At 70.6% G+C, this 57229-nt stretch carries 51 protein-coding genes (2 of these 51 running past the window's edge); 23 read left to right on the forward strand and 28 right to left on the reverse strand.

Features of this window, described 5'->3' with window-relative positions; translation table 11 throughout:
• The 5 genes from EDC02_RS04960 to aceA form a co-directional block, all read right to left on the reverse strand.
• On the reverse strand, positions 1-70 hold the beginning of the coding sequence (locus EDC02_RS04960) for a hypothetical protein (RefSeq protein WP_123600929.1). It extends 2477 nt beyond the left edge of the window; 70 of the gene's 2547 nt are visible here — the first part of the coding sequence; the start codon lies at positions 68-70; its stop codon lies beyond the left edge, outside the window.
• The gene (locus tag EDC02_RS04965; protein WP_199757509.1) at positions 70-1122 is read right to left on the reverse strand and encodes a patatin-like phospholipase family protein; all 1053 of its coding nucleotides are present in this window, start codon (positions 1120-1122) and stop codon (positions 70-72) included. The genes EDC02_RS04960 and EDC02_RS04965 overlap by 1 nt, the downstream gene beginning before the upstream one ends.
• A gap of 407 nt (positions 1123-1529) precedes the next feature.
• Positions 1530-2984 (reverse strand): exonuclease domain-containing protein, encoded by a 1455-nt coding sequence (locus EDC02_RS04970; RefSeq protein WP_158632054.1) that lies wholly within the window; start codon positions 2982-2984, stop codon positions 1530-1532.
• 268 nt (positions 2985-3252) lie between these two features.
• Positions 3253-4857, reverse strand: a complete 1605-nt coding sequence (gene aceB, locus EDC02_RS04975; protein ID WP_123600931.1) for a malate synthase A — start codon at positions 4855-4857, stop codon at positions 3253-3255.
• Positions 4854-6191 (reverse strand): isocitrate lyase, encoded by a 1338-nt coding sequence (gene aceA / locus EDC02_RS04980; RefSeq protein ID WP_123600932.1) that lies wholly within the window; start codon positions 6189-6191, stop codon positions 4854-4856. The genes aceB and aceA overlap by 4 nt, the downstream gene beginning before the upstream one ends.
• 192 nt (positions 6192-6383) lie before the next feature.
• Between aceA and EDC02_RS04985 the strand changes: the two genes are divergently transcribed.
• On the forward strand, positions 6384-7778 hold the full coding sequence (locus EDC02_RS04985) for a short-chain fatty acyl-CoA regulator family protein (RefSeq protein WP_199757510.1): 1395 nt from the start codon (positions 6384-6386) through the stop codon (positions 7776-7778).
• A 67-nt stretch (positions 7779-7845) separates the two neighbouring features.
• Here the strand turns inward: EDC02_RS04985 and EDC02_RS04990 are convergent, their stop codons facing one another.
• Positions 7846-8184, reverse strand: coding sequence for an RICIN domain-containing protein (locus EDC02_RS04990; protein ID WP_233605744.1), 339 nt, complete (start codon positions 8182-8184; stop codon positions 7846-7848).
• Between the two features lie 108 nt (positions 8185-8292).
• Complete coding sequence (tnpA, locus tag EDC02_RS04995; protein WP_123600934.1) at positions 8293-8763, reverse strand: IS200/IS605 family transposase; 471 nt, start codon at positions 8761-8763, stop codon at positions 8293-8295.
• A gap of 19 nt (positions 8764-8782) precedes the next feature.
• On the opposite strand from tnpA, the gene EDC02_RS05000 reads away from it, so the two are divergent.
• Complete coding sequence (locus tag EDC02_RS05000; protein WP_199757511.1) at positions 8783-10108, forward strand: RNA-guided endonuclease TnpB family protein; 1326 nt, start codon at positions 8783-8785, stop codon at positions 10106-10108.
• Positions 10109-10244: 136 nt separating this feature from the next.
• Here the strand turns inward: EDC02_RS05000 and EDC02_RS05005 are convergent, their stop codons facing one another.
• Entirely contained in the window at positions 10245-10811 is a 567-nt protein-coding gene (locus EDC02_RS05005; RefSeq protein WP_233605745.1) for a hypothetical protein, read from the reverse strand.
• A 204-nt stretch (positions 10812-11015) separates the two neighbouring features.
• Here EDC02_RS05005 and EDC02_RS05010 point away from each other — a divergent pair, with 204 nt between their 5' ends.
• The 3 genes from EDC02_RS05010 to EDC02_RS05020 all read left to right on the forward strand — a co-directional run bounded on the left by EDC02_RS05010 (position 11016) and on the right by EDC02_RS05020 (position 14659).
• On the forward strand, positions 11016-11618 hold the full coding sequence (locus tag EDC02_RS05010) for a nitroreductase family protein (RefSeq protein WP_199757512.1): 603 nt from the start codon (positions 11016-11018) through the stop codon (positions 11616-11618).
• A gap of 165 nt (positions 11619-11783) precedes the next feature.
• Positions 11784-13358 carry an SPFH domain-containing protein gene (locus EDC02_RS05015; RefSeq protein WP_199757513.1) on the forward strand — a complete coding sequence of 525 codons (1575 nt, stop codon included), beginning with the start codon at positions 11784-11786 and terminating at the stop codon, positions 13356-13358.
• The gene (locus EDC02_RS05020) at positions 13358-14659 is read left to right on the forward strand and encodes an SPFH domain-containing protein (RefSeq protein ID WP_123600937.1); all 1302 of its coding nucleotides are present in this window, start codon (positions 13358-13360) and stop codon (positions 14657-14659) included. Before EDC02_RS05015 ends, EDC02_RS05020 begins: the two co-directional genes overlap by 1 nt.
• Before the next feature lie 42 nt (positions 14660-14701).
• On the opposite strand, the gene EDC02_RS42270 is transcribed toward EDC02_RS05020, so the two are convergent.
• Positions 14702-14836: a hypothetical protein gene (locus EDC02_RS42270; RefSeq protein ID WP_255499871.1), complete on the reverse strand. Its 135-nt coding sequence runs from the start codon at positions 14834-14836 to the stop codon at positions 14702-14704.
• Between the two features lie 19 nt (positions 14837-14855).
• On the opposite strand from EDC02_RS42270, the gene EDC02_RS05025 reads away from it, so the two are divergent.
• The 4 genes from EDC02_RS05025 to EDC02_RS05040 all read left to right on the forward strand — a co-directional run bounded on the left by EDC02_RS05025 (position 14856) and on the right by EDC02_RS05040 (position 18688).
• The gene (locus tag EDC02_RS05025) at positions 14856-16136 is read left to right on the forward strand and encodes an MFS transporter (RefSeq protein ID WP_123600938.1); all 1281 of its coding nucleotides are present in this window, start codon (positions 14856-14858) and stop codon (positions 16134-16136) included.
• 161 nt (positions 16137-16297) lie between these two features.
• Positions 16298-16915, forward strand: a complete 618-nt coding sequence (locus tag EDC02_RS05030) for a PadR family transcriptional regulator (RefSeq protein WP_123600939.1) — start codon at positions 16298-16300, stop codon at positions 16913-16915.
• Between the two features lie 102 nt (positions 16916-17017).
• Positions 17018-17371 (forward strand): YciI family protein, encoded by a 354-nt coding sequence (locus EDC02_RS05035; protein ID WP_123604510.1) that lies wholly within the window; start codon positions 17018-17020, stop codon positions 17369-17371.
• Between the two features lie 6 nt (positions 17372-17377).
• Positions 17378-18688: an RNA polymerase sigma factor gene (locus EDC02_RS05040; RefSeq protein ID WP_123600940.1), complete on the forward strand. Its 1311-nt coding sequence runs from the start codon at positions 17378-17380 to the stop codon at positions 18686-18688.
• Between the two features lie 56 nt (positions 18689-18744).
• Here EDC02_RS05040 and EDC02_RS05045 read toward each other — a convergent pair whose 3' ends face one another.
• The 5 genes from EDC02_RS05045 to EDC02_RS05065 are packed head-to-tail and all read right to left on the reverse strand — an operon-like array spanning position 18745 to position 24128.
• Complete coding sequence (locus EDC02_RS05045) at positions 18745-19740, reverse strand: ABC transporter ATP-binding protein (protein WP_123604511.1); 996 nt, start codon at positions 19738-19740, stop codon at positions 18745-18747.
• Positions 19733-20743: an ABC transporter ATP-binding protein gene (locus tag EDC02_RS05050; RefSeq protein WP_123600941.1), complete on the reverse strand. Its 1011-nt coding sequence runs from the start codon at positions 20741-20743 to the stop codon at positions 19733-19735. The genes EDC02_RS05045 and EDC02_RS05050 overlap by 8 nt, the downstream gene beginning before the upstream one ends.
• Positions 20743-21600 (reverse strand): ABC transporter permease, encoded by an 858-nt coding sequence (locus EDC02_RS05055; protein ID WP_123600942.1) that lies wholly within the window; start codon positions 21598-21600, stop codon positions 20743-20745. The genes EDC02_RS05050 and EDC02_RS05055 overlap by 1 nt, the downstream gene beginning before the upstream one ends.
• Entirely contained in the window at positions 21597-22541 is a 945-nt protein-coding gene (locus EDC02_RS05060) for an ABC transporter permease (RefSeq protein WP_123600943.1), read from the reverse strand. Before EDC02_RS05060 ends, EDC02_RS05055 begins: the two co-directional genes overlap by 4 nt.
• A gap of 9 nt (positions 22542-22550) precedes the next feature.
• Positions 22551-24128, reverse strand: coding sequence for an ABC transporter substrate-binding protein (locus tag EDC02_RS05065; protein ID WP_123600944.1), 1578 nt, complete (start codon positions 24126-24128; stop codon positions 22551-22553).
• 393 nt (positions 24129-24521) lie between these two features.
• Here EDC02_RS05065 and EDC02_RS42515 point away from each other — a divergent pair, with 393 nt between their 5' ends.
• The 3 genes from EDC02_RS42515 to EDC02_RS05080 all read left to right on the forward strand — a co-directional run bounded on the left by EDC02_RS42515 (position 24522) and on the right by EDC02_RS05080 (position 29130).
• A complete protein-coding gene (locus EDC02_RS42515; protein WP_158632055.1) occupies positions 24522-27140 on the forward strand; it encodes a rhamnogalacturonan lyase in 2619 nt (872 codons plus the stop codon).
• A 94-nt stretch (positions 27141-27234) separates the two neighbouring features.
• Positions 27235-27717, forward strand: a complete 483-nt coding sequence (locus EDC02_RS05075) for a type II toxin-antitoxin system PemK/MazF family toxin (RefSeq protein WP_123600945.1) — start codon at positions 27235-27237, stop codon at positions 27715-27717.
• Positions 27718-27846: 129 nt separating this feature from the next.
• Positions 27847-29130, forward strand: coding sequence for a glycosyltransferase (locus tag EDC02_RS05080; protein ID WP_123600946.1), 1284 nt, complete (start codon positions 27847-27849; stop codon positions 29128-29130).
• Between the two features lie 20 nt (positions 29131-29150).
• Here the strand turns inward: EDC02_RS05080 and EDC02_RS05085 are convergent, their stop codons facing one another.
• Entirely contained in the window at positions 29151-29801 is a 651-nt protein-coding gene (locus EDC02_RS05085) for a DUF4360 domain-containing protein (protein ID WP_233605746.1), read from the reverse strand.
• Between the two features lie 482 nt (positions 29802-30283).
• Here EDC02_RS05085 and EDC02_RS05090 point away from each other — a divergent pair, with 482 nt between their 5' ends.
• Entirely contained in the window at positions 30284-30931 is a 648-nt protein-coding gene (locus tag EDC02_RS05090) for a DUF4360 domain-containing protein (protein WP_123600947.1), read from the forward strand.
• Positions 30932-31003: 72 nt separating this feature from the next.
• Here EDC02_RS05090 and EDC02_RS05095 read toward each other — a convergent pair whose 3' ends face one another.
• Together EDC02_RS05095 and EDC02_RS05100 are read right to left on the reverse strand one after the other, a co-directional pair.
• Complete coding sequence (locus EDC02_RS05095; protein ID WP_148083329.1) at positions 31004-31612, reverse strand: hypothetical protein; 609 nt, start codon at positions 31610-31612, stop codon at positions 31004-31006.
• Positions 31613-31622: 10 nt separating this feature from the next.
• Positions 31623-33239 (reverse strand): glycoside hydrolase domain-containing protein, encoded by a 1617-nt coding sequence (locus EDC02_RS05100; protein WP_233605747.1) that lies wholly within the window; start codon positions 33237-33239, stop codon positions 31623-31625.
• Positions 33240-33379: 140 nt separating this feature from the next.
• Here EDC02_RS05100 and EDC02_RS05105 point away from each other — a divergent pair, with 140 nt between their 5' ends.
• Positions 33380-34342 (forward strand): threonine/serine dehydratase, encoded by a 963-nt coding sequence (locus EDC02_RS05105; RefSeq protein ID WP_123600949.1) that lies wholly within the window; start codon positions 33380-33382, stop codon positions 34340-34342.
• Between the two features lie 460 nt (positions 34343-34802).
• On the opposite strand, the gene EDC02_RS05110 is transcribed toward EDC02_RS05105, so the two are convergent.
• Complete coding sequence (locus EDC02_RS05110) at positions 34803-35534, reverse strand: hypothetical protein (protein WP_123604515.1); 732 nt, start codon at positions 35532-35534, stop codon at positions 34803-34805.
• 326 nt (positions 35535-35860) lie between these two features.
• Between EDC02_RS05110 and EDC02_RS05115 the strand changes: the two genes are divergently transcribed.
• Together EDC02_RS05115 and EDC02_RS05120 are read left to right on the forward strand one after the other, a co-directional pair.
• Positions 35861-37669, forward strand: coding sequence for a glycoside hydrolase family 6 protein (locus tag EDC02_RS05115; RefSeq protein WP_123600950.1), 1809 nt, complete (start codon positions 35861-35863; stop codon positions 37667-37669).
• Positions 37670-37747: 78 nt separating this feature from the next.
• Positions 37748-38482, forward strand: coding sequence for a cellulose binding domain-containing protein (locus tag EDC02_RS05120; protein ID WP_123600951.1), 735 nt, complete (start codon positions 37748-37750; stop codon positions 38480-38482).
• Positions 38483-38650: 168 nt separating this feature from the next.
• Here the strand turns inward: EDC02_RS05120 and EDC02_RS05125 are convergent, their stop codons facing one another.
• Complete coding sequence (locus tag EDC02_RS05125) at positions 38651-40597, reverse strand: hypothetical protein (protein WP_148083330.1); 1947 nt, start codon at positions 40595-40597, stop codon at positions 38651-38653.
• 239 nt (positions 40598-40836) lie between these two features.
• On the opposite strand from EDC02_RS05125, the gene EDC02_RS05130 reads away from it, so the two are divergent.
• The 5 genes from EDC02_RS05130 (at position 40837) to EDC02_RS05150 (ending at position 44471) form a co-directional block, all read left to right on the forward strand.
• The gene (locus EDC02_RS05130) at positions 40837-41226 is read left to right on the forward strand and encodes a hypothetical protein (protein WP_123600953.1); all 390 of its coding nucleotides are present in this window, start codon (positions 40837-40839) and stop codon (positions 41224-41226) included.
• Positions 41227-41230: 4 nt separating this feature from the next.
• Positions 41231-42169 carry an FAD:protein FMN transferase gene (locus tag EDC02_RS05135; RefSeq protein ID WP_123600954.1) on the forward strand — a complete coding sequence of 313 codons (939 nt, stop codon included), beginning with the start codon at positions 41231-41233 and terminating at the stop codon, positions 42167-42169.
• Positions 42166-43191, forward strand: coding sequence for a ferric reductase-like transmembrane domain-containing protein (locus tag EDC02_RS05140; protein ID WP_123600955.1), 1026 nt, complete (start codon positions 42166-42168; stop codon positions 43189-43191). Before EDC02_RS05135 ends, EDC02_RS05140 begins: the two co-directional genes overlap by 4 nt.
• 12 nt (positions 43192-43203) lie before the next feature.
• A complete protein-coding gene (locus tag EDC02_RS05145) occupies positions 43204-43449 on the forward strand; it encodes a ferredoxin (protein WP_123600956.1) in 246 nt (81 codons plus the stop codon).
• 119 nt (positions 43450-43568) lie between these two features.
• A complete protein-coding gene (locus EDC02_RS05150; protein ID WP_233605748.1) occupies positions 43569-44471 on the forward strand; it encodes a DUF2726 domain-containing protein in 903 nt (300 codons plus the stop codon).
• A gap of 157 nt (positions 44472-44628) precedes the next feature.
• Here the strand turns inward: EDC02_RS05150 and EDC02_RS05155 are convergent, their stop codons facing one another.
• From EDC02_RS05155 to EDC02_RS05195, 9 genes are all read right to left on the reverse strand, one after another.
• Entirely contained in the window at positions 44629-44973 is a 345-nt protein-coding gene (locus EDC02_RS05155; protein ID WP_123600958.1) for an Lsr2 family protein, read from the reverse strand.
• Positions 44974-45499: 526 nt separating this feature from the next.
• A complete protein-coding gene (locus EDC02_RS05160) occupies positions 45500-46048 on the reverse strand; it encodes a DoxX family membrane protein (protein WP_123600959.1) in 549 nt (182 codons plus the stop codon).
• Between the two features lie 137 nt (positions 46049-46185).
• Complete coding sequence (locus EDC02_RS05165) at positions 46186-46788, reverse strand: ATP/GTP-binding protein (protein ID WP_123600960.1); 603 nt, start codon at positions 46786-46788, stop codon at positions 46186-46188.
• The gene (locus EDC02_RS05170) at positions 46769-47155 is read right to left on the reverse strand and encodes a DUF742 domain-containing protein (protein WP_123600961.1); all 387 of its coding nucleotides are present in this window, start codon (positions 47153-47155) and stop codon (positions 46769-46771) included. Before EDC02_RS05170 ends, EDC02_RS05165 begins: the two co-directional genes overlap by 20 nt.
• Positions 47156-47165: 10 nt before the next feature.
• The gene (locus EDC02_RS05175; RefSeq protein WP_199757514.1) at positions 47166-47582 is read right to left on the reverse strand and encodes a roadblock/LC7 domain-containing protein; all 417 of its coding nucleotides are present in this window, start codon (positions 47580-47582) and stop codon (positions 47166-47168) included.
• Positions 47583-47621: 39 nt separating this feature from the next.
• A complete protein-coding gene (locus tag EDC02_RS05180) occupies positions 47622-50156 on the reverse strand; it encodes a nitrate- and nitrite sensing domain-containing protein (RefSeq protein ID WP_123600963.1) in 2535 nt (844 codons plus the stop codon).
• Between the two features lie 134 nt (positions 50157-50290).
• Positions 50291-52012 carry a prenyltransferase/squalene oxidase repeat-containing protein gene (locus EDC02_RS05185; protein WP_123600964.1) on the reverse strand — a complete coding sequence of 574 codons (1722 nt, stop codon included), beginning with the start codon at positions 52010-52012 and terminating at the stop codon, positions 50291-50293.
• Positions 52009-52917, reverse strand: a complete 909-nt coding sequence (locus tag EDC02_RS05190) for a terpene synthase family protein (protein ID WP_123600965.1) — start codon at positions 52915-52917, stop codon at positions 52009-52011. Before EDC02_RS05190 ends, EDC02_RS05185 begins: the two co-directional genes overlap by 4 nt.
• Positions 52917-54338: a cytochrome P450 gene (locus EDC02_RS05195; protein ID WP_123600966.1), complete on the reverse strand. Its 1422-nt coding sequence runs from the start codon at positions 54336-54338 to the stop codon at positions 52917-52919. The genes EDC02_RS05190 and EDC02_RS05195 overlap by 1 nt, the downstream gene beginning before the upstream one ends.
• Positions 54339-54571: 233 nt before the next feature.
• Here EDC02_RS05195 and EDC02_RS05200 point away from each other — a divergent pair, with 233 nt between their 5' ends.
• A complete protein-coding gene (locus tag EDC02_RS05200) occupies positions 54572-56677 on the forward strand; it encodes a sulfatase-like hydrolase/transferase (protein WP_123600967.1) in 2106 nt (701 codons plus the stop codon).
• Between the two features lie 217 nt (positions 56678-56894).
• On the forward strand, positions 56895-57229 hold the 5' portion of the coding sequence (locus EDC02_RS05205; protein WP_123600968.1) for a polyprenyl synthetase family protein. It continues 745 nt past the right edge of the window; only the first 335 of its 1080 coding nucleotides appear in the window; its start codon is at positions 56895-56897; its stop codon lies beyond the right edge, outside the window.

The raw sequence follows: 57229 nt of genomic DNA on the forward strand, positions 1-57229 counted from the left end.
CCGGACCGGGCGGCGTGGGCGGTCGGGAAAGCTCCTCGACCAACTGGTCGAGGGTCGGTCGGCCGGCCATCAGCGCTGGTCCACGACCATCAGACGGGGCACCGCGTGCAGTCGCCCCGACCGGAGCAGATCCACCGGTCGTCCCTCAACCGCGCAGTACATCAGGGAGTACGCCCGGCGCGCCGCGCTGATCAGCAGATGCGAGCGCAGTTCGTGCCGCTTGACCTCGGTGTCCTCGGGCAACGGGGCGAGGTCGAGGACGTACGGCGGCAGCTGGCTCGCGGTGTCGCGCCGGGCGGTGAGGTCGACCTGGTCGCGGAGCCGTTGCCGGACCGAGGCCAGGTAGGCGGCGCCCAGCCCTTCCTTGATCTTTTCCAGGTAGCGGTGGGTATACCGGTGCTGCAGACCGAGCCCGCCGTTGCCGCTGCGCATGGGCCGGGTACTCAGGGAGAGCACGTGGGTGCATCCGTCGCGTAGCGCGAGCCGGAACGGCAGCGCGGTGACCACGCCACCGTCGAGAGCCCGCCAGCCCCGGAACTGCGCCGTTCCCCGTACGGCGATCGGCAGCCAGGCGGAGGCCAGCAGAGCGGCCTTGAGGTCGGCTCGGTCGGTGAAATCGGATATCAGCCGGGTAGAAATTGCATCGACGTCGGTAATAGCTATGTGCAACTGGACGTCGGCTGCCAGAACGCGATCATAGGCGAGGGGCTTGATGATCTCGACGACCTCGCCGAACGCGTAGTCGAGATCGAGGATGTTCCCGCCACGCAGGCCGCGGGCGAAGTCGATGAACCGGCGGCTGGTCAGGTCGTCGTAGTAGATCGAAACGGGGTACCAGGTCCCGCCGGCGAGGAAATAGGCGCTGTTCACCGCGCCGGACGAGCAGCCGTACACCGCGTCGAACGCGTCGCTGAAACCCTGGTCCTCCAGCGCCGCGAGCATCGAGGCGGAGACGACTCCGCGCATCCCGCCGCCCTCGACGGCGAGGCCGACCTTCGCCGTGTCACCGGGATCGCGGGCGCCGGGCCGGCTGCGGGAAGCACGCCTTTGCCGGATGATCTCCAGGACCGGGTGTTCGGCGTCCCAGAGCGGGGTGGCCATGGCGTCCGGCGACCCGCCCATGCTCTCAGCCGACATTTTCGGCGAGACGGGGACCGGCAGGCGACACCATCGACGGTGGACTCACTCTATCGATGTTGCCAGTAGGTGGATCTGTTCGGCAAACGCGAGTATTCGCAGATGCCGGAGACGAGGTGAGGCCGCCCTGGAATTGATCTTCGAATTCGGCGTCTTTCTCGTGAAAAATACTCAGGCAGAGGTACGGCTGGCGGGTCAGCGACGTACTCGGGTTGACTTGCGGGAATCCCAGGGTGCCGCCGAGGGTGATGCCACAGATGCATGCTGATGCATCTCTGGCATCAAGCTCAGCGGACACCCCGACCCAGGGAGGTGATGCCGCGTCCCGGCAGACCGCTGCCGGCCGCAGTTAGGGCTGTTGGCGGTGAGCGGCGACGTACGCCGCCACGATGTCAGCGGGGATGCGTCCCCGGACGCCGACCGCCATGCCGCGGCGTCGTAGCAGGCTGGACGTACTCGATCAGCTCAGCGAAGACGTCAGGATGCACGATCCGGGTGCCGAGCCGCCGGGCGGCCGCCGACTTGTTGGTCGACGGAGCCGAACCGTCGGTGACCAGGATCGCGGTTCTGCCCGACACCGCCCCGGTGACCCGCAGGCCGACCGCTCTCGCCCGGCCTTCGAGGCGGGCGCGGACCAGATCGTCGCATCCAGTGAAGGCGACGCCGTCACCGAGGCGTAGCGGCTCCCCGTGCGGCCAGTTCGTCGGGAGCGGGCGGCAGAGCTGCCCGCGCTGTTCGTCGAGGGCGGCCCGGGCGTCGTCCAGCACGGTCTTCACGATCTTCTCCGGCAGCCCGAGGTGCCCGGCGGTGCCGAGCAGTTCCTGCCGTTCGTCGCGGGTGACTGTACCGTCGGCGACCGCCCGGTGCGCCAGGGCGAGCAGGAACCCCCGGTGTGCGGCCTCGACCTGGGGCCGGGTGAGCGAGTAGGCGCCGGCGAGGTCGGCCAGGGCGGCGGCCTCGTCCTCGGTGAGCACGCCGTCCTCCAGCACCTGGGCGAGCAGTTCCAGGTACGCGGTCGTGCTCGTGGCAGCACCTGGCTCGACGGCCGACGACATCGGCAGATCGTCGAGCAGGGCGGCGAGCGCGCCGGGTGGGGCCGGCACGGCGGCGGGGCCGGCCGGACGCCGGTGGGCCACCTCGACCGGCAGCCGTGGAATCTGCGGCCACTCGACGTGAACGGCACTGGTGGGCACCCGGCTGTGGTCAGGGCGCCGGGAGTGGCCGGCGCCGCTGGCAAGGTACGACCGCAGCAGTGCGGCGCTTGCCCGGGCGTCCGCCAGCGCGCAGTGTGCGTCGGTGAGCGGTACGCCGATTCGTTCGCAGCAGTCGGCCAGCCTGCGACGGTGCAAGTCGGGAAGGTGGTCCCAGCTAATTTCCATTGTGCACAGGTGTGGGCAGGTGGGCATCGTCCAACCTGCCCTTTCGTACTCGCTGGCGAGGAAAGCAAGGTCGAACCGCGCGTTGTGGGCAACCAGGGCGCGGCCTGCGAACCGGGCGTTCAGCTCCCCGATGATCTCGCCGAACCGTGGCGCTCGCCTGACCTCTGCGGCGGTGATGCCGTGAATCCGGGTGGCGCCGACCGGACCCTGCGGGTCGACCAGCGTCGTCCACTCGTCGACGATCTGCCCGGACAGGTCAGTGGCGACGACGGCCACCTCGACCACCCGGTCCCGCGACGTGGACAGGCCGGTCGTCTCGACATCGACCACCGCGAAACCGACAGCGGACAGTGGCGGCGCGGAGCGCGGCCGGGGAACCAGAGCTGTCGCGTTGGGCCCGGGTCGACGTCCGTCCGGCGCCGGGTCGTTCCCGCTGACACGTCGCCAGATCTTGTTCAGTACCTCCACTGCGGCTCCTTCCGGTCGGACAGGGGCCGCATGTTTCCGGCGAACTCGAGGTGACCGCAACGCGACGCGCGGGGGTCGGTGCGATTCCCGACGAACGGGGTGACCGGGCTACCCGTCCGCCTACCTCGGGCCGGCGGACGGGTGACCGATGAGGACAGAAGTCCACCGGCAGCCGGTACGGGCGCGCCGTTGAGCCCGTACCAGCTGCCGGTCCGCCGCCGTGAGCCCGGCGGCGCGTCGGTGACCCGCGACGACTGCGGGGGTGGCGTCAGCGCCGGTCCACCGTGCCGGCGGGGGACAGGTGCCGGGCGTACGCCTCGGTGGTGAAGAACGCCGGCAGGTCCTCGCCGAGCGCCGTCTCCTCGACGATCCGGGCCGCCGCCTCGGCGCGGTCGCGGTCCGGACCGTCCCGCCCGTCGACCAGGTCGGCCAGCTCCTCGGCGAGCAGCGACCGGACCAGGTCCTCGGTCACGCACCCGCCGTCGGCCAACGGGGTGCCGTGGTGCAGCCACTGCCAGACCTGACAGCGGGCGATCTCGGCGGTCGCCGCGTCCTCCATCAGGTTCCACAGCGCCACCGCGCCGGCACCACCCAGCCAGGCGTCCACGTACCGCAGCGCCACCGCGACGTTGGCGCGCACCCCGGCCGCCGACACCTGGCCCGGCGTCTTGTCGACGGCCAGCAGGTCGGTCGCGGTCACCGCCACGTCGTCGCGCAACCGGTCGAGCTGGTGCGGCCGGTCGCCGAGCACCGCGTCGAAGACCTCCCGGCAGGTCGGCACCAGACCCGGGTGGGCCACCCAGGAGCCGTCGAAGCCGTCACCGGCCTCGCGCTGCTTGTCCGCCCGCACCTTGCCCAGCGCGGCCTCGTTTACCTGCGGATCCCGGCTGGGGATGAAGGCGGCCATCCCGCCGATGGCATGCGCGCCGCGCCGGTGACAGGTCCGCACCAGCAGTTCGGTGTACGCCCGCATGAACGGCACCGTCATGGTCACCTCGGCACGGTCCGGCAGGACGAAGTCCGGCCACTGCCCGAAGTTCTTGATCACGCTGAAGATGTAGTCCCACCGGCCGGCGTTCAACCCGGCCGAGTGCTCCCGCAGCTCGTAGAGGATCTCCTCCATCTCGAACGCGGCGGTGATCGTCTCGATCAGCGTGGTCGCCCGGATGGTGCCCGGCGGCAGGCCGAGCCGGCGCTGGGCGAAGACGAACACGTCGTTCCACAGCCGCGCCTCGCGGTGGCTCTCCAGCTTCGGCAGGTAGAAGTACGGCCCGGCACCGGCGTCGAGCTGCCGGTGGGCACAGTGGAAGAAGTACAGACCGAAGTCGACCAGGCTGGCCGAGATCGGCCGGCCGTCCACCACGATGCCCTTCTCCACCAGGTGCCAGCCGCGCGGACGGACCACGATCGTGGCCAGATCCTCGCCGAGGGCGTACTGCTTGCCGCGCTCGTCGGTGAAGTCGATCCGCCGGTCCAGGGCGTCCATCAGGTTCAGCTGCCCGCCGATCACGTTGCGCCAGGTCGGGCTGGTGGCGTCCTCGAAGTCGGCCAGCCACACCTTCGCGCCCGAGTTCAGCGCGTTGACGGTCATCTTCCGGTCGGTCGGTCCGGTGATCTCCACCCGCCGGTGGACCAGCCCGGGTGCGGGCGGGGCGACCCGCCAGGTCGGGTCGGTGCGGATGTGTGCGGTCTCCGGCAGGAAGTCGGGCAGCTGGCCGGAGGCGTACCGGGCCCGCCGGGCGCGGCGGGTGTCCAGCAGCGCCACCCGCCGGGCGGCGAATTCGCCGTCCAGCGCGATCAGGAACTCCAGCGCCTCGGCGGTGAGCACCTCGTCGAACCGGTCGGCCATCGGACCGAGAATCTCGTACCTCACGCGAACTGCTCCTCCTCGGTCGAGCCGCGCAGCGCGGTGGTCTCGCCGGCCGGGTTGAGCACCGTCGAGATCAGGTCGAAGTAGCCGGTACCCACTTCCCGCTGGTGTTTCACCGCCGTGTAGCCGGCCGGTTCGGCGGCGAACTCGCGCTCCTGCAGCGACACGTAGGCGCTCATCCCGTCACTGGCGTAGCCGCGGGCCAGGTCGAACATCGAGTAGTTCAGCGCGTGGAAGCCGGCCAGGGTGATGAACTGGAACTTGTACCCCATGTGGCCCAGCTCCCGCTGGAACTTGCCGATGGTCGCGTCGTCGAGGTGCTTGCGCCAGTTGAACGACGGCGAGCAGTTGTACGCCAGCAGCTGGTCCGGGTACTCGCGCTTGATCGCCTCCGCGTACCGGCGGGCGACCTCCAGGTCCGGGGTGCTGGTCTCCATCCACAGCAGGTCGGCGTGCGGCGCGTAGGCCAGGCCCCGGGCGATGCACGGCTCGATGCCGTTGCGCACCCGGTAGAAGCCTTCGGCGGTGCGCTCGCCGGTGACGAACGGCCGGTCCCGTTCGTCGATGTCGGTGGTGAGCAGGGTGGCGGCCTGCGCGTCGGTGCGGGCGATGACCACGCTCGGCACGCCAGCGACGTCGGCGGCCAGCCGGGCGGCTTCGAGGGTACGGATGTGCGCCCCGGTCGGGATCAGCACCTTGCCGCCGAGGTGGCCGCACTTCTTCTCGGCGGCCAGCTGGTCCTCCCAGTGCACCCCGGCCGCGCCGGCGGCGATCATCGCGGTCATCAGCTCGTACGCGTTGAGCACGCCGCCGAAGCCGGCCTCGGCGTCGGCGACGATCGGGGCCAGCCAGTCGGTCGCCGGGCCGCCCGCGCCGCCCGGCCCGGCGCTGTCGGGTCCGGCGCCGTCCGCGCCGCTCTCGGCGGTGCTGATCTGCGCGGCCCGCAGCAGCGCGTTGTTGATTCGGCGGACCACCGCCGGCACCGAGTTCGCCGGGTAGAGGCTCTGGTCGGGGTAGGTGTGCCCGGCGAGGTTGGCGTCGGCGGCCACCTGCCAGCCGGACAGGTAGATCGCCTTCAGCCCGGCCCGGACCATCTGCACCGCCTGGTTGCCGGTGAGCGCGCCGAGCGCGTGGACGTAGTCCTCGCTGTGCAGCAGCTGCCACAGCCGCCGGGCGCCGTGCCGGGCCAGGGTGTGTTCCTCGGTGATGGCGCCGCGCAGCCGCACCACGTCGGCGGGTTGATAGCTACGCCGAACCCCGTGCCAGCGCGGGGCGGTGTCCCATTCGTGTCGCAACTGATCCACTGCGCTCTGCACGGTCTCCACTGCGGTGTGCATCTTCGTCTCCTTCGGGTGGCGTGCGACCAACGGTCACATGACGCCGGCGACTGGTCGAGAGACGGAATCAGCCAATTATTGAAAAGTCGTCGGCCCATTTTGCCAACTTGCGAAAGCGCCCCTTCGCAGGCCTGCTAATGCTGGCCGGGCGCGTGTTAACGTTGGCAGATCGCAGCGGGGACGAGCGTGGAGGTGAGGGCGATCGCCAAGACCTTCGCCGGTGCCAGACTGCGTCGGATGCGTGAGGACCGGGGAATCAGTCAGACCGAGTTGGCCCGACAACTCAACATATCCGCGAGCTATCTCAACCAGATCGAACACGATTCCCGGCCACTGACCGTCGCGGTGCTGATGCGGATCACCGAGGTCTTCGGCGTCGACCCGACCAGCTTCGCCCCGCACGACACCCCACGACTTGTCGCCGGGCTGCGCGAGGCGCTCGGCTCCCGCGCCGGCATCGGCGACCTGACCGAGTTCGCCTCCCGGCTGCCCGAGGTGGCCGAGGCCGTGCTCGACCTGCACCGCCGCTACCAGCAGGCCGACGAGCAGCTCTCCGAACTGGTCGGCGACCGGGAGCGGATCGGCCACAGCCCGCACGACCAGGTCACCGAGTTCTTCTACCGGCGGCAGAACTACGTCCCTGCGGTCGACGAAGCCGCCGAGCGGCTGTCCGACCAGATCGGCATCCGCCGGGGCGAGGCGCGGGCGGCGCTGCAGGACCGGCTGGCGCAGCGGCACGGCGTACGGATCTCCCGCGACGACGCCGACTCCCTCGGCGGCGAGCTGCACCGCTACCGGCCGCAGACCCGCACCCTGCACCTGTCCACCTCGCTGCGACCCGGGCAGGAGGCGATCCGGATGGCGGCGCAGATCGCCCTGCTGGAGTACGCCGATGTGATCGACGAGATCATCGAGGAGGAAGGGTTCGACGACGTGCAGACCCAGATCCTCACCCGGGTCGGCCTGGCGAACTACTTCGCCGCCGCGCTGATCCTGCCGTACGAGCGGTTCCTCGACGCCGCCGAGACCCGCCGCTACGACATCGACCTGCTCACCGAGCACTTCGCGATGGGCTGGGAGACGGTCTGCCACCGGTTGAGTACCCTGCAGCGGCCCCGCTCGCGCGGGGTGCCGTTCTCGTTCGTCCGGGTCGACCGGGCCGGCAACATGTCCAAGCGCCAGTCCGCGACCGGGTTCCCGTTCTCCCGTACCGGCGGCACCTGCCCGCTGTGGAACGTCTACGAGGCGTTCGGCTCGCCGGGCCGGGTGGTCACCCAGATCGCCGCGATGCCGGACGGCCAGCGCTACCTGTGGATCGCCCGGACCGTCATCCGCCACCACGGCGGTTACGGCCAGCCCGGCAAGGTGTACGCGATCGGCCTGGGCTGCGAGACCCGCCACGCCGGTCGGCTGGTCTACTCGGCCGGGATGGACCTGCAGGCCGCCGACGCCGCCACCCCGATCGGCCCCGGCTGCAAGACCTGCGAACGGATGACCTGCCCGCAGCGGGCCGCGCCGCCGATCAGCCGCCGGCTCGACGTCGACGAGAACCGCAGCACCTTCATCCCGTACCCGCTGCGGGACTGACCCGTACCGCTCCGTGGAACCGGGCGGCGGTGCCGTCGGCCGGTCCCGCAGCGGACACGGCGCAGATTCAGGAGACCCCGACCCGCTGCCACTGCTGGTTGCCGCCGGTGCCACAGGTGTACTGGATCACCCGGGCGCTGTCGGCGGTGGAGTACCCGGCGACGTCGAGACACTTGCCGCTGTGCCGGGCCCGTAGCGTCTCGTAGGCGTACCCGCCGCCGACACCGACGACCTGCCCGGTCGCGGTGTCGATGCTGACCTGCGGATGCCAGCTCATGCTCAGCGACGTATTCGACGGAAAGGTCAGCGGCAGCCAGACGTAGCGGGACTCGTTGACCCGCCCATCCCAGGCGCTGGCCCAGCGGTCGCCGAGGTACAGGTACGAGGTGGTGGCGGTGCTCTGCACCGGCAGTACGTAGGCCGGCTGGGAGCCGTAGGTGATGCTGTCGCCGAACGTGGTCGGCGCGGTCCAGGTGCCGGTGATGCTACGGAATGCGGGCCAGTGCTCCGGCCTTCAGGCCGGGGGTGAAGGCCCGCGCTGGGAGGGCCGCCAGGCCCGAGCAGTGCCTTGACCGGGACGGTTCTGCTGCTCGATGTACTGCTTGATGACGCTCAAGGGTGCGCCGCCGACAGACCCGGCGAAGTACGAGCCGGACCAGAGTTTGTTGGCCCGGTAGTAGTGGCGCACCAGGTCGGGGAACTCCTGCCGGAGGCGGCGCGAGGAGACCCCTTTGAGGCTGTTGACCAGCCTGGCCACGGCGACCTTGGGCGGGAAGTTGACCAGCAGGTGGACGTGGTTGTTCTCGCCGTTGAACTCGACCAGTTCGGCCTCGAAGTCGGCGCACACGTCTCGCATGATCGCCTCCATCCGGGTCAGGTGCCGGTCGGCGAACACGTTGTGCCGGAACTTCGTCACGAAAACCAAGTGGACATGCATCGCGAAAGTGCAGTGCCTGCCGGTGCGGACGCCTTGAAGTTCGACCATAAACCAACATGATACAGTGATGGCCGTGCAGCTCCGTTACAACTACCGGATCACCCCGGACGCCGCCCAGCGCACCGCGCTGGCGCAGGCGTTCGGGTGTGCCCGGGTGGTTTTCAACGACGGACTCAGGCTGCGTCAGCAGGCCCGCGAGGCGGGCGAGAAGTACATCTCCGACGGCGACCTGTCGAAGTTGGTCATCACAGCGGCCAAGGCCAGCGAGGACCGGGCCTGGCTGGGTGAGGTGTCGGCCGTGGTGTTGCAGCAGGCCCTCGCCGATCTGAACACCGCGTACCGCAACTTGTTCAACTCGCTGTCCGGCAAACGCCGGGGCCGCAAGGTGGCCCCGCCCCGGTACCGGTCCCGTAAGGACAACCGGCAGGCGATCCGGTTCACGGAGAACTCCCGGTTCAAGGTCTGTGACAACGGCCGCCTGCGGCTGCCGAGGATCGGCGACGTTCCGGTGCGCTGGTCGCGCGGCCTGCCGTCGGATCCCACCTCGGTCACCGTGATCAAGGACACAGCGGGCCGGTACTTCGCCTCGTTCGTCGTGCGGATCGGCGAGGACGAGACGCTGCCGCCGGTCGACTCCGAGATCGGCATCGATCTGGGCCTGACCCACTTCGCGGTCATGTCCGACGGCACGAAGGTGACCGCACCGAAGTTCCTGCGCCGCGCGGCCCGCAAGCTCAAGCGGTTGCAGCAGGCACTCTCACGCAAGCAGAGGGGCAGCAACCGCCGCAAGAAGGCCGTGATCGAGGTGGCCCGCGCTCACGCGCGGGTAGCCGACACCCGGCGGGACTGGCAGCACAAGCTGTCCACGGCGATCATCCGCGAGAACCAAGCGGTGTACGTCGAGGACCTGTGCGTTGTTGGTCTCGGCCGGACTCGGCTGGCGAAGTCCGTGCACGATGCGGGCTGGGCCGCCTTCACCGGCATGCTGGAGTACAAGGCGGAGCGGTACGGGCGCGCGTTCGCCCGGGTGGACCGGTGGCTCCCGTCCACCCGGATGTGCTGCGACTGCGGCCGGATCAACGAGAAGATCGCGTTGAACGTCCGGGAGTGGGACTGCCCGTGCGGCAGTCACCACGACCGGGACATCAACGCCGCCATCAACATCAAGGCCGCCGGACAGGCGGACTTCAACGACCGTCGAGCGCACGTAAGACCGGGACTTGTCCCGGCGGTGCGCAGTGAAGCGGTAACCCACCCGGACGCTGCGTGTTCCACGCGCAGCGTGGAGGGAATCTCCGTCCTTCAGTTTAGGGCGGAGAGGATGTCAACGGCGGTGGCGTACCGGGCCTGGTTGGGCTGCCAGCCGGTGGCACCGGAGGTGACCAGGAAGTAGACCCCGTTGCGTTTGAACATGGCCGGCGCCTCCCGGTAGTTGCCGGGCCACAGGGTCTGCACCAGGGCGGCGACGCCGGTGTAGTCGGGGGTGAGACGGTAGATGTTCAGGTCCGCGTTGACCCGGGGCGAGGAGATCAGGTACGCGGTGCCGTCGTCGTGTCCCGCGAGTCGTAGCCGAGCGGCCGGAAACTGCCCAGGTACGTGTAGTTGCCGTCGACGGTGTCGGAGGTGGCCACCGCCACCCGGGCCTGGCCGTAGTCGACGCCGTTCTCCCAGTGCATCCAGAGCACGTACTTGCCGGTGGTCGCGTTGTAGAGGATCTTGGGGCGTTCGATGTTGGCGACGGTGAGCTCCGGGCTGCTGGACTGGCGCAGCACGTGGTTGCGCAACTCCCAGGTGCGCAGGTCGGTTGACCGGTAGACGGAGACGTACCGGAAGGTGTGGTCGTCGTGGCGGTTCTCACCGAACCAGTAGTAGTACCCGCCCACCTTGATCATGCCGCCGCCGTGGGCGTGCACGCCGGCGCCGGTGGTGTCGGTGAACTGGGTGCCGTTGGCGACGGTGACCGGCGCGGCGGCGGCCGGCGGAGTGGCCAGCGTGAGCGCGGCGACCAGCATGAGCGGGACGGACAGGGCGGCGCAGGCGGTGCGGACCAGGCGCCGTCGGCGGGGGTGTCCTCCGGGGCGGGGTGCGGCAGGCATCAGCTGCCTCCTTCGGGGTGGCCGGGTGTGGCGTCGCGGACGTACGGCACCACATGTGTCGACCCAGACTAGGCCTAAAAGCGACATTGATCGATGCAATGGGTTGCCGGTCACCTGTGGATCGTCGTACGGCCGCCGGCCGCAGACACTCTATCCTCGACACTTGACTCTCGACCTCGACCTCGACCCTGACAGGAGCACCTGGTGTCCGAATTCTCGAAGACCGCGACCACGGCCGAGCCGCTGCACCCGCTACTCGCCGACCGGTGGAGCCCCCGCGCCTTCGACCCGGACCATCGGCTCACCGACCGGCAGCTGACCGCGCTGCTGGAAGCCGCCCGCTGGGCGCCCAGCTGCGGAAACAGCCAACCCTGGCGGTTCGGCGTGGTCCGCCGTGGCGACGCCGCCCACGCCGGCCTGCTCGACGCGCTCGACCCGGGAAACCGGGTCTGGGCGCACGCCGCCGCCGCGCTGATCGTGGTGGCCGCGCAGTCCGTCGCCGACAACGGCGGGACCCGCCCGTGGGCCGCCTACGACACCGGACAAGCGGTCGCCCACCTGTCGATCCAGGCCCAGCACGAAGGGCTCGCCGTGCACCAGCTCGGCGGCTTCGACGCCGAACGGGTCGCCGCGCTGCTGCCCACGGCGGCGCTCACCCCGCTGGTCGTCGTCGCGGTCGGCCGCCGGGCGGCGACCATCGAACTCGACGAGCCGCTCGCCGCGAGAGAACGCGCCGCCCGGCACCGGCTGCCCGTCGCCGACCTGCTGCTGCCGGTACGCCCGGCGTCGGTGCCCGACCCGGCGTAGCGTCACCCTGGTTGACCTGGGTGGCTAGCATTTCGCGGGACCGGTGCGCCGAGCTGGCCGAGCCGGGCGCCGACGGAGATCTGCGGAAGGGGAACCGTGTCACGGGTCCAACAAGGTATACGCAACGCCGCCAATGCGATAGCCGAAGGTAACGATCCTCGCCAGATGGCCATGGCCGAGCTGCGCCGCCGTGGCGGTGCCGTGACCGGTGGGTCCGGTGGGGCCGGCGGGGGTCAGCCGGCCGGGGACGGGATGGATCCGGTCGACTTCCCGGCGGCCCGCGACCTCGGCGGCAGCATCGACACCGTGATGGAGCAGCGCCGGGTGCCGCTGGACGACGCGGGCGAGGTGCTCAACCGCAGCGAGCAGCGGCGCGGCGAGGGCGGGGCGGCGCACGTCATCTGCCCGATGGTGATTCCGCGCGGTCGTTCGCTGATCACCATGCTGCCGGTGTCGCTGCTGCTGGTGCTCGGCGTGCTCGGCTCCGCGGTCGTCTCGGTCGCCGGCGGCAACCTGTTGCTCAACCCGCTGTTCGGCATCCACTACTGGGTGCTGTCGCTGTTCGCCGTCGGTTTCGTCTGGTGGCGCCAGGGCATGGTGATGGTGCCGGACGGCTGCGCCGCGCTGATCACCCGGTTCGGCAAACTGGAGCAGGTCGTCGGCCCCGGCCGGGTGATCCTGCTGAACCCGTGGAAGCGGGTGTCGTACATCGTCAACACCACCCGCGAATACCCGTTCAACGCACCGGTGCGCGAGGCCCCGACCAAGGGCGGCGTGAAGGCGTCCATCGACCTGTTCATCCAGTTCCGGATCAGTGACCCGGTGGAGTTCGTCTACACCCTCGGCGCGGTCCGCGGCTTCGAGGAGAAGCTCAGCAACGCGGTCAGCGAAACCATCCGTAGCCTGATCTACGAACAGCAGGCCGCCGACATCTACAACATGGTCGGCGAGGACACCGGCCGCCTGCTGGAGCAGCTCAACCAGCAGTTCCTCCCGGCGGTCGAGCTGACCAACGCCAACATCACCCACGCCGAGCCGTCCGACCGGGAGTACCGGATGGACCTCGCCGCACCCGAGATGGTGCGGGTCGCCAAGGACGCCTACACCCACCAGTACGCGCTGCAGCTGCGCAAGGAGCAGGACGAGGGCGACCTGACCAAGGAGCTGGCCACCCTGCACGAGACCCTGTCCGGCATCCAGGCCGAGATCGCCCAGTACCAGGCGCAGATGGACACCGCGGTGGAGCGGGAGACCAACCGCGCCGAGGCGCTGGCCCGCCAGCGGTACGTGCAGGCCGAGTCCGAGGCACGGGCCAACGCCGCCCTGCTGGAGGCGCAGGCCCTGGACATCCGGGCAGTCACCGCCGCCGAGGCGCCGGAGATCCTCGACTACCGCTACCAGCGGGAAGTGCTGGACACCCTGGAGGAGGTCGCCGACCACCTGCCCCGGCTGGTGCGCATCGGCGGCTCCAGCGACCCGGACGGCTCCGTCGGGGTGGACCTGCTGCAGTTGGCCCGCGAACTGGTCGGCGAGCGGGGCGCCGAACTGTTCAGCGAGACCGACATGGCCACGATGCGTACCCGGCTGACCGAGGTCGCCGCCCGGATCGCCGAACGAGAGCCGGAGATCGCCGCGCTGCGCGCGGCCGATCAGCCGACCGTTCCGGGCACCGACGCCGGCGTTTCCCTGGTCCCCGGTGCCCCGGAGCCGACCGACGACGAGACGGAGGCACAGCGGTGATGAGCAAACTCAGTGGTGGCAGGTCGGTCATCTCCGAGGCGGTGGCACCGTGGAGCGAGCTCGCCCAGCTGCTGCGCGGCGGTGACGCGGGCAGCCTCGTGCCGGTGGTGATTCCCAAGCACCGGCGACGGCTGGGGTGGATGGTGCCGCTCTGGCTCGGCCTGCTCGCCCTGCTGTCCGGCGTGATGTTCACCCTGAACGGGGCCGACGGGCTGGTCGGTGCCGCGTACGGTGCCATCGCCACCGCCAGCTACCTCGCCGGCGTGGTGCTGCTGCTGCTCGGCGCGCTCTGGTGGTGGCGGTCCTCCATCGTGGAGATCGAACAGGGCACCCACGGGGTGCTGACCCGCTACGGGGCGGTCGTGCGCACCCTGGAACCGGGCCGGCACTACCTGTGGCATCCGTGGTCGCGGGTCGACTTCGTCGTCGACGTGGCCACCGAGATCCCGTACTCGGCGCCGGTGATGGCCTGCCCGACCCGGGAGAACGTGCCGTTGCGCTCGATCGAGTTCTTCATGAAGCTGCGGATCACCGACGCGGTGCTGTTCGTCCGGGCCATCGGCGCCGGCAACTTCGACCTGGTGCTGTCCAGCGCCGTGCAGGACGCCATCCGGCAGCGGGCCCGCCAGGTGCAGACCGAACGGGCGTACGACCTGCGTGGCTCCGACGTCGCCGACATGCAGGAACTGCTCAACCGGCAGCTGTCCCGCTACGGCGTGCGGATCACCGGCTGCAACATCCCCGACGTGCAGTTGCCCACCCAGTACCAGCAGCACCTGGCCACCCGGGAGCGGGTCGCCAAGGAGCACGCCGCGTACGAGCAGGAGTGGGGGCTGACCCGCAAACGGCGCATCGACAGCCTGCAGATGGACATCGAGCGGGCCAAGAAGGTGCGCGACGCCCGGTTCGTCGAGGTCAAGGCGGCTCTGAACAAGGCCCGTGAGCAGGTCGCGCAGCTGCTGGAGGAGCAGGAGACCAACGCGCAGCGGGTCCGGTTCGAGATCGAGACCCGGGGTCGCAGCGGGCTGATCGCCGCCGAGAACGAGGCCAAGGCGCAACGCCGGCTGGCCCAGGCGTACCGGGACAACCGGGCGGTGCTGCAGTACGAGCTGGCGCTGCGCCGGCTGGAGGTGGGTGCCGCGCTCGCCGGCAAGGCCCCGCAGCCGGTGGTGGTCCGCACCGACGGCACCGGCGGCGCGGACACCTCGGCACTGTCCACCCTGCTCACCGCGCAGTTGCTGCCGCGTACCGTGGCGCTGCCGTCCCGCGGTGCCGCCGCGAGCGGGGACGACGCCGACTGACAGACCCGACCAAGGTCCGACCCCGGTCCGGGTACGGTGCATTCACCGCAGACCGGACCGGGGAGGCTGGTCGGCGACGAACCGGACGTAACCAGCCAGGTGTGACGACCACCGACGTCTGGGCAGGTCACCGCCGGGGTGGCAGGTGTGATCGGCGTCCTTGGTGCCGATGATCACCGGTGGCTAGCGTGGCCGGATGGTCTCACCCGGCACGGTCCCCGTCGACAGGCCGGCCGAGGTCCCGCGGCCGCAGATCCCGCTGCTGCTCGGGGCGGTCTTCCTGGTCTTCCTCGGCCAGATGTCGATGAACCCGATCATCGCCCCGTTGGCCCGCGAGATCGGCCTCGCCGAGTGGCAGGTCGGGGTGACCATCAGCATCTCCGCGTTGATGGTGGTGGTGACCAGCCAGCTGTGGGGACGTCGGTCCCAGTCGTGGGGGCGCAAGCCGGTGCTGGTCGCCGCGTTCACCCTGGCCACTCTGACGATGGCGCTGTTCGCCCTGCTCGCCGACCTCGGCATGCGGGGCGTCGTCACCGGCACCACGCTGTTCCTGCTGTTCGTGGTGTTCCGGGGCGTCGGGTTCGGCACCGCGATGGCCGCCGTGCCGCCGACCGCACAGGCGTACATCGCCGACGTCACGGTCGACCAGTCCGCCCGGGTCAGAGGGATGGCCGGGATCGGGGCGGTGCAGGGCGGGGCGATGGTCGCCGGCGCGTTGGTCGGCGGGCTGCTCGCCGGTTTCGGGTTGATGGCTCCGCTGGTGGTGGTGCCGGTGCTGCTCGCCGTCGGGCTGGCCGTCGTCGCGGTGCGGCTGCGCCGGGAGAGCCGTACCGAGCTGATCGGGAAGCCGGTCCGGGTCAGCCCGTTCGACGCCCGGGTGTGGCCGTACCTGCTCGCCGGGTTCGGCATGTTCACCGCGCTCGGTTTCGTTCAGGTGGTCAGCGGTTTTCTGGTCCAGGACCGGTTCGGGCTGGACGCGGAGGCGACCGGTCTGATCACCGGTGCGGCACTGCTCGCCGCCGGTGTCGGGATGGCGTTCGCGCAGACCGTCGTGGTGCCGCGCAGCGGCTGGCGGCCGGCGACGCTGCTGCGGGTCGGCGGGGCCGTCGGGCTGGTCGGGTTCGTTCTGCTGGTGCCCGACACGCATGTCGGGTTCCTGGTCGCCGCGATGGCCATGATCGGGCTGGGTCTCGGCATCGCGATGCCCGGCTACGTCGCCGGTCCGACGTTGGCGGTACGCCGTGACGAGCAGGGCGGGCTGGCCGGGGTGATCGGTGCCACCAACGGGCTCACCTTCGTGCTCGCGCCGACCGCCAGTACGGCGCTGTACGCCGTCTGGGCCCCGCTGCCGGTACTGATCGGCGCTGCGGTGATGGCCTCCGTCACGGCCTTCGTGCTGACCCATCCCACGTTTCGACGGCACGTCGTCAGCGGTGACCCCGGCCCGGCCCGCCCGGTCACGCTCCCGCAGCCGTAGCTCTGCACCAGCTCGTTCGTGGCCACGGCCGGCCGAGTGTCCGGCGTCGGCCGGCGTCGTCCGGTGGAACCTGGCTGTACCCACTCCTGCGATCCCGTGTTGTCGTCGACGGATTGGCGATATATCGTGAGAGTATCGACAAGACATCGTAGGAGGCAGACATGAGGTTCCACCACCGATTCCACGGCGGACCGCAGGCGTGGATGCGGGGCGGATTCGGATTCCCGCCGTTCGGCCCCGGCCCCGGCCCAGGTTTCGGCCCTGGCTTTGGTCCCGGCTCCGGCGCCGGGCCGGGCGGCGGCCCGTGGCAGGGCCGGAGCGGCGGACGCGGCCGCCGCCGGCCGAACGTGCGCGCCGCCGTACTCGCCCTGCTCGTCGAAGGACCGATGCACGGGTACGAGATGATCCGGGAACTCGACTCCCGCACCGGCGGTGCCTGGCGACCGAGCCCGGGATCGATCTACCCCACCCTGCAACTGCTCGAGGACGAAGGACTGGTCGTCGGGACCGTGGACGCGGCCGGCGGCAGCCGCCGGCAGTACGCGTTGACCGACGCCGGCCGCCCCGAGGCCGAGCAGGCCGCCGAGCAGGCGCCGTGGACGCAGCTCGCCCCGGAAACCGTGGAGAGCTGGCACGACGTGCGCGAATCCGGTATGCAGACGTTGCACGCGCTGCGACACGTGATGATGAACGGCACCGCCGAGCAGCGGGAGCGGGCCCTGGCCGTACTCGACGAGACCCGCCGCAAGCTGTACGCCATCCTGGCCGACTCGGAGTAGGTCGCCGGCCACGGCAGGTTTCGCAGGATCAGCTGTCGATCCGGTGGCCCGCCGATCGTCGTCATGGCGTACGGCAACACCACTACCTGCGAGGAGCCTGACATGAAGTACATGCTGTTGTTCGTCGGCCCGCCGACCGACGGCCCGGACCAGGCCGTGCCGCAGTGCACCGTCGAGGACTGGATCGCCTACGACAAGCAGATGAAGGACGCCGGCATCTGGGTCAGCGGCAACGCCCTGGCCGACCTGACCACCTGCACGTCGGTCAAGGTCGACGCCGACGGACAACGGATCGTCACCGACGGTCCGTTCGCCGAGAGCCGTGAGGTGCTCGGCGGGTACGACATCATCGACGTACCGGACCTGGACGTCGCGCTGGACTGGGCGGCCCGCTCACCCGGCGCCCGGGACGGGGGATCGGTGCAGGTGCGTCCGGTCGCCGAGTTCGGGCTCTGACACCGGATGGTCGGCGGCGAGCAGCGGCACCACCTGGCCGGCCGGGGCCTGGAAACGGACCCGGCGGCGGTACGCGCGTCAGTGGCGGCCGTGTTCCGCGAGGAGCACGGCCGGCTGCTCGCCACCCTGGTGCGCCGCTTCGGTGACCTGCACCTGGCCGAGGAGGCCGCCGCCGAGGCAGTCGAGGCGGCGCTGACGCACTGGCCGGTCTCCGGGGTGCCGACCCGCCCCGGCGGGTGGCTGCTGACCACCGCTCGCCGCCGGGCCGTCGACCGGATCCGGCGCGACCGGACGTTGGCCCTGCGGATCGCGGTGCTGCAGGCCGAGGCTGACCGGGCCGACCCGGCTCCGGCCGCCGACGTCGACCGGGACCTGCCCGACGACCGGCTGGCCCTGTTCTTCACCTGCGCCCACCCGGCGCTGACCGAGGAGGACCGGGTGGCGCTGACCCTGCGCTGCCTCGGCGGGCTGACCACCGCCGAGGTCGCCCGGGCGTTCCTGGTGCCGGAGGCGACCATGGCCCAGCGGATCGTCCGGGCGAAACGCAAGATCCGCGACGCGCGTATCCCGTTCCGGGTGCCCGGTGTCGACGAGTTGCCGCAGCGCCTTCCCGGTGTCCTGCAGGCGGTGTACTCGATCTTCACGGAGGGCTACGCGGCCAGCTCCGGCCCCAATCTGCAACGCCTCGATCTCGCCGAGGAGGCGATCCGGCTGGCCCGCATCCTGCACCGGCTGCTGCCCGCGCAACGGGAGACCGCCGGACTGCTCGGCCTGCTGCTGCTGGTGCACGCCCGCCGACACACCCGGACCGGCCCGGACGGGGTGCCCGTGCTCCTCGACGAGCAGGACCGGCGTCGGTGGGACCGACCGATGATCGGGGAAGGTTGCGCGTTGGCCCGTACGGCGTTGACCGGCGGCCCACCCGGCCCGTACGGGCTGCAGGCCGCCATCGCCGCGCTGCACGACGAGGCGCCCGACGTCGCCGGCACCGACTGGCCGCAGATCGTCGCCCTCTACGACGTACTGCTTCGGGTGGCGCCGTCGCCGGTGGTGGCGTTGAACCGGGCGGTGGCGGTGGCCATGCGCGACGGACCGGCCGCCGGTCTGGCCCTGCTCGACGAACTGGCTACGGAGCCGCGCCTTCAGGCGTACCACCCGTTGCCGGCGGCCCGGGCCGACCTGCTGCACCGGCTCGGCCGGCACGCCGACGCGGCCGACGCCTACCGGCAGGCAGTGGACCTGGCCGGCACCGACCCCGAGCGCGACCAGCTGCGGCGTCGGCTGGCCGAAGCCGAGGCCGCAGCCCGCGTCGACTGACCGGCACCCGGGTCGCCCTACCACCCGTCCGGCACCGGCACCGCCGCGGGTGCGGGTCAGCCGGTGGCGTCGTCCGGCAGGTGGCAGGCGGCCAGGTGGCCGTCGCCGCGCACGGTCAGCACCGGGTCGTCGACGGCACACCGGTCGAACGCCGCCGGGCAGCGGGTCCGGAAGTTGCAGCCACTCGGTGGGTCGGCGGCGGACGGCACCGCGCCCCGCAGGATGATCCGCTCCCGGGACCGCTCGGCGACCGGGTCGGGCAGCGGCACCGCGGACAGCAACGCCCGGGTGTAGGGGTGTGCCGGCCGGGCGAACAGCGTCGCCCGGTCGGCCACCTCCACGATCCGGCCGAGATACATCACCGCGATCCGGTCGCTGAGGTGCCCGACCGCGGCCAGGTCGTGGGCGATGAACAGGTACGCCAGCCCGAGCTCGTCGCGCAGGTCCTCCAGCAGGTTGATGATCTGCGCCTGGATCGACACATCGAGCGCGGCGATCGGCTCGTCGGCGACGATCAGCTCGGGCTCGCAGGCCAGCGCGCGGGCGATGCCCACCCGCTGGCGCTGCCCACCGGAGAACTCGTGCGGGTGCCGGTGCGCGTGGTCCGGGTCGAGGCCGACGAGTTCCAGCAGCTCACCGACGCGGTGCCGGCGGGCCCGCGACCCCCGGTGCAGACCGTGCACCGCCAACGGCTCGGCGACGACCGAGCCGATCGTCATCCGGGGGTCCAGCGACGCGTACGGATCCTGGAAAATCATCGTGAGCTGCCGGCGCATCGCCCGCAGGTCCCGCCGACGCAGCGTGGTGACGTCGGTGCCCCGCATGCTGACCCGCCCACCGGTCGGTTCGACCAGTCGCAGCAGGCCCAGCCCGGTGGTGCTCTTGCCGCACCCCGACTCGCCGACCAGCCCCAGCGTCTCGCCGGTCGCCACGGTGAAGCTCACCCCGTCGACCGCCCGGACCACCGCATCCGGCCGGCGGCGTACCCCGCCACCGGCGACCGGGAAGTGCACCCGCAGGTCGGTCACGCTCAACAGCGGCTGCTCAGTCATGCCCACCGCCCGTACCGGTGGCGGTGCCACCGTCGACGTCGTAGAAGCAGGCCACCTGGTGACCCGGGCCGACCGCGCGCAGCGGCGGCACCTCGGTGGCCGCCCGTGGATCGTGCCGGTAGCCGCAGCGTGGATGGAACGCGCAGCCCGGCGGCAGCGCCGTCGGATCCGGCGGCTGCCCGGGGATCGTCGTCAGCCGGCGTGGTCGGTCGGCGCCGACCCGGGGCACCGCCGCCAACAACCCCATCGTGTACGGGTGCCGGGGCGCGGCGTACAGCTCGTCGACCGGTGCCTGCTCCAGGATCCGGCCGGCGTACATGACCGCGACCCGGTCGGCGATCCCGGCCACCACCCCCAGGTCGTGGGTGATCCATACGACTGCGAGGCCCAGCCGTCGCTGCAGCCCGGCGACCACCTCAAGGATCTGCGCCTGGGTGGTGACGTCCAGCGCGGTGGTCGCCTCGTCGGCGAGCAGCACCTTCGGCTCACAGGCCAGCGCCATCGCGATCATGACCCGCTGGCGCATCCCGCCGGAGAACCGGTGCGGGTAGTCGCCGAGCCGGTCCCGGGCGTCCGGCAGGCCGACCTGTTCGAGCAGCTGCACCGCCCGGTCGCGGGCCGCCGCGCCGGTGGCCACCCCGTGCAGCTCGATCGGCTCGACCAGCTGCGACCCGATCGTCTTGACCGGGTTGAGGGAGGTCATCGGGTCCTGGAAGACCATCGCGATCTCGTTGCCCCGGATCCGTCTTAGCTGCCGCTCGCCCGCGGCCAGCAGGTCCACGCCGTCCAGCAGCACCTGCCCGGTGGCGGTGGCCGCCTCGTCGAGCAGGCCGAGGACCGCCAGCGCGGCGACGGACTTGCCGGACCCCGACTCGCCGACGATGGCCAGCGTCTCGCCCGGGTGCACGTCGTAGCTGACCCCGTTGACCACCCTCGCCACGCCCCGCCGGGTGCCGATGCGCACCGTCAGGTCCCGTACCGACAGCACCGGGTCGCCGGCCATCAGCCCCGCCCCCTCGACTCGATGACCGACCGTTGCCGAGGGTCGAGCGCGTCGCGCAGCCCGTCGCCGACCACGTTGAACGCCAGCACGGTCGCGAAGATCGCCAGACCGGGGAAGATGCCCATCCACGGTGCCTGACTGACGAAGTCGCGGCCCTCGGCGAGCATCCGGCCCCAGGCCGGATCGGGTCGCTGCACGCCCAGACCGAGGAACGACAGCGCCGCCTCGGCCAGGATCGCGAACGCCAGGCTCAGCGACGTCTGCACGATCACCGGTGCGGCGATGTTCGGCAGCACGTGGCGCAGGAGGATCCGCAGGTCGCCGGCGCCGACGGCACGGGCCGCCCGGACGTACAGCTGGGCCGAGACGACGAGCGTCGCGGCCCGCACGATCCGGGCGAAGATCGGCGTGTAGACGATGCCGATGGCGATCATCGCGTTGGTGATGCCCGGGCCGAGGATGGCCAGCACCGCGATCGCCAGCAGGATCGCCGGGAACGCGAACAGCACGTCCATGGTGCGCATCAGCAGCGCGTCCGTCGCGCCGGAGTAGAAGCCGGCGACCAGCCCGATCAGCAGCCCGGCGGTCAGCGAGATGCCGACCGCGACGAACCCGACCTGCAGCGACACCCGGGCACCGACCAGCACCCGGCTGAGCACGTCGCGGCCGAGGTTGTCGGTGCCGAACGGGTGCGACCATGACGGAGCGGCCAGCCGGCCCGGCACGTCGACCTCGTTCGGGTCGTACGGGGCCAGCCACGGACCGACCACGGCGACCGTCGCCAGCACGGCCAGCACCAGCAGCCCGGCCAGGGCCAGCCGGTTGCCCAGCAGCAACAGGACCAGTCGGCGGGTCATCGGCGCCGTACCCGTGGGTCGAGGTAGCCGTAGAGCAGGTCCACCAGGAAGTTGACCACCAGGAACATCAGCGCGATGGCCAGCACCGCGCCCTGCAGCAGACTGTAGTCACGTCGGACGACGGCGTCGTACGCCAACCGGCCCAGGCCCGGCCACTCGAAGATCACCTCGACGATCACCACTCCGCCGAGCAGGAAACCGAGCTGCAGGCCGACGGCGGTCACGATGGAGATCCAGGCGTTGGGCAGCACGTGCCGGCGGACCGTCTGCCAGCGGGACAGCCCCTTGGCCCGGGCGGTACGGGCGTAGTCCTGGTGCAGCGCCTCCAGCACCGCCGAGCGGACGAACCGGGTCAGCACCGAACCGGAGATCAGCCCCACGGTCATCGCCGGCAGCACCAGGTGGTGGGCCGCCCGGACCGGGTCGTCCAACGGGGACACGTAACCGGAGGCCGGCAGCCAGCCCAGCAGCAGCGCGAAGAGCAGGATGTACATGATCCCGCTCCAGAAGTCCGGCACCGAGATCCACAGCTGGCTGAACCCGGTGGCGATCCGGTCCACCAGCGACCCGGAGCGCACCGCGGAGACGATGCCCAACGGCAGCGCGATCGCCAGCGCGACGGCGAGTGCCGCGCCGGCGAGCAGGCTGGTCGGGCCGAGCCGGGCCAGCAGCAGCCGGGTGACCGGCTCACCACTGCGGAAGCTGACCCCCAGGTCACCGGTGACCGCGCGGACCAGCCAACGGCCGTACTGGGTCAGCAGCGGCTGGTCCAGCCCGGCACGGGCCCGCATCGCCTGGTACAGCTCCTCGTCGAAGCGGGTGCCCAGGGCCAGCCGGATCGGATCGCCCGGCACCAGCTGGACGATGAGGAAGACGGCGACGCTGACCCCGAGCATCGCGACGACCGTCTGCAACGCCCGCCACAGCAGGAAACGCGCCATCGCGCCGGCTCAGTCGGCCAACCGCACGGTCCGCAGCCGGGTCTTGCCGTCCGGGTGCATCTCCACGCCGGACACCCCGGGAGCCCAGGCCAGCGTGGCCTGCGGGCTGTACAGGTAGCCGTAGCTGACCTCGTCGATGATCAGCTCGGCCGCCTGGTGGTAGAGGTCGCGCCGTTCGGTGTCCTCGACGCTGGCCCGGGCCTGGTCGAGGTACTGGTCGACCTGCGGGTTGGCGTAGCCGTGGAAGTTGAACGAGCCGGCGGAGTGGTGCTGGGCGTAGTAGGCGTACTCGCCGTCGAGGTTGTTCAGCCAGCCGAGGACGTAGCAGTCGTAGCTGCCGTTGCCCTGCTCGTCGAGCCAGCTGGCGAAGTCGAGGGTACGGATCTCGGCGTTGACGCCGACGTCGTGCCACTGGCTGGCGATCACCTCGGCGGCCGCCAGGGTGTGCGGGTACTCGTTGGTCAGCATCAGATCGACGGTGAGGTCGGTGACGCCGGCGTCGGCGAGCAGCTCGCGGGCCTGGTCCGGGTCGTGGCTGAACGGAGCGTAGTCGGTGGCCCAGAAGTTGCCCGGCGGCATCGCCGACTGCACCGGGGTGGCGGCGTCGAAGAAGGCGGCCTGGGCGACCTGTTCGCGGTCGATGGCGAACGACAGCGCCCGGCGTACGTCGATGTCGTCGAACGGCGGTCGGTCGAAGTTGCAGGTGAAGTACCAGTAGTCGTTGCTGGCCTGCTGGCCCAGCTCGACGTCGGGATCGTCGCGCAGGGTGGCGATCTCCTGGGCGGGCACGTTGTTGGTCAGGTGCACGGCTCCGGTGCGCAGGTTGGTCAGCGCGGTGGTCGGCTCGGAGACGAACCGGAACTCGACCCGGTCGACGTACGGGCCGTCGCCCCAGTAGTCCGGGTTGGCCTCCAGCACGATCCGGTCACCGGGGGTGTAGCTGACGAACCGGAACGGGCCGGTGCCGATCGCGTCGGTGGTCAGCCCGTCGCCCTCGATCAGCTCGGGGGCGACGATCGCCATCCCCTTGAACCCGCCGATGTTGGCCAGCAGGTTGGGGGTCGGCTGGTTGAGGACGAACTCCACCGTACGGTCGTCGACCTCGCGTACCTCGTCGACGGTTTCGAACCGCCAGGCGTTGGCGGCGGTCTCCGCGTCGGTGATCCGTTCGAAGCTGGCCACCACGTCGCTGGCGGTGAACTCCCGTCCGTTGTGCCAGGTGACGCCGTCGCGTAGCTGGAAGGTCCAGGTGAGCAGGTCCTCGCTGACCTCCCACTCGGTGGCCAGCGCGGGTTGGAAGCTCAGGTCGGGGGCCGGCTCCACCAGGGTGTCGTAGACGTTCTCCATTACCAGGAAGGTGGGCGACGCGGTGGAGACGTGCACGTCCAGGCTGTCCGGCTCGCTGGAGATGGCCACCACCAGGGTGCCGTCGGAGCTGGCCGGCCCGTCGTCGGTCTCCAGGGGTTCGCCGGCCGAGCAGCCGGCCAGCGCGAGCGCCGCGACGGCGGCGAGGCTCGTCGCGCGCCCGGCCGACCGGGCGGTACGCGCGGATCGCCGCCGGTGCGGGAACGCTGGGGAGGGATTCACCGTCTGTCTCCTACCTCGTTGTCGCCGTTACGGGCTTGACGGGCCGGGTTGCGTCGACGGGATGGTGCACGTCGGGGCTGGTGCACATCGCCAACTGCGTGGTGCCGCCGGATGGTGCCGCGACTGGCTGCGGATCGGTGCACCGACCCTAGTCGATCGCTGCAGGGGCCACAACTCGATGACCTCAGGTGACCGTGGTCCACATCGGGCTGGATTCGGTCCGGATGGAACGGTTCATTCCCGGGTTCTCTCCTTGACACGCTGCCGAACATATCCATAGCCTTCAGTGGATTGTATCGTTTCATTCAACTGTCACGGGTGCCTGACACCGTCACCGGGCCGGCCGGTCGGCCAGAGCCGGCCGCGCCGCCCGTCGACCGAGGAGATTCCGGTATGAACCGTCGTACCCGACGTCGCCGTCCGCACCGTCCACCCACCGCCGCGGCGTTGCTCGCCACCGTCTGCACGCTGGCCCTCGGCGTACCGGCCGGCGCCGCGCCCGCCGACCGGACCGACGATGTCCGGGGCCCCGCCGGCGAGCCGACCGGCGTACCGACCGGAGGCGGCCACCCCGACGCCGTCCAACTCGAGCATCTCGACCGCGGCCTGGTCGCCGCCGCCACCGACCAGGGCGTCTTCCTCAGCTGGCGGCTGCTCGGCCACGAGGTGACCGGCTCCGCCGCCACCGGCATGACCGGGGCAGACTTCCATGTCTACCGGGACGGCCGGCGGCTGGCCACCGTCACCGACAGCACCAACTACCTGGACACCGACCCCGTCACCGGTGCCGGCTACCAGGTCGCCGCCGTGGTCGACGGCGTCGAGGTCGACCGCAGCGATCCGGTGCACCCGTGGTCGCAGCCCTACCATGACCTGCCGCTGCGTCGACCCGCCGACGGGGTCACCCCGGCCGGCGAGGCGTACACCTACTCCGCCAACGACATGAGCGTCGGCGACGTCGACGGCGACGGACGGTACGAGTTCATCGTCAAATGGGACCCGTCCAACTCCAAGGACGTCTCCCAGGTCGGCTACACCGGACCGGTCTACCTCGACACGTACCGGCTGGACGGCACCCTGCTGCACCGCATCGACCTCGGGGTCAACATCCGGGCCGGCGCCCACTACACCCAGTTCCTGGTCTACGACTTCGACGGCGACGGCCGCTCGGAGATGATGCTCAAGACCGCCCCCGGCACCAGGACGATCAGCTACCGGCCCGACGGCCGGGTCGCCGACGAACGCTACGTCACCATGCCGGAATCCGACCGGCGGGCCGGCTATTCGCACCGTGACGACTACCGGATGTCCGCCGCCGACTACCACGACCACCTGGTGGCGATGTTCCAGGGCTGGCACGCCCACCCGGAGGTGGTCGCCGGCAACTGGCCGGCCACCCTGGAAGCGGCGTTCGGCATCGAACCGGCGTACGACTATCCGCTGTCGCGGGCCGACGCGCAGGCCCTCGCCGACCACTTCGTCGACGTCTACGCCCCGGCCCGCAGTGCCCGCAACAACCTGCGCGCGTTCGAAGGCTTCATCGTCGACGGCCCCGAGTACCTCACCGTGTTCGACGGCGCCAGCGGGCGGGAGCTGCAGACCGTCCGGTACCAGCCCGGCCGGCACGACGACGGCCTGATGTGGGGCGACTACGCGATGTCGCGCATCGAGCCGGGCAACCGGGTCGACCGGTTCCTCGCCGCGGTGGCCTATCTGGACGGCCGTCGGCCGTCGGCGGTCTTCGCCCGCGGCTACTACACCCGATCCACCCTGGTCGCCTACGACTGGGACGGGCGCCGGCTCACCGAGCGGTGGTACGTCGACAGCGGCTGGACGCCGATGACCAACCCGTTCGACGACTCGCCGCACGGCCGCGACGGCACCGACGACGAGTTCGCCACCATCACCACCCAGGGGCAGCACTCGATCAGCGCGGCCGACGTCGACGGCGACGGCCGGCACGAGATCGTCTACGGTGCGGCCACCATCGATGACGACGGGAGCCTGCTGTACAGCGCGTTCGCGCAGCTGCCACCGGGCAGCGCGGCACCGGGCACGATGGCCCGGCTCGGTCACGGTGACGCCATGCACGTCACCGACATCGACCCGCACCGCCCCGGCCTGGAGGCGTACCTGGTCTTCGAGGGCGGGCGGTGGGCGCCGTACGGGCACGGCCTGCTCGACGCCGCCACCGGTGAGGTGATCTTCGGCGCGTACTCCGGAGTGGACACCGGCCGGGGAATGGTCGGGGACGTCGACCCGGAGCGCCCCGGCCACGAGGTGTGGGCGGTCAGCGGACTCGGTCTGCACACCGCCACCGGCGAGCCGCTCGGCCCGCAGATCCCCGGCACCAACATGAGCATCCGGTGGGCGGCCGACGGCACCACCCAGATCGTCGACGGCGCCATCGACCAGACCCCGACGATCGACGACTGGCGCCGGGGTCGGCTGCTCACCGCCGAGGGCACCCGGACCAACAACCACACCAAGGGCAACCCGGGCCTGGTCGCCGACGTTTTCGGCGACTGGCGGGAGGAGTTGTTGCTACGGACGGTCGACAGCACCGCGATCCGGATCCACCTGAGCACCGAGGTGACCGACCGCAAGATGTACACCCTGATGCACGACCCGCAGTACCGCGCCGAGGTGGCCCGCCAGCAGACCACCTACAACCAGCCGTCGTACCCCGGCTTCTACCTGGCCGCCGACACCGACTTCGGCCAGGTGCCGGTGCCGGATCTCTGGGCACCGGGCAGCCTGCCCGCGCTGCGGACCGCGTACGACGGATTCCGCCGCGACGGCGCGATCACCGGACCGGTCACCCACCGGCTGTCCGCCGCGCTGCATCAGGCGCAGTGGCACCTCGACCGGGGCCGCACCGGCCAGGCGACGCGGGCCCTGCAACGCTTCGTGCACCATCTGGCGCATCCGCACCGGCGCGACCGGGTCGACGCGACGGCGCAGGCCGCGCTGACCCACCAGGCCCGGACCGTCCTCGGCATGCTCGGCTGACCGGACCCCGACTGACCGGAAGCCGGCCAGCGGTGCGCGGCGGGGTGAGCCTGTCGCGCACCGCTGGTGTCGCCTACCGATAGGGTCGTCGGTCGTGGGAAGACTGTGGCAGGGCGTGACCGCGACGGTGGGCCGGCTGGCCGGTCAACGCGTACCGGCGCAACGGCACCCGACACCGGCGAAGCTGGCCCGGCGCCGGCAGGTGGCCGCGTTGCAGCGGCGGCAGCTGTCGTACGCCCCCGAGCTGGACGGACACGCTGATCCCGGCGAGATCGTCTGGACCTGGGTGTCGTACGAGGATGACCCCCGGCAGGGCAAGGACCGCCCGGTCCTGGTGGTGGGCCGGCGCAGCCGCACCCTGTTCGGGCTGATGCTGTCCAGCCAGTCCGACCGCGACGGGCAGCGGCACTGGCTGTCGCTGGGCACCTGGGGCGACGACGGCCGGCCGAGTTGGATCCGGCTCGACCGGGTGCTCACCATGCGGGAGGACAGCATCCGGCGTGAGGGTGCCATCCTCGACCGGGGCCGGTTCGACCGGGTGTGTCAGGCGTTGCGTGCCGGTTACGGCTGGTCCTGACCGGGCCACCGCCCGTCGGTGACCGGCGACGACGAAGCTTGCCGTCGGGCACAATTCGCCGACACGTCATGATCGTGTGCCCTGCCCGCCGCTCGGCGGTTGCCATGCTGGCCGGATGGTGACGGCATCATGAGGATCGTTCGGCTGGCGAATTTCATCACCGGCAGCTCCGGTGGGTTACGGACCGCGCTGCGGGAACTCGGCACCGGCTACCTGGCCGCCGGCCACCAGCCGGTGCTGGTGGTGCCGGGGGCGGCCGACGCGGATGAGGACACCGCGCAGGGGCGGGTGATCACCGTCGCCGGGCCGGTGGTGCCCGGCACCGGCGGCTACCGGGTGCTGCTCGGCCGTTCCCGGGTACGCCGCCTGCTCACCGAGCTCGCCCCGGACCGGCTGGAGGTCTCCGACCGCACCACGCTGCGGTGGACCGGACAGTGGGCGCGGCAGCACGGCGTACCCGCGTTGATGGTCTCCCACGAGACGCTCGACGGCCTGTTGCGGTTGCCGTTCGGCGTCCGATCCGCCGGCCCGGCGAAGCTGACCGACCGGATCACCGAGCGGATCGCCGACCGGCTCAACGCGGCGACCGCCGCCGCGTACGACCGGGTGGTGTGCACCACCGAGTGGGCAGCGCGCGAGTTCACCCGCATCGGGGTGGACAACCTGGCCCGGGTGCCGCTCGGGGTGGATCTCGACCAGTTCCATCCCCGTCGGCACGACGAGGCGGTACGCGAGCGGTACGCGCCCAACGGTGAACTGCTGGTGTTGCACTGCGCCCGGCTGTCCGCCGAGAAGTGCCCGGAGCGGGTCCTCGCGGCGCTGGCCGCGCTGCGCGACCGGGGCGTACCCGCCGTCGGGGTGATCGTCGGCACCGGCCCTCGTCAGGCGGGTCTGCGCGCACACGCCGTCGAGGCCGGGCTGACCGTGCACTTCGCCAACTACGTCGGCGATCGCGACGAGGTCGCCCGGCTGCTGGCCAGTGCCGACGTGGTGATCGCACCCGGGCCGGTGGAGACCTTTGGGCTGGCCGCCCTGGAAGCCCTGGCCAGCGGAACCCCGGTGGTGGTCGCCGCGGAGAGCGCGCTACCGGAGGTGATCGGAGACGCCGGGCTGGCGGTGGCCGGCGGCGGGCAGGAGTACGCGGACGCGATCTGCGAACTGGCCGGCCGACCGGTGGCGGCGCGCCGCGCGGCGGCCCGTCGCCGGGCGGAGGGCTTTCCCTGGTCGGCGGCTGTCGACGGCTTTCTCCGCGCCCACCGGGTCGCCGCCGGCGCTGACCAGACTGCCCGCGCTGACCAGTTCGCCGGCGCTGACCGGACTGCCCGCGCTGCTCGCTCCGGGTTCGAGCCCGAGTCCGGCACCGCGTACGACAGCGCCGGGCGTGGGCATCGATCTGCCCGCGCCCGGCGCTGATCCGCTGGCGGATCAGGTGGTCAGCACCTGACCCAGTCCAGGTTGAACAGGGTGTCGACGTTGCCTTCGGTCGTGATCATCGACATGCTGGCCTGGCCGTTGGAGGTGCCGGCGTCCACTCGCAGCTCGGTGTTGATGTTCAGCACCCGCTGTTGCCCACAGGGGAGGTACAACAGCACCGGTGCGTGATCCGCGGTGGCCCAGAAGCCGTTGTACGGTCCGCCGAACGTGGCGTCGGTACGGCTGTTGTCGGACGAACCCTGCCAGTAGTAGTTCGTCCGCTGCCGGCCGGTCGCCCCGCTGGGGATCCGGGCCCTGCCCCGGTAGTCCGCGGTGGCGACCGCGAAGGTCCAGCCGGCCGGCACCTTGACGAGCACACCGAGTTGGCAGTTCTTCCGGCTGTCCGTCGGGTCGGCCCCGTCACCGACGGTGGCGAGGAAGTCGTAGTAGCGGATCCGGAACCCGGTGTTGTCGGGGTTGGCGACGACCCTGGCCGTGCCGGGCGCGCAGCCCGAACCGCTGGCGGCCACCACCTCCACGGTGATGTCGCTGTCCGGCACGGCGCTCGACGTCGCCGGAGAGGCATGGGCCGGAGCGGTCAGGGTCAGCGCGAGAACCGTGCCGAGTGCGGCGAACATTCCGTGTCTCGCGCCGGTGAGGCTTCTTTTCATTCCGTTCCCCTCGGGGTTCAGGTTATGACGGCTGGGGCACACACGACTTTGCGGAACAACCGCGCCGTTGATCTTTGTCCGCTGGACCCTTTGGATCATGGGGGATTGGGTCCAGGGTTTTTCGGCGGGGCGTCCTGCGAAAGGATGATAGCGACGAGCATCGATTCATGCAAGCATCTGCCAGAGTCGATGTGTTGATATTGGTTCTGCCCAGGTCGCGTGCCGTGTGCCCGTTTCGGTGGGATCAACTAGCCGGTCATTGGAGGCAATTGGGTCGACCTTTTGGGATGTTTGTGGATGATTTGCGCGGTTGGTGCGGTCGCCGCCTGCTCCGCCGACTGGGTCGGGATGGTCGGTGGCGAGACGGCATGCGATCAATTTCTGAAACTCTCCGTGGCAATTAAATTTACGTTGACAACCATCAATGTCTGTACGTAGATTGTTGCGCACGCATCGTCGCATCACACATCGGAGGAGGTTTCATGCGCAAACTGCTGACGCGTGGCGGCGTGGTGCTTGCGTTGCTCGCCTCATCGTTGATCTCGGGCGCACCCGCGTCCGCCAAGGGGATCCTGGATGACCCACCGGATGACCATGTCGTGATCGATCTGGTCGCGATGGCGGGTTCCGGTTGTCGGCCGGGTACCGCCGACGTCGCCGTCTCGCCGGACAACACCGCCTTCACCACCATCTACAGCGACTACCTGGTACAGGCGGGTCCGGGTATCTCGGTCACCGAAGGTCGCCGGAACTGCCAGCTCAACGTGCTGGTGCACGCGCCGGCGGGCTACACCTTCGCGATCGTGAAGGTGGACTACCGCGGCTACGGGCTGCTCAGCCCGGGTGCCATCGCCACGCAGCGGGCCAACTACTACTTCCAGGGAATGACTCAGGGCACCTTCAGCAGCCATCCGATTCCGGCTCCGCTGGACGACAACTGGATGGTGAGCGACGAGGTGCCGATCGCCTCCGTGGTCTGGCATCCGTGTGGCGAGATCCGCAACCTCAACATCAACACCGAGTTGCGCCTGAGCAAGGGATCGTCGACGGACGTCAGCTTCCTGACCATGGACTCGACGGACGGCAGCATCGAGACGATGTACCACCTGGCCTGGCAGCCCTGCCCGTGAACTGACTGACCCCTACCCGACGAGGGTGGCCGGTGTGACCGGCCACCCTCGGTCGGGCACGTCGGCGCCGGCCTACCCGGCGACGACCGCAGGTGTCCGACGCGCAACGTGGACGCCGGGCCTCAGCCGGGCGGCGACCCGGGTCAGAGCCCGGCCACCGGGCCGGGCCGTGACGTGAAAGTGCGAGGCCGTCGCTGGCGACAGGTCACCGCCCCAGGCCACGGTGCCCTCGCAGTCGGCGAGAATGTCCCGCACGACCGCCTCCTGATGCGGCCACAGCGACTCGCTACCGCCCAGTGGAAAGGCGGCCGGGTGCAGGGCGATCGCGGTGCCGGAGAGGTAGTTGGACTCGAAGGCGATGCGTGCCGCCCGGTCGGCAGCGTAGCCGGCGACGCCGCCGCCTTCGCCGGTGTCGACCGGGCCGATCTCGTAGTGCCAGCGGCGGGCGACGTGCAGCAGCACCACGGCGGTGAGACCGTGACGCAGCGCCACCGAGGCGGTGGAACCCTCGATCCGGTGGACACCGATGGCAGCCGGATCGATCCGCCAGCCGTTCGCGGACACGCCGTGAATCTCGTTTCGCGCCTCGGCGACATCGGTCGCGTGGGCGGCGCCGGTGGGCGTCAGGGCGAACACGCCGGTGCCGACAGCGCCGCCGAGCAGGACACGTCTGCTGATCATGTCGGGCTCCTCACTCACTGCCGGGTACGAGCGCGGCGACACCCGGATCGGCTCCGTCCCGCCAGACGTCGTGGTCCAGCCCCCAGCCGGGCGCGAACTGGTACTCGCGGATCTGGTTGAACGACCAGTTCGCCGGCAGCGGGAAGCCGAGATTGCCGGAGTAGCCCCAGGACATCCCGGAAACCAGCGACCATCGGGCGCCGACCTCCTGCGAGACGCGGCTGCAGACGTTGCGCGAGCCGTAGACTCCGAACTGGTAGCGGTCGCCCAACTCGGCGAGCGCCGCCCTCACCCCTTGGAAGTACGGCTTGACCCCGCTGTCGATGTCGACGTCCAGGGCGTCGAAGTCGACCGCGAAGTAGATGCAGGTACCGGCGGGGATCCGGTGCTCGACGGCCTTCTGATGGGCGATCCGGCCCTGGTCGTACCCTTTGGGGTAGGTGAAGTTGACCAGCTGGGTGCCGTTGTACTGGAAGATCGGGAAGAACCGCAGCCCGGCGTCCAGGATGGTCTGCGGCTCACCGGGCTTGAGTGCCTTGTCCAGGAAGTACGGGTCCGACGGCGGCAGGTGCTCGTCGAGGTACCGCCCGACGATCCGGTAGCCGGCTGCGGCGAGCTGCTCGCCGCGGGCCGCGGTGATCTCGGTGATGCAGTCGCAGCCGGTGGCGGACCGGCCGGTGTCGCCGCAGGAGACGAGCAGCTGGGCCCAGGTGGTGTAGTCGTTGGTGCCGCTCTCGGGGATCTGCGAGAAACGCTGGAAGGCGCGCAGCCACGCCAGGTGGGTGGCGGTCTCCACATCGGTGTCGATGTCCTGCGGGTGGTACGCCAGCGGCAGTTGCGGATCGCCCGGCAGCAGGGTCGGCGAGTTGACGTAGCAGGCCGACCGGAACAGGTACCGAAGATCACCGGTGAGCCGGCCGGAGCCGACCCCACGCAGCCCGGCCTGGGTACCCGGGCCGAAGTTGCCGTTGATCGAGCCCAGCGGGATGCCGACCTCGTACTGGATGGCCATCATCAGCCCTTGCTGCACGTCCCGGGAGTAGATCCCGTCGCAGGGCACCAGGCTCATCGCCGGAATGCCGACGCCGGCCACGTAGCGCGAGTTCAACCGCTGCTGGATGCCCCGGACGACGCTGTCCCCCTGCGGCACCAGATGGAACTGGTCCATCCGCAGCATCGCCCGCGCGACATGCGGCCACATCGCCCGACGAGCCGACAGCCCGGCGTACGACAGCCCGGCGTCGGCGTAGAGCTGACTGAACGAATCCTCCGAGTCGGCGGTCCAGATCCCCTGGTCGGTGGCGGCCCAGTAACCCTTGCACCACAGCGCGGCGTTGTAGATGCGGACCAGGTTGGTGTTGGTCTCCTCGGCCGGTAGCCGGTTGCGCGTGCGGACCGCGGCGAAGGTGCCGGGCCCGAAGTTCTGCACCGTCGGCGAGATGCCGAGCTCGTACTGCAGCCCCTGGGTCAGCGACAGCACGGTCGGCCAGCCGGTGCGCCCGTCCTCCGGGCAACTGAGGTATCCCGGCGCGCCGGCATAGGTGGCGTTGACCCACTGCTGGGCCGCGAGTACATGGCTGTCCGCCAGGCTGGTCCATGGCGTGCCGGAACTAATCATTTCAGACATCCCCCGCGCTGTCGTCCGATGAAATGGACGATACGGCGCACCGACCGGGTTGTAAATTGTCTGTCGTCGATCAACATTCCGGCCGGACGTGAGCTGAGGGGGACGGTGCCGGAGCCCCGCCGTGGCGTATCGTCCCGGCCGTGCCCAGGACACGCCTCGATCTCGACCGGATCCACGCCGCACGCCAGGTGATCGACCCCGTGTTCCTCGATACGCCGATGTACCGGTGCGACGCGTTGGGACGCCAGCTCGGCTGCACCGTGAGCATCAAACTGGAAACCGCGAACCCGGTCCGCAGCTTCAAGGCCCGGGGCGCCGAACTGGTGGCGAGCGGGCTGGCCGGGCAGGGCCGGACCGACGTGGTGTGCGCCAGCGCCGGTAACCTCGGTCTGGCGCTCAGCTGGTCCGGACGCCACCGCGGTTTGGACGTCACGGTCGTGGCGTCGCGGTCGGCGCCGGTGGCCAAGCTCGACCGGATCCGCGCGCTGGGATCCGCGCTGGAGTTGGTCGACGGCGACTTCGAAGCGGCTCGTGAGCGGGCTGCGCGTGTCGCGCGACGGCGCCGCGCCCGGCTGGTCGAGGACAGCTTGGACGTCGAGACCTGTGAGGGCGCCGCGACGATCGGCGTTGAGCTGGTCGGCGGCGTACCCGACTTCGACACTGTGCTGCTTTCCCTGGGCGGCGGTGCGCTGGCCAGCGGTGTCGGCTACGTTCTGAAGGCCCTGGCCCCCGGCGTCGAGGTGATCTGCGTGCAGCCCGCAGGCGCGTCGGCGATGACCCGGTCCTGGCATGAACGGCGGGTCGTTACCACCGAGTCGGTCGACACCATCGCCGACGGTGTCGCCGGCCGGCTCCCCATCCCAGCGGTCCTGGCCGACCTCGTCACGGTGGTTGACGACGCCGTACTCGTTCGCGAGTCGTCGATCGTCGCGGGCATGCGGCTGCTGCTCGAGCATCCGGGACTGATCGTCGAGCCGTCAGCCGCACTCGGCGTCGCCGCCGTGCTGGAGGACCGCGACCGCTTCGCCGGGCGGCACGTCGTCACGGTCGTCTGCGGCAGTAACGTCGATCTGGGTGCCTATCGACGCTGGGTCCACCGGTGACCCGGTCAGGGTATGGCGAGGCCCGGAGAGCTGTCCTGTCTCCGGGCCTCTGGGCTGCCGCCCATTTGCTGTCGTCAGCACGTTTAAAAGGGACGGATCACTCTTCATGACGCCGGGTTTTGCCCTTAAACTACCGCGCCGCGTTGGAGGCGCGAGCTGGAATCGAACCAGCATCCAGCTGTCCCTGTCCGTCCCTCCTCGACCTGACGACCGGCGGCGAATGCTGAGCGTGGAGCGAGAGCCTGAGTGTGTGGCGGCTGCCTCTGCCAGTTGGGCCACCCCGGTGTGGCTGGTACCGGGGGCGGGGCTCGAACCCGCACTGGGACCGCTTCGTCAGATTCGTCGTCAGCTTCAGCTTGGTGCTCCTCTGCCGTCAGCCGGTGTGAACCCGGCTGACGGCCACCCCCGGGGCTCAGTCCGGGGGAGACTGTGATGGTATCCAACAGCAGGTGTTCCGCGACTACCCGAACAGGTAACCGAAGACCGTGTCGCCGATGCGCTGGTCGGTGACCTCGGCGCCGTTGGCCTCCTCGCGGGCGAACTTGACCGCGGTCTGCAGCGCCGCGATCCGGTCCAGCAACTCGTTGACCCGCCGGGCCGGCAGCGCACCGGAGAACTTGACCGTCGTCCAGTAGCCGACCGGTACGTCCTCGTAGTAGACCTCGACCTGCGCCGGGTGTTTGTCGGTCGCCTCGGCCTTGACGTGGTTGCGGGGCACCTTCTTCGTCTTGACCGTACGCACCGGTTCGGTACGCCAGGAGTCGGTCGACTCGTCGCGGCTCCACGACTCGGCCGCGTCCAGCACCGGCAACTTCTTGACGAAGGTGTGCAGGTCGACCAGCTGCTTCTCCAGGAACAGCAGGTACGACACCGGCGCGGCGGTGACCAGGGTCCGGCCGTCGACCACGACATCGGCGGTGGCCCGGGTGTTCGCCCAGTCCTTGGTGGCGGTCACGTCGAACAGCCGGGTCAGGGTCTTCGCCACGTCCCGCAGCACCTGCTCGGCGTGTACCTGCACCCGGGTCGACTCGGGCGGGAACTGCTCACCCTCCTCGTCCTTCGGCTGGTAGGTGCGGGAGATGCCGGACAGCAGCGGCTGCTTCTGCACCACGTGGTGCGCCTCGGTCAACTCCGCGAAGGACTTGCTCTTGACGCCCTTCTCCACCGCGATGATCTGGTTCAGCTTGGTCACGGCGATCATGCTCGCAGACGACATCAACCCGGTCGAGCGGATTCGCTGCGGCCGGTGCCGGCTGAACCGGTGATTGTATCGATCATTGTCGCGTGCCAGAATTCGCCTCAGCCGCACCGGGAGCCAACGCGAGCGGCTCGTTTCAGACCGAGGGGACAGCCGGGGGTGACCACCGTCCGGCGCCGGGCACTCCTCTCCCCAGCCCACCACGTCGACCGTCCTCGACCCGTGTGACCCGCACCGTCCGACCCAGACCGGGCCGGACCCGGTCGACAGTCGACACGTCGGCCCGTGGTGGCAGCCCTGCGGATCTGTAGGAGAACGCGATGTCATCCGTCCCGAGACGCACCGTACGCCGTAGTCTGCTGGCCGCCGCCGGTGCCGCCGTGCTGGTCGCCGCAGCCCTGATCATCCCCACCACCGCTGCCCACGCCGCAGTGGTCTGCAACGTCACCTACCAGGCCAACACCTGGAACGAAGGCTCCGGCGCGGGCGGGTTCACCGCCAACATCACCATCAACAATCGGCAGGATCCGGTCAACGGCTGGAGCCTGCGCTTCACCCTGCCGTCCGGTCAGACCCTGACTCAGGGCTGGTCGGCCAACTGGAGCGGCAGCTCTGGCGCGATTACCGCGACCAACGCCTCGTGGAACGGCAACCTGGGCACCGGGGCGTCCACCTCGATCGGCTTCAACGGGCGGTGGACCGGCAGCTACTCCAGCCCCACCGCGTTCACCCTGAACGGGGTGGCGTGTAACGGGGGCACCGGCCCGACGACTCCGCCGCCGGTCACCACGGCACCTCCGCCGGTCACCACGGCACCTCCGCCGGTCACCACCGCGCCGCCGCCGGTCACCACGCCGCCGCCGACGGGTGGGCCGCGGGTGGACAACCCGTACGTGGGTGCGGATGTGTACGTGAACCCGATCTGGAGTGCGAACGCGGCGGCGGAGCCGGGTGGTAGCCGGATCGCGGATCAGCCGACCGCGGTCTGGCTGGACCGGACGAGTGCGATCTACGGCAACAACAGCCCGACGACCGGTGACATGGGTCTGGCCGACCACCTGGACGAGGCGGTGGCGCAGGACGCGGCGAACGGCAGCCGGTCGTTGGCGATCCAGATCGTGATCTACAACCTGCCGGGTCGGGACTGTTCGGCGTTGGCGTCCAACGGTGAGCTGGGTCCGGATGAGATCGACGCGTACCGGGACGACTACATCGATCCGATCGCGGAGATCATGGGTCGGGCGGAGTACCGGAACCTGCGGATCGTGTCGGTGATCGAGATCGACTCGCTGCCGAACCTGGTCACGAACGTGAGTGGTCGGGAGACCGCTGTTCCGGAGTGTGACGTGATGCTGGCCAACGGCAACTACGTCAATGGTGTCGGCTACGCGCTGGCGCAGCTCGGTGCGGTGCCGAACGTGTACAACTACGTGGACGCGGGTCACCACGGCTGGCTCGGTTGGGACAGTAACTTCGGTCCGAGCGCGCAGATCATCGCGGAGGCTGCGAACGCGTCGGGTGCCTCGCCGTCGGACGTGCACGGTTTCGCCACCAACACGGCGAACTTCTCGGCGTTGCAGGAGCCGTACATCACGGTTGACGGCACCACCCGGCAGTCGAACTGGATCGACTGGAACTACTACAACGACGAGTTGTCGTTCGCGCAGGCGTTCCGGCAGCGGCTCGTGCAGGAAGGCTTCTCCTCTAGCGTGGGGATGTTGATTGACACGTCGCGGAACGGGTGGGGTGGTGCGTCTCGGCCGACCGGGCCGAGCAGTGCCAGTGATCTGAACACCCGGATCGACGAGTCGCGGGTCGACCGGCGGATCCACAAGGGGAACTGGTGCAACCAGTCGGGTGCGGGTCTGGGTGAGCGTCCGACCGCGGCGCCCGCGTCGGGTATCGACGCGTACGTGTGGATCAAGCCGCCGGGTGAGTCGGACGGTTCGAGTTCGGAGATCCCGAACGACGAGGGTAAGGGCTTCGACCGGATGTGTGACCCGACGTACACGGGTAACCCGCGGAACAACAACAACATGAGTGGTGCGCTGCCGGACGCGCCGGTTTCCGGGCACTGGTTCTCGGCTCAGTTCCAGGAGCTGATGGCCAACGCGTACCCGCCGCTGTGACCTGACCTCACGACCCGGGCGTCGGCCGCCGTCAGGACGACGGTGGCCGACGCCCGACCAGATCAAAGGAGTTCTCTGATGCTGCACCGGATCGGTGCCATGCTCGCCGTCTCGATCGTGACCATCGCCGGCTGGGCCGGCCCGGCGCAGGCGGAGCCCCGGCCCGCGACCGTTCCCACCCTGACACCGACCCCGGTGTGCCCGCCCGCACTGCCGCTGACGGGTTTGGTCGCCGGTGTGACCCAGACCAGCGTGACCGTGAGCTATTTCATGCTTCTGGTCGGCCCGCCGTGTGGCTACCTTCCGCCGGTCACGGTGACTCTGTTCACCAGTCGGACGGACGCGCAGCAATGGCGCGACCCGGTGGCGGAAAACGTGTCCGGGCCGGAACACAACGGCGACGTCACGATCGACGGGCTGACGCCGGACACCGAATACTGGTTCCGGTTCACCGACGCCGACGGTCGGCGAGACACCTACGTGCTCGGTGGACCCGCTCGAACCCTGCCGGTGACGGGTTGCGTCGCGTCCACCGTGGTGGACGCCAGTTGGATCGGTGGGTTCATCGCCACGGTCACGGTTCGCAACATCGGCACCGAGTCGATCGATGGCTGGCAGGTGTCCTGGCAGTGGCCGGGCGACGAGCGGATCCAGTCGATCTGGGGTGGACAGGCCGGCGACGACAGGTTTGCCGTCGAGGTGCGGAACGCGCCGTACAACGGCATGGTCGAACCGGACGGGACCACCACCTTCGGCCTGTTGGTGGCGACCAGCCGGGCCCCGACGGCGATCAGCCCGGACTGCACCGTCTGACCGGTAGGTGAACTCGTCCTAGGATGCTCTGCAGGCGGTGTGCCGGCTCACCCTGCGCGGCGGCGGCCCGCCCTTCGGGCGGCACCGGTGAAGCAGCCGCAGTCCGCGAGCAGAGCAGGAGCCGGGCGGCCTGGGCCGCCCGGCTCCTGATTACCAGTTACCTGCTGGTCAGGGCTGGCTACGTGGGCTGTCCGGGCCCAACGTGTCGATGAACTCGTGCGGTCCGGTCACCTCGGCAGCTGCCCGGGTCTGCTGCGCCCGGGCAGACATCTGCTCGGCCACGGTCCCGGCCGGCACTCCGGCCCGTCCAGCGGCGTCGACGACCTTCCCGTACGCCTGCTCGGCGAGGACCAGCGCGCGCCGGTAGTCGTGCCGGGCGAGCGCGTGCTCGGCGGCACCGATCAGCCGGTCGGCGGCCCGCAGGTCACGGTGGGCCCGGCCGGGGTGCGGACCGTCCAGCACCGACTCGGCGAGCCGGTTCGCCGCCTCGTTGTACGCGGCGGTGAGGAACCGGTCGCTGTTGTCCCGGTCGAACTGGCTGAAGTCCCAGTTCAGGTCGATGTAACTCATCATCGAGTTGACCTGGTCGCCGGACCAGGCGAAGAAGAAGTCGTCCTCCGGGCCGTAGTCGACGCCGGTCTCGCTGTCGTAGCCGTCGTGCGGGTGGCTCATCCCCAGGTGGTGTCCCACCTCGTGGATCAGCGTGGTGGTCAGACCGTAGCCGGCGTCGACGATCTCCGGGGAGACGAACGCGAAGACGTACGACTGCGTACCGTCGGTGTAGTTGTCGTCGGCGAAGCCCAGCGCCGGCACCGGGGTGCCGGCCGGCAACGCGTAGCTGAACACCGGCAGTTCGTAGTCGACCCGGTCCTGATCGTCGAGCACCCGGTCGAGTTCGAAACTGTTCTGCAGATAGAAGTTGGCGAACGGCGGGTAGCCCAGCTCCGGGTAGCAGGACTCGTCGTCGATCATCACCGCGTAGTAGCAGCGTTCGGCGTCACCTTCGAACGCGAGGTTCTGGCCGTCGTAGTCCAGCACGTTGCGCCACCGCAGTTTTCGCAACTCCAGCTGCAGCAGCTCCTCGTCGATGTAGCGGACGGACGCGTCGACGCCGTCCCAGCCTTCGTAGACGTTGCTGTCGATGTTGATCGACTTCGGCGGTTCGGTGCTCGGCAGCTCCGCCGGGTACAGCGGCGACGTGGTGAACAGCAGGTTGATCGCCACGTACCGGGTGATCAGGCCGAGGTCGCCGGCGAGCGCGTCGGGGGAGCGGTAGCCGTCGGCGGCGTACTCCCAGACCGGCGGCATCCGGTAGTCCTCGACGCCATTGCCGTCGAGGTCGGGATCGTCGACGTTCCAGTTCTCGGTCCACGATTCCGGCCCGGCCGACAGGTCGTGGAACCACACCCGGCGGGTGGAACCGAGGCCGTTCTCCTCGTCGTCGGCGGTGGTGCCGCCCCACGCGGAGATCTTCCGACTGTCCCGCTCGGCGCCGAAGTTGTGCCCGGTGTCCGGGTCAGGTTCGTCGGTCTTGGTGTAGACGTGGAACTTGAAGTCCGACCGGCCGAACCAGTTGATGAAGAAGATGGTGTTGCGCCGGGTGTCGACGCCGGCCGGTGGGTTGAGCGCCAGCCACCGCTCCACGCTCGGTGCGTCGATGTGGTGGTTGTCGGTGATCGTGGCGACGTTGCCCTGCTGCTCGTTGTAGAGCTCCTGGTAGGCGGTGAGCGGCGCGGGCGTGGCCAGCCGCTCCAACTCGGCGAAGAACCGGTCCTCGTACCACTTGTTCGCGTACCGGACGTGGTAGTCGTAGGTGTAGGTCAGGCCGAGCTTCTCGACCTGGTCGTACCACAGCCGGGAGCGGACCACCGGCTCGTAGCGCTGCGGCAGTTCGTCGAGGTACGTCGACCGGTCCACCTGCGTCCGGCTGTAGCCGAGGAAGACCACGTTGACCGGGACCTTCTCGGTGAGTGCCGGCGCGCCGCCCGGGTCGAGGTGCGCGAAGTGCGGCGTCGCCGCCTGACTGGCGGGTGCCGCCGCGACGATCATCAGCAGTGCCGCTGCCGCCGCTATCAGGGTTGCCGCTGTGGACCTCGTCGTTGTCCTTGTCGACATCCAGTTTCCCTCCGTTGACGACAGGTGGCCGCCGGTCCGGCCGTCCACCCGTGGCAGGGGCGGGCGCCCTCCGCTGTGGACACGGTGTCATCGATCATCGGCGCTGTAAATCCGCCGCCGGTAAAACCTGGCGGACCCGCCGGGGGTGTGTGCCCAGTCGGTTGAACCGGGCATCCGTCCGAGCCGTATCCCGGGTTGACGGCGGGTGGTCCGCCGAGCACGGCGATTCGGGAGGCCACGTGGGGGAGCGGGAGCTGGGGCTGCGACGGGTCACGATGATCACCGGCGGGCTGGCCGTGGCGAGCATCGCCGGCACGCTCGGCGTCGCCGTGGTGGCGCACGCCGATCACACAGCGGACCAGGACGCGAACACGCCAGCGGGCAGCGTACAGGGCGGCACCGCGCCGCAACCGGCCGGCGCCGACGGGCAGCCTGACCCGGACGAGGCAGGTACCGATCCGGGCGAGGCAGGTACCGATCCGGCGGCGACGGCCGGCGACGGGCAGGCCGCCCCGGGCGGCGCGACCGAACCGGACCAGCCGGTCGACCAGGCCCCGCCGACGGCGGAGTTTCCGCCGGTGACCGGCGGTGGTGGCGAACCCGGCCAGGCCACCTCCGGCGGGTCGTGAGGCGATGCCGCTGCTGGAGACCCTCCCGGTCGGGCCCGACTGTGCACAGTGGCAGGTGTGGGGGACGCTGGCCCGGGTGGTGGTGAGCGACCCTGCGGCGGTACCGGCGGCCCGGACGATCGTCGAGGACGTGTTGGCCGCCGTCGACGCCGCCTGCAGCCGGTTCCGCGCCGACTCCGAACTGGTCCGGGCGTGCCGCAGTGGAGCAACGCCGGTGCGGATCAGCCCGCTGCTCGCCGGCCTGGTGTCGGTGGCGCTGCGGGCGGCCCACGAGACCGACGGCGACGTCGACCCGACCGTGGGGTCGGCACTGTGCCGGCTGGGCTACGACGCGGATCTGCGCTGGGTGACCCTGCACGGCCGGCCCGCCGTGACACGGACCGTCCCGCCGCCCGCGGACTGGCGTCAGGTCCGGCTCGACGAGACCGAGCTGACCGTACCGGACGGGGTGCAGCTGGACCTGGGCGCGACCGCGAAGGCCTGGGCGGCCGACCGCGGTGCCCGGGACGTCGCCCGCCGGTGTCGGGTCGGTGTGCTGGTCGCCCTCGGCGGCGACATCGCCACTGCGGGGCCGGCCCCGGGCGGGCGCTGGCGGATCCGGGTGCAGGACCGTCCATCGGATCCGGCGTGCGTGATCGGTCTGCCGGCCGGCGGCGCGGTGGCCACCTCGAGCACGGTGAGCCGGCAGTGGACCGCCGGAGACGCCACGATGCACCACATCGTCGACCCACGCACCGGCACCCCGGCGGGCCGGGTGTGGCGCAGCGTCTCCGTGGCGGCGTACAACTGCGTGCGGGCGAACACGCTGAGCACCGCGGCGCTGGTACGCGGTGCGACCGCCGACCGGTGGCTCGCAGGTCTCGGGGCACCGGCCCGGCTGGTGGCCGGGGACGGCACGGTGCGGACCGTCGGAGGCTGGTCTGCGGAGGAGGAGACACAGTGACGGAGGCAGGGTGGTTCGTCGCGCGCGGCACCGGGGTGACGGCGCTCGTCCTGTTGTCGGTGGTCGTGGTGCTGGGGGTGGGCAGCAGGTCGGGCCGACCGGTGTTCGGCCTGCCCCGGTTCGCGGTGAGTCTGGTCCACCGCAACGCGGCGCTGCTGGCGGTCGGGCTGCTGACGGTCCACGTGGTCACGTTGCTCTTCGACCCGTACGCCAAGCTCCGGGTGTACGACCTGTTCGTGCCGTTCGGCGCCGAGTACCGGCCGCTGTACATGGGGTTGGGCACCCTCGCCAGTGACGTGATGCTGGTGCTGGTGGTGACCAGTCTGCTGCGTCGGCGGATCGGCGTGCGGCTGTGGCGGGTGCTGCACTGGCTGGCGTACGCCGCCTGGCCGGCCGCGCTCGGCCACTCGGTCGGAACCGGCACGGACAGCGGCGAGACCTGGATGGCGGCGGTCAACGCCGGATGTCTGGCGGCCGTGCTGGGCGCGCTCGGCTGGCGGGTGCTGCTGTGGGTGCGGCCCCGGTCGCGTCGGCGGGCCACCGACGACGCTGCTCGACCAGCGCGGCGGGCCCCCGGCGGCTCGCACCGGCGGTCGGGATCCGCAGCCGGCGAGGCGGCCGTCCGTACGCCGAGCGACTGGCACCGCGCCGACCCGCCGGGCGCCCACGCGCCTGCCGGTTATCCGTCGGCCGGTCCTGCCGGTCACCCACCTGACGAGTACCGGCCGCCCAGGGGGGCGGTGTGGGACCGCCCGCCTGCGGCGGCAGGTCAGGCAGAGCACCCGGTCGGTACCTACGTCGGCGGGCGGGCCACCGCCTCCGTACCGTCCAGCCTGCTGGACATGTACCGCAAGCCGGGATCGGTCTTCCAGCCGGCGGACCCGCCGGGCTGGCCGCCCGACGTCGGCGGCAACTTCGTCGACCAGCGATCGCCCGACGCCGGTGCCATCCCGCCGTACGGTGACTCCGGCGGCTATCGTGAGGATGACCCACACACGGTCTTCACCGGGTGGCGCCGTTAGGAGTGACGACAGGTGAACGATCCGCACGGTGCACGGCTGCAGATTGACTGGGCTCGCTGTGACGGTCGCGGTCTCTGCATCGAGTTGCTGCCCGAGTTGTTGACCCGTGACGACTGGGGCTTCCCGATCTCCCGGGACGGCAGTCGGGAGCCGGCGGTGCCTGCCGAGCTGCGCCGGCACGCCGACCGTGCGGTGGCGAACTGTCCAGAGCTCGCGTTGCGGCTGACATCCGCCGAGCCGGTGCGTCGGCGGCGCTGACCCCGTACGGTTGTCGCCGCGCTGACCGCGTACCGCCGCCGTCCGTCGCTGGCCGGCGGGCGTCTAGCATGGTCAGGCCTCGCCGGTCGCGGCGTGACGAGGAAGCCAAGGACACGACCTTGATCAACGACGACGGCGGCCGGGAGCCCTGGCTGCGCCCAATTCTCAGCTGCGCGGATCACGCTGCGGGCGTTCGACGCGGCGAGTTGTTCGACCGTGCCGGCTGTGTCATCGCGCCGGGCCGGCGGCTCGGGCAGCTGGTGGGTGGACGTCCGCCGGGCGTCACCACCCGGCAGTGGAGTGTGGCCACCCGGGCCCGGTTCGATTTCGTGGTCTGTGGCGCCGACGACTACCGTCCGGTCTTCGTGGTCGACTTCGTCGACCCCGCCGACCGGACCGCCGAGCAGCGACGCGACGAACGGATGACCGAGGCCGTATGTGAGGCGGTGGGCCTGGCGGTGCTGCGGGTCGAGTCGGCGGCGCTGACAGCGACCGGTCCGGGCCGGCGGGTGGTGGAGTACGTGCTCGACGCACGGACGTTCCAACAGAGCACGGCCGGGTTGCGGTCCGGCGAGATCGTCGGGGAGATCAGCTACCGGGACATCGTCGGCCGGTTGCCGGACGGTCGGACCGGCCAGGTCAACGATCTGGGCGCGGTGGCACGCGTCCGGGCGGTGGAGGCCTTCGTCAGCCGGCAGCTGTCCGATCCGCTCCTGCGTGGCCTGCACGTCGAGTGGAAGGACGGTGTCGCGGAGGGCTGGGCCTGGCTGACTGCCGGCGAGGGCGGGCTGCTGTTCGAAAGGGTACGGATCTGGCCGCAGCGGCTGCACTGCGGGATAGCGCCCGGACGATTCGCTGAGGACCTGGCGGCGGCGGCCGTCGGGGAGCGGTTGACCACCCTGGAGCTCGGTGAGCCGCAGTTGCGTAAGCGTCACGAGCTAGCTGGCGAGTTGCGTGCCTTGCTGTCCCGCCGTGCCGAGATGAGTGGTGAGTTCGCGTTCGACCATGTGTCGTTCGACTGATCGCGTGCCTCCCGGTCATCCGACCAGGAGGGCGGTGGCGCCGGCGGATGTCCGCCCTGCCGCTGGACGAAATCGTCCGGCGGCGCCGCCGGCGCCGATAACCTAGCTGCCCGAGTGACGCGTGGGCACCTCTGCCGGGAATGTACCCGACGGGTGGTCAGCCCTTGTGGTAGGCGGCGATCACGTTTGCCGGGATGCGGCCGCGTTCGGAGACCGGGTAGCCGTTCTTGGCCGCCCATTCGCGGATGGCGCGGTTCTGCTCGCGGTCGGAGCGGGCCGGCGCGGCCGAGTAGCTCCCGCGGCCGCCGCGACCGCCGGCGCTGCTGCGGCTCACCCGGGTGCCGGCGGCGATGTACGTGTCCAGGGCTTTGCGCAGCTTGCCGGCGTTCTTCTCGGACAGATCTATGGTGTAACTGACACCGTCCAGCGAGAACTCGACCGTCCGGTCGGCCTCGCTGCCGTCGAGGTCGTCGGTCAGCAGAGTAATGACTTTCTTGGCCACAGATGCTCACTCCTCGGGATACGGCCGTGTTCGGAATTGAGTCTGACGCATTGGCCATCGATTCCGCAACACTTCGGCCATTGTCGGTGGTCCGGCGGCCGGCGTTCGCCGGGTCCGGATCTCGTTCCGGACACCATTTGGCGCTGGCCAGGGGGGTGGCCGGTCGAGGAAAACCAGCATCCGGGCGCGGCGGTCAATGCCTGTCCCGGCGGGGTCACTGATCATCCGGTCTGTGGCACTGGGCGCCCACCGCCACGTGGGATGGCCCACAATCCATTACCGAACCGACGGCGGCTCTCTAGGATAGAGGAGCAGTGACGATCGCCTGGTTCAGGCGACGACCGCAGGAGCGGTGAGTGTCCGGTTCGGACGCTCGGTAGCTGCCGTTTGATGGACGTGGGTGCCGGCTGCGGTGATCACCGCAGCCGGCGCTCATGTACATTCCCTGCCGTCGAACTGCGCGGACAGCGGTCGGCCCCGCTGAGTGAACTCAGCGGGGCCGTGACGGTCGACTGACCCGGGCGGGTCAGCGGAGCCAGGCGTTGCGCCGTACCAGCGGCAGGTTTCGCCACCAGCCGGCCAGGCCGTACCGTAGGCCGGCGCCGGTCGCGGCCAGACCGAGCAGTACCAGGCCGTAGACCAGGTGGTCGTCCAGGAACGGGTTGGTGGCGATCGGCAGCGCCGCCAGCCACATCAGGGTCAGCAACAACGAGCCGGATACTGCGGCGACCCACATCCCGACGCCCAGGATCAACGCCACGCCGATGCCGAGCAGGCCGACCATGAACAACCAGTCGGCCCAGGCCTGACCGGCCATGCCGCTGAAAAATCCGCTGAACGGGCCCTCCACGTTGCTGAGGTACCCGGTGGTCGGGGATCCGCCGTTGATCCAGGCGCGCTCACTGGGGGTCGACTTGCCGAGGCCGGCGAGTTTGTCGAGGAAAGCCCAGAGAAAGACGAATCCGAGGGCCAGTCTGGTCACTGCCCAGACCACCTCGCCGAACCGGGCTGCGGCGGGCGTGGCGGCGGATCCCCTGTCGGTCGTGGCTGGTGCCGGGTGCGTGGTGCGTGCCATCTCGATCCCTCCCCTGTCGTTGATCGGTGTCGGTGTCCGGCGCTCTGTCCGACACGATAATTGTCAGGGTCTTCCCAGGCAGGGCGGCAGGGCCGGAAGTCCCGCCGGCCGGTGCCGGAGGTCGGTCGAGCCGGCGGCTATCCGACGGCGGCCGACCGGCGCGAGTGATCCCGGGCGTGTTCGAGTAGCTTCACCAGGACTTCCTTGCCGGACTTCCGTTGCCGGGCGTCGCAGAGCACCACCGGCACGTCCGGATCGAGGTTCAGCGCCAACTGGACCTCGCCGAGCGCGTACTGCCGGGCACCGTCGAAGCAGTTGACCGCGACGATGAACGGGGTGCCCCGTTGCTCGAAGTAGTCGATGGACGGAAAACAGTCGGCCAGCCGTCGGGTGTCGGCGAGAACCACCGCACCGAGCGCGCCCATCGCGAGTTCGTCCCAGACGAAGAGGAAGCGCTCCTGGCCGGGCGTGCCGAACAGGTAGAGAACCAGGTCTTCGCTGATGGTGATTCGGCCGAAGTCCATCGCCACCGTGGTGGTGGTCTTCTCCTCCACGCCGGAGACGTCGTCGACGGCGACCCCGACCTCGGTGAGCAGTTCTTCGGTGCGTAGTGGCCGGGTTTCGCTGACCGAGCCGACCAGGGTCGTCTTGCCCACCCCGAAACCGCCGGCGATGAGCACCTTCACCGCAGTCGGCGCGATCGGCCTGTTGCCGGCCGGATCAGAGCGCTCGTAGTCCATTGATAACCGCCTCGAATACGCTGTCGTCAGTCGGGTTCGACGCCGAACGGGGTTCCTGTACCTCGACCAGCGCGTGTTCGAGCAGGTCGCCGAGGAGGACCCGGACGGTGCCGAGGGGCAGATCCAGGTAGGCCGCGACTTCGGCCACCGACAGCGGCTCGCGGCAGCGGTCCAGGATCGCCAGGTGCTCGGGGCCGAGACCGGCTTCCCCCGGTGGGGTCCGTGGCCTGGCCAGCACCAACGAGATGAGGTCGAACCGGCCGCGGCGTGGCCGGGTGCGGCCGCCGGTCATGGCGTACGGCCGGACCACCGGCCCGGCGTGGTCGTCGATCCACCGGTCCTCACCGGATTCGTCGGACTGGCTCATCGTCGCCGGGTCACTTCTCTGTGTGGTTCTCGGCCGGGCGGGTGCGGGAGGCCAGGTACTTGCCGGCCCTGGTCACCAGCATCGCCATCTCGTAGGCGATCAGTCCCACGTCGGTCTCCTCGCTGGCCAGTACGGCGAGACAGGCACCGTGGCCGGCCGCCGTGACGAACAGGAACGAGGACTCCATCTCGATGATGGTCTGTCGGACCGGTCCACCGCGAAACCGTTTGCCGGCGCCGCGGGCGAGGCTCTGAATTCCGGCGGCCAGCGCCGCGAGGTGCTCGCCGTCGTCGCGTCCCAGGCCGGCCGAGGAGGCCATCAAAAGGCCGTCCACGGAAAGCACGATCGCATGCTCGGCCTGCTTGACCCGACCGACCAGATCGTCGAGCAACCAGGTGAGGTCCGCGATCGAGGCGGTCTGCTGCATCAGTGGTTCTCCTGTTCGTGCCAGCCCTAGCGCTGAGGCTCACGCCGATGGTGGGTTCCGGTCGTCGCTGACCGGTGCGGTGGCCGGTGACTGTCGTTGCGGCGCTGTCGCGGAATCCTCCGGCGGCGGCGCGTCAGGCAGTCGCGCCGCGTCCGACCGACCTTGTCTCGTCCCGCTCTGGTATGCGCTCATCATCCGCAGTACCTGCTCGGCCGGGCGGGCGGGCGGATCGGCCGGCCCGTCGTCCGGGTGCCTGTCCCGCTGGGACCTGTCGGGCGGGTTCGCGCCCGGTCCACCGGCGGACCCGGCGGCTGTGGAGCGTACCCGGACCGGTAGCCCGGACGGGGTGTACGTCGAGGTGTGCGGACCGGCTGTCGGGGCGGACCGGACCTGGTCAGACTCGGGCTCCACCGACCCGGCCGGACGATCCGCAGATGCCGCAGTCGGCAGTGCCGCACCTGTCGCCGTCGTCGGTGCGGTCGGCGGGTCGCCGTCCGGTGGCGGTACGGGCTCGGAGCGGGCGGTGGCGGCCACCTGGGCGACCGCCCGCACCGTGGAACGTCGCTCGGCGGCCCGACCCGGGCCGGTTGCGGCGGTCAGGGGCAGCGTCTCGGCGGCGTCGGACGCGGCGAGAGCAGCAGGCACCGCCGCTGGGAGCCGGCCGCTGGAGCGCAGATCCGGGTCGGTGGCTTCGTCGCCCGGCACCACCAGTTCCCGTGGGATCAGCACGACAGCGGTGGACCCGCCGTACGGCGACTCCTTCAGATGCACCCGGATGCCGGTGCGTTCGGTCAGCCGGCTGACCACGTACAGGCCGAGCCGGACGGTGCTGGACAACCGGAACTCCGGATGCTCGGTGATCCGTTCGTTTGCGGCGGCCCGCTCGTCGTCGCTCATGCCCAGCCCGCGGTCCTCGATCTCCACCACGTAGCCGTTGGCGACGAACTGCCCCTTGACCTGGACGGTGGTGTGCGGCGGGGAGAACGACAACGCGTTCTCGATGAGTTCGGCGAGTAGGTGGATCACGTCGGCGACGGCCCGGCCGGCCAACGAGACCTGCCCGATCGGAGCGACAGTCACCCGGGTGTAGTCCTCGACCTCGGCGATGGCGCCACGGACGACGTCCACCATCGGCACGTCGCGGCGCCAGGTCCGGCCGGGTGTCGAGCCGGAGAGCACGATCAGGTTCTCCGCGTTGCGCCGCATCCGGGTGGCCAGGTGGTCGACCCGGAAGAGCTCCTCCAGCTTGTCCGCGTCCTCCTCCCGGCGTTCCATCGAGTCGAGCAGGGTGAGCTGCCGGTGGACCAGCGCCTGGGTCCGGCGGGCCAGGCTGAGGAACACGTCGCGTACGCTGCGCCGCAGCTCGGCCTGTTCCACGGCGGTGCGGACGGCGGTTTCCTGCACCCGGTTGAACGCGCGGCCGACCTGCCCGATCTCGTCGTTGCCGAACTCCAGCGGCGGTGCCTCGGCCGCCACGTCGACCTCCTCGCCCCGGCCGAGCCGGTCGACCACGCCCGGCAGCCGCTCCTCGGCCAGCCGGTGCGCCGCGTCCCGGAGCCGTTCGAGTTGGGCGACGATCGCCCGTGCGGTGGTGATCGACATGATGATCGACGCGACGACCGCGAGCATGCCGAGACCGGCCGCGAGCAGCAGCCGGAGCAGCACCAGCAGCGCCACCGGCACGGCCCGGTCGACGAGGTCGTCGCCACCAGCCAGCACGATCGTGTGCAGATCGGACATGGTCGCGTCGGCCGCGGGCCGCCACTGCGCCTCGGTCAAGGGTGCCGACGAGGAGGACGGCCCGCTCGCGACGATCCGTTGCTGCGCGTCCCGGAAACGTTCGTAGCTGTCGCTGTCGACCAGTTCCGCGTACCGGGCCCGGTCCGGTTCCGGCAGGTTCACCACGGTGGCGTCGACGAGGAATTCCTGTGCGCCGACCAACTGCACGAACCGGGTGTGCTCGGCTGCGGTGAACCGCTCGGCGACGATCACCCCGGCGATCAGCGCATCCTGCTGGGCGACCAGTTCCTGGCTCCGGTTGAGATCGGTCAGGGTCGCCGTGTCGTCGGCGATGTCGCGTTCGTCGAGGTTGCCCAGCGCACCGAACAGTTGGAAGAACGCGGCGATCGTGTTGGTGTAGGCCCCGTGTGCGCTGCCCCGGTCGACTTCCCGTGCCTCGACGGCGTCGCGGGTGACGCGCAGCTCGGTCAGCCACCGTACGGTGTCGGTGACCTGTTGTTCCAGGTCGGCGCCGGCCGCGAGGTCCGCCCACCAGTGCTGGGCGGATGCCTGGAATTCGTCCGCGAGCCGTTCGTTCGCCTCGCGGAGCTCGACCAGTTCGCTACGGCGTTCGTCAGTCGGCCCGGCCAGGTATTCCATCGCCAGCCGTCGCTCGGACTGCAGCCCGAGCAGCAACGGCTCGCTCGGCTGGTAGATCTGGCTGTCATAGGTCTGCACCCACAACAAATTCAGGCCGTCGCGCAGGGTCACCCATGCGGCGAATGCCCACAGCGCGCTGAGTGACAGCAGCAGCGCGACAATCTTGGTACGCAGGTGAAATCCGCGTGACACCATTACACCGTCCCCGGCCTGACCTGCGAATGTCTTGTCATCTGCCTGCTACTCCTGGCCGTACATACGCGGACTGTGCCGCGCCTGTTCATGAGCGCATGGGCACGGCGCACGCTAGCAGCGTCGCGGTCCGGTGCTCAAGCGTGCCTGTTGGCGCCGGTGACGCGTGCCCGGTGAGCGAGTTTCCCGGCGGCCACGATCTCCGCCGCGACCACTGTGACCGGTTGGTAGAGATCCTTGTCGTGCCAGAGGGCCGGCCCCTGGTCGGCGGTGGACGGTACGAGATGGGCGGCGCCCCGACGGGCGGCCCGCAGCATCCGGTCGCTGGGCGGGTCGGTGGTGGCGAGCAGGGTCCGTACCGCGTACGCGGTCTCCTCGGCGGTGCCGTGCCAGCGCCCCCAGGAGCCGTCTGGCCGTTGGGTGCGCAGCACCCAGTCCACCGCCCGCAGTACGGCGGCAGCCGGCCGGGCCCCGGTGCCGGCGGCGGACAACGCCAACGCGCAGGCGGCGGTCGCGTAGTACGGCGAGGCGTGCCAGCGGTCCTGCCAGGAGCCGTCGGGCTGCTGCTGGTCGCACAGCCATGCGCTGATCGACCGGCGGAGTGCGTCCAGGTCGGCGGCGCGGCGTCCACCACCGAGCGCCAGGAGGGTGTCGAGGGCGTGCGCGTTGGTGGTCACCGAGGCGCCGTCCTCACCCGGCCAGGTGGCGATGTGGTCGCCGGCCCGGAAGTCGAGCAGCACCGCCGGATCGGCCGGCTGCCCGAGCAGCGCCAGACAGTGCAGGACCACGGCGGTGGTGTCGGCGTCCGGCGGCAGGCCTGCCCCGGTCGCCGCTCCGGCCGGGGTGAGCGCCGCACGCAGGGACCCTGGCAGTTCGGGCGGCACCAGCACGGCGACGTCGGCGCGTAGCAGAGTGGTCAGGACCCAGGCTCGCTCGAACACGGCGACCGGCGTGGCACACGGCACCGGGCCGTGGTGTTCGTGTACCACCGTTTCCAGGTAGCGGCGCGCGGGCGCCGGGTCGACCTCGGTGCGGACCGGGTCGATGGTGGTGAGCCAGGCCGCGGTGGCGGCGGGCGAACCGCCGACCGTACCGGCCGGTCGACCTGTCCCGGACCCCACGAGCGGGTGGGCCGGCACGGGCGCCACCGCTGGACGGCCCAGCGGTGCCGCCTGGTGGGCGAAGGTCTCGTACGCGTGCAGCAGCTTCGTCGGCACCGGCCGGCCACCGGCGGACAGCCGGCGCACCGAGTCCAGCCGGCCGGTGCCGAGTTCACCCCGCAGCCGTAGTGGGGCGTCGGCGGCCGGGTCGCTCGCTGGCGGGCCGGGGCGGCGTAGCCGTTGGTTGATCCGGTCGACCAGCGCCGGCACGATCAGGTCGGCGGCGGGGGTGTCGGGCAGTGTCCCGCCGGTCGTCGCGGCGAGGATCCGGTGCGCGGCGGTCAGCCCCCGCGCCGTCGCGGCGGGCAGCGGCGTGGTGGCCGGCAGCGGCGTGGTGGCGGACCGGAGCGTCGGTACGGCCGTGACGCCGAGCAGCGCCTCGACGGCGCTCAACGTCGGGACCAGCGCGTAGCCGCCCGGACCGCCCCAGCTGCCGTCCGGCTGCTGGCTGGCCAGCAGATGACGCACCCGGGCCCGGTGCCCGGTCAGCCAGGGGGCGAAACTGACCAGTCGGGCGGTCTCGTAGACGGAGACGTCGGTGCGGCCCCAGGGCTGACCGGGCAGCCGGTCCACGATCTCCTGCGCCGCCCGGTCCCAGCTGTCCGTGACGTGGCCGGCGTACCGTCGGGCACGGGCCGGGACCGGGCCGGTCGTGGCGGGTCCGCCACCGGGCGCGGCCCGGCTTCCGGTGACCGTCACAGCTCGCCCCAGAAGTCGGTGACCCGGTAGAAGCCGCTGGTGTACCCCAGCTGCCGGGACAGGTAGGCGGCCTGGTTGGGGCAGCGGATCTCCAACGGCCGCAGCAGGTCGCGGCACCGGTCGACCAGATGTCCGATCTGGTCCTCCACCACACCCCGGTCGGCGGTCAGCAGCAGCGCGTTGAGATCACCCCAGGCGGTGTCCCGCTTGATCGAGGCGAGGTCGTTGACCAGCCGGAGCACCCGCTGCACCTCCCGACTGACGGTGATCAGCTCGGTCAGGTGCGCCAGGGTCGGGCCGTCGCCGAGCCGCAGCCAGTGCGTCACGTTGACAAAGGTCGACCCGAAGTTGTCCGCGTTGTCGAGGTAGTCGGCGAAGGTCGGGCCGGCTTCCGCCGGGGCGGCGCGGCGGGCCGCCTTCCACCGCCATTCCCGGTGCATCGCGGTGAGCGTCCGGTCCAGTTCGGCCCACCAGCGGTCCCGCCGGGAGGCGAAGGCGGGTGCCTGGTCGAGTTCGGCGACGATGTCGGCGAGGAACCGGCCGAGTTCGTCGTCGGGTCCGGCCGCGGCGCCGTACGCCACCGCACGGCACCGGTCGACGAGGGCGACGATCTCGTCGTCGGTCGTCGCCCGGTAGTCGATCAACCAGTCGGCGGCGAACACCCACAGCGCGGTCCGGTTGGCCAGCCGTAGCTGCTCCGGGGTGCACCAGGGCGCGGCGAACGCGGTGGCCAGCGAGACTGCGGCGCTGACCGCCGGGTCGAACGGGCGGGCCGGGAACAGACCGGGGTAGGCCCGGGTGTGTTCGGTCAGGTCACGCTGACCGTGGATCGCGACAGCGCAGATCCGTCCGTTTTCGGCCGCGCTCTGCAGGTTCGCTGCGGCCGATGAGGACACCGTGTGCATCAGACCGTCCGGGAGAGGGCGGCCGGTTCGATCCGAACCCGTACCGGGGCGTCGGTCCGTACCGACGCCCCGGCCTGCGGCGTGGGTATCCGGCCGTCCGGCACCCGCACCCGGAACCGGCTCAGGATCGTGGCGACGATCAGCGACGCCTCCAGGTAGAACAGGTGCTGGCCGAGGCACTGATGCGGCCCGCCGCCGAACGGGAAGTGGGCGTACCGGTGCCGACGCCGTGCCGTCGTCGACGGATCGGTGCCGGTGTCGTCCGTCGCGTCGGGGTTGAACCGGTCGGGGTGGAACCGGTCCGGATCCGGCCAGACCGTGGGTAGCCGGTGGGTCAGGTACGGACTCGCTACCAGTTGCGCACCGGCCTCGATGCGGACGCCGTCGATCACGTCGTCGGCGTGCGCGGTACGGGGGATCAGCCAGGCCACCGGGTACAGCCGCAGCAGTTCGTCGAGCACCATCCGGGTGTAGCGCAGTCGTGGCAGGTGCTCGCGGCGGACCGGTCCGGCACCGACCACCTCGTCGATTTCCCGGTACAGCCGGTCGGCAACCGCCGGGTGCCGGTGCAGCAGCGGCCAGAGCCAGGTCAGTACGCCGTAGGTGGTTTCGGTGCTGGTGGCGAACATGGCCACCGTGTCGTTGCGAATCTGCGCCTCCTCGTACGCGCGGCCGTCGCGGGCGGCGGCGCGGACCAGGGTCCCGACGACATCGTCGGTGTCGTCGCCGTCGGCCCGGGCCTGCCGTACCACCGGCAGCACGATGTCGTCGATGGTCTGTACGGCCTGGCGGAACGCGCGGTCGCGGGGCAGCGGGACCGAGTTGGGTACAAACGGCAGGAGCAGCCTCGGCAGTACGGCGGTGGCGATGGTGTCCTGGGCCGCGGCGATCCGTAGGGCCTGATCGGTGGTGAACCGGTCGGCGAACATCACCCGGACGATGGCGCGGCAGACCAGCCGGGACAGTTCCTCGCCGATGTCGACGGTGCGTCCGTGGCGGGCCGCGTCGGCCAGCGGCCCGGTCGCGTCGGCGATCGCCGTGGCCAGGTCGTCGGTGAGGGCGTCCAGCCGTCGTGCGGTGAACAGCGGCTGCAGCGTACGGCGGCTGTCCGACCAGACCGGACCCTCGCTGAGGATGCCGTCGCCGAACAACCGCAGGATGGGCCGCCAGAGCAGGCCACGGCCGTCGCGTAGGTAGTTGGCCGCGTTGTCACGCAGCACGTGCGCCACCTGGGCGGGGTCACTGACCAGGTAGAGCCGGACCGGTCCGGCGGAGAGCCGGACGATGCCGCCGTCGGCGTCGGCGGCGAGCCCGACGAGGGTCCGCAGCGGGTCGCGGACCAGCCCGGGCAGGACGCGTAGCGCCGCGACCGGACGCATCGGGGCGGGAGAGGCACCCGGTCGGGGTGTCGGACCCGTCATGCGATCACCTGCACACGATCTCCGTTCCGCCACCTGACCGCAGGGTCCACCGGGTCGACTGGTGACTGATTGGAAGCAAAAGACAACGTTCGGCTGATCATGCCATGGTGATCACCGGCAATCTAGATTCATAGATGTTAAGTTCTCCTTTGGTTCGCGCGCCTTTCTGCACAACCAGCCGTACGGTCGTCTGCGCTGGCAGTCGACGCGGCCCGGTGTGGTATGAGTGCACGGTGACCCAGACGAAGCCCGGCGCCGGTGCCGACGACCCGAAGCCGGACTCCCGACGGGTGTCCGGCTGGTCCGCCCTGGTGGAGCTGATCGCACTCTGCGGGCTCGTGGTGGCCCAGCCGCTGCTCGACGTGATCGGTCGCAGCCCGGACTTCTTCTTTTTCCACGGTGCCGGACCGGCCGCCGTACTCACCCTGGTCGCGGTGATCGTGCTGGTTCCACCGGTGCTGTTGTGGGCTCTCGGCTGGTTGACCGGGCTGGCCGGGCCGGCGGTGCGGCGATGGACTCATCTGGTCGTACTCGGCGGTCTGACCGTGTTGCTCATGGTGCAGATCGGTAAGGCGTTGATCGATGTGCGGGGCCCGCTGCTGGTGGTGCTCGCCGCTGTCGTCGCCACGGTGCTGCTGGCCGGGTACGCCCGGTCGCCGGTCGCCCGGCAGGTGCTGCGGGTCGCCGCGGTCGGTCCGCTGGCGTTCGTGTCGCTGTTCGTCTTCGCCTCGCCGTCGTCGGCGGTGCTGCTCGGCCGGGAGACGTCCGGCGCGCCGGTGCGTAGCATCGGTCCCCACCCGCCGGTCGTCATGATCATCCTCGACGAGTTCCCGCTGATGTCGCTGCTCGACGAGCGGGGTGAGATCGACGCCGGGCTGGTGCCGAACTTCGCCCAGCTGGCCGCCGGCTCGACCTGGTACCGCAACGCCACCACGGTGAGCGGTAAGACCGTCAACGCGGTGCCGGCGATGCTGACCGGACGGTACCCGACCGGGGAGTTGACCCCGCACTACTCGCAGCACCCGGACAACCTGTTCACCCTGCTCGGACCGGCCTACCAGATCGAGGCCTGGGAGAACGTCACCCAGCTCTGCCCGCCGCAGCACTGCCGGGGACGTCCCGGGCAGGACCGGGGCAGCCTGCCGGTGATGCTGCGGGAAACCGCGGCACTGTACGGCCAGTTGATCTCACCGGACGATTCGCTGGACGATCCGGCGGCGAGTTTCCGCGAGCCGACGGTGGCCGACGACATCCGGGCCAACGACAAGTCCCCGGACGCCGGCCCGGAGTTCCGGATGAGCCGGCTGAAGGAGAACCAGCCGGCCCGGTTCACCGATTTCCTCGGTTCGTTGCAGCCCCGGGACACCCCGACGCTGCACTTCCTGCACCTGCTGATGCCCCACTCGCCGTGGACCTATCTGCCGAGTGGGATGCGGTACGACGGTCCGGGCGGGTTGCCGTACGACGGACCCTGGTGGGCCCGACTCACCCATCAGCGGCACCTGCAGCAGGTCGGCTACACCGACCTGCTGATCGGCGAGGCGTTGCGTACGTTGCGCGCGAACGGCCTCTACGACGACGCGCTGATCGTGGTGACCTCCGACCACGGGGGCAGCTTCAGCGAGGGGATCACCGGCCGGGAGATGGACGACCAGTTCACCGCCGCCGCCGAACTCGCCTGGGTGCCGCTGTTCGTCAAGGAGCCCGGCCAACAGGCCGGGCGGATCGACGACCGCAACTGGGAGCAGGTCGACCTGCTGCCGACCGTCGCCGACCACGCCGGGGTGCAGATGCCGTGGCGTACCGACGGCATCTCCGCGCTGCACGGCGAGCGGGAGACCACCGACAAGCGGTTCGACCCGCGACCGGGTGAGCCGGTGACGATCGACGGCCCGGCCCACTTCGCCGCCGTACGGGCGGGTTCCAGCGCCCGGCCGGTGTTCCCGCCGCTGCCGGCGGTGGACCTGATCGGCGCGGCGGTCGACGATCTGACGGTGGTCGGCACCGGCCCGCCGGCGACCGTGACGAATCTTTCCGAGTACCAGGACGTCCGGGCCGAGCGCGGCAAGATCCCGGCGCTGGTGCACGGCACCCTGCCGGAGTCGGTGCCGGTCGGCGCCCCGATCGCGGTCGCGCTGAACGGGCGGGTCGGCACCGTGGTCCAGACAGCCCGCGACGGTGCCGGTCAGCTCCGGTTCGTCGGCCTGATCCCGGACGAGCGGCTGTTCGTCGCCGGCGCCAACCGGTTGGAACTGTTCCTGGTGGTCGACCCCGATCCGGCCGGCGACGAGCCGACCGGATCGGCGTCGACCGTGCGGCGTCTGCCCACCACCGGCTGACCCGAGCTGCCAGCAATCACAAGACGTCTGAGCTACGGGTCAATATGTCGCGTGTCGTATTCCCGTTACGTCAAATCGTGTTGAGCTGGATCACGCCACCCGGCATCCTCATCATTTCGTGAGAACTTCCTCAAGTTTCGGGCGAATCGGTTTCGTAGTCTGCTCCTGCCGTCGAGGGACGGGGCCGCAGCGTCGACCAACCGAGGAGGAGCCCGCCGTGCGAGGAATCACGGATCCGCCACCGACGTACGAGGCGCTGTCAGCGCAGCGGGCGCACGTCGTCGAGCAGACGACCGCGTTCGTCGACGAGGTGTGCAAGGACAACCCGCAGCTCGCGGGTTCGGTGATCCGGCTGCTGGAGGCCGACTACAAGAACGTCAGCATTCATCGGCTGCTTCCGTTGCCGGTGCTCGGAGCCATCACCGGCGATCCCCTTCCCGCGGTGCCGGTCTGCGTCCTGGCACGGCTGTGGTGGACCGGTGCCGACATCTTCGACGACCTCAACGACGGTCATTTCGATGCCGAGCGGGTCGGCATGTCCCCGAACGAAGC

This window comes from Micromonospora sp. Llam0, assembly GCF_003751085.1.
Lineage (GTDB): Bacteria > Actinomycetota > Actinomycetes > Mycobacteriales > Micromonosporaceae > Micromonospora_E.

What these genes read in the sequence shown, in the direction of transcription:
- EDC02_RS04965 (WP_199757509.1), bottom strand. Translation starts at nt 1,122, where the DNA reads ATGGGCGGGTCGCCGGACGCCATGGCCACCCCGCTCTGGGACGCCGAA.
- aceA (WP_123600932.1), bottom strand. Translation starts at nt 6,191, where the DNA reads ATGCACACCGCAGTGGAGACCGTGCAGAGCGCAGTGGATCAGTTGCGA.
- tnpA (WP_123600934.1), bottom strand. Translation starts at nt 8,763, where the DNA reads ATGGTCGAACTTCAAGGCGTCCGCACCGGCAGGCACTGCACTTTCGCG.
- EDC02_RS05000 (WP_199757511.1), top strand. Translation starts at nt 8,783, where the DNA reads ATGGCCGTGCAGCTCCGTTACAACTACCGGATCACCCCGGACGCCGCC.
- EDC02_RS05005 (WP_233605745.1), bottom strand. Translation starts at nt 10,811, where the DNA reads ATGCCTGCCGCACCCCGCCCCGGAGGACACCCCCGCCGACGGCGCCTG.
- EDC02_RS05015 (WP_199757513.1), top strand. Translation starts at nt 11,784, where the DNA reads ATGGCCATGGCCGAGCTGCGCCGCCGTGGCGGTGCCGTGACCGGTGGG.
- EDC02_RS05020 (WP_123600937.1), top strand. Translation starts at nt 13,358, where the DNA reads ATGAGCAAACTCAGTGGTGGCAGGTCGGTCATCTCCGAGGCGGTGGCA.
- EDC02_RS05025 (WP_123600938.1), top strand. Translation starts at nt 14,856, where the DNA reads ATGGTCTCACCCGGCACGGTCCCCGTCGACAGGCCGGCCGAGGTCCCG.
- EDC02_RS05030 (WP_123600939.1), top strand. Translation starts at nt 16,298, where the DNA reads ATGAGGTTCCACCACCGATTCCACGGCGGACCGCAGGCGTGGATGCGG.
- EDC02_RS05035 (WP_123604510.1), top strand. Translation starts at nt 17,018, where the DNA reads ATGAAGTACATGCTGTTGTTCGTCGGCCCGCCGACCGACGGCCCGGAC.
- EDC02_RS05040 (WP_123600940.1), top strand. Translation starts at nt 17,378, where the DNA reads ATGGTCGGCGGCGAGCAGCGGCACCACCTGGCCGGCCGGGGCCTGGAA.
- EDC02_RS05045 (WP_123604511.1), bottom strand. Translation starts at nt 19,740, where the DNA reads ATGACTGAGCAGCCGCTGTTGAGCGTGACCGACCTGCGGGTGCACTTC.
- EDC02_RS05050 (WP_123600941.1), bottom strand. Translation starts at nt 20,743, where the DNA reads ATGGCCGGCGACCCGGTGCTGTCGGTACGGGACCTGACGGTGCGCATC.
- EDC02_RS05055 (WP_123600942.1), bottom strand. Translation starts at nt 21,600, where the DNA reads ATGACCCGCCGACTGGTCCTGTTGCTGCTGGGCAACCGGCTGGCCCTG.
- EDC02_RS05060 (WP_123600943.1), bottom strand. Translation starts at nt 22,541, where the DNA reads ATGGCGCGTTTCCTGCTGTGGCGGGCGTTGCAGACGGTCGTCGCGATG.
- EDC02_RS42515 (WP_158632055.1), top strand. Translation starts at nt 24,522, where the DNA reads ATGAACCGTCGTACCCGACGTCGCCGTCCGCACCGTCCACCCACCGCC.
- EDC02_RS05080 (WP_123600946.1), top strand. Translation starts at nt 27,847, where the DNA reads ATGAGGATCGTTCGGCTGGCGAATTTCATCACCGGCAGCTCCGGTGGG.
- EDC02_RS05085 (WP_233605746.1), bottom strand. Translation starts at nt 29,801, where the DNA reads ATGAAAAGAAGCCTCACCGGCGCGAGACACGGAATGTTCGCCGCACTC.
- EDC02_RS05090 (WP_123600947.1), top strand. Translation starts at nt 30,284, where the DNA reads ATGCGCAAACTGCTGACGCGTGGCGGCGTGGTGCTTGCGTTGCTCGCC.
- EDC02_RS05095 (WP_148083329.1), bottom strand. Translation starts at nt 31,612, where the DNA reads ATGATCAGCAGACGTGTCCTGCTCGGCGGCGCTGTCGGCACCGGCGTG.
- EDC02_RS05100 (WP_233605747.1), bottom strand. Translation starts at nt 33,239, where the DNA reads ATGTCTGAAATGATTAGTTCCGGCACGCCATGGACCAGCCTGGCGGAC.
- EDC02_RS05115 (WP_123600950.1), top strand. Translation starts at nt 35,861, where the DNA reads ATGTCATCCGTCCCGAGACGCACCGTACGCCGTAGTCTGCTGGCCGCC.
- EDC02_RS05120 (WP_123600951.1), top strand. Translation starts at nt 37,748, where the DNA reads ATGCTGCACCGGATCGGTGCCATGCTCGCCGTCTCGATCGTGACCATC.
- EDC02_RS05125 (WP_148083330.1), bottom strand. Translation starts at nt 40,597, where the DNA reads ATGTCGACAAGGACAACGACGAGGTCCACAGCGGCAACCCTGATAGCG.
- EDC02_RS05135 (WP_123600954.1), top strand. Translation starts at nt 41,231, where the DNA reads ATGCCGCTGCTGGAGACCCTCCCGGTCGGGCCCGACTGTGCACAGTGG.
- EDC02_RS05160 (WP_123600959.1), bottom strand. Translation starts at nt 46,048, where the DNA reads ATGGCACGCACCACGCACCCGGCACCAGCCACGACCGACAGGGGATCC.
- EDC02_RS05165 (WP_123600960.1), bottom strand. Translation starts at nt 46,788, where the DNA reads ATGGACTACGAGCGCTCTGATCCGGCCGGCAACAGGCCGATCGCGCCG.
- EDC02_RS05170 (WP_123600961.1), bottom strand. Translation starts at nt 47,155, where the DNA reads ATGAGCCAGTCCGACGAATCCGGTGAGGACCGGTGGATCGACGACCAC.
- EDC02_RS05175 (WP_199757514.1), bottom strand. Translation starts at nt 47,582, where the DNA reads ATGCAGCAGACCGCCTCGATCGCGGACCTCACCTGGTTGCTCGACGAT.
- EDC02_RS05180 (WP_123600963.1), bottom strand. Translation starts at nt 50,156, where the DNA reads ATGGTGTCACGCGGATTTCACCTGCGTACCAAGATTGTCGCGCTGCTG.
- EDC02_RS05190 (WP_123600965.1), bottom strand. Translation starts at nt 52,917, where the DNA reads ATGCACACGGTGTCCTCATCGGCCGCAGCGAACCTGCAGAGCGCGGCC.
- EDC02_RS05195 (WP_123600966.1), bottom strand. Translation starts at nt 54,338, where the DNA reads ATGACGGGTCCGACACCCCGACCGGGTGCCTCTCCCGCCCCGATGCGT.